The 57671-nt window shown below is 58.1% G+C and carries 45 protein-coding genes (2 of these 45 only partly in view); 19 read left to right on the forward strand and 26 right to left on the reverse strand.

From position 1 onward, the window contains the following. A protein-coding gene (locus FQK12_RS13360) for a sigma-54-dependent Fis family transcriptional regulator (RefSeq protein ID WP_014227138.1) crosses the window boundary here: on the forward strand, positions 1 to 1141 show its 3' portion. Its footprint begins 743 nt before the window's first position; only the last 1141 of its 1884 coding nucleotides appear in the window; its start codon lies off the left edge, out of view; the stop codon is at positions 1139 to 1141. A gap of 34 nt (positions 1142 to 1175) precedes the next feature. On the opposite strand, the gene FQK12_RS13365 is transcribed toward FQK12_RS13360, so the two are convergent. Next, the gene (locus FQK12_RS13365; protein ID WP_014227139.1) at positions 1176 to 2372 is read right to left on the reverse strand and encodes an NAD(P)/FAD-dependent oxidoreductase; all 1197 of its coding nucleotides are present in this window, start codon (positions 2370 to 2372) and stop codon (positions 1176 to 1178) included. A gap of 229 nt (positions 2373 to 2601) precedes the next feature. On the opposite strand from FQK12_RS13365, the gene pitA reads away from it, so the two are divergent. Next, positions 2602 to 4098 (forward strand): inorganic phosphate transporter PitA, encoded by a 1497-nt coding sequence (pitA, locus tag FQK12_RS13370; protein WP_014227140.1) that lies wholly within the window; start codon positions 2602 to 2604, stop codon positions 4096 to 4098. 66 nt (positions 4099 to 4164) lie between these two features. On the opposite strand, the gene uspB is transcribed toward pitA, so the two are convergent. Then, the gene (gene uspB / locus FQK12_RS13375; RefSeq protein ID WP_004855171.1) at positions 4165 to 4500 is read right to left on the reverse strand and encodes a universal stress protein UspB; all 336 of its coding nucleotides are present in this window, start codon (positions 4498 to 4500) and stop codon (positions 4165 to 4167) included. Between the two features lie 380 nt (positions 4501 to 4880). On the opposite strand from uspB, the gene uspA reads away from it, so the two are divergent. Then, positions 4881 to 5318 (forward strand): universal stress protein UspA, encoded by a 438-nt coding sequence (uspA, locus tag FQK12_RS13380; RefSeq protein ID WP_004126268.1) that lies wholly within the window; start codon positions 4881 to 4883, stop codon positions 5316 to 5318. A gap of 12 nt (positions 5319 to 5330) precedes the next feature. On the opposite strand, the gene FQK12_RS27310 is transcribed toward uspA, so the two are convergent. Then, positions 5331 to 5504 (reverse strand): hypothetical protein, encoded by a 174-nt coding sequence (locus FQK12_RS27310; protein WP_014227141.1) that lies wholly within the window; start codon positions 5502 to 5504, stop codon positions 5331 to 5333. Positions 5505 to 5576: 72 nt separating this feature from the next. On the opposite strand from FQK12_RS27310, the gene dtpB reads away from it, so the two are divergent. Further along, on the forward strand, positions 5577 to 7043 hold the full coding sequence (dtpB, locus tag FQK12_RS13385; RefSeq protein WP_014227142.1) for a dipeptide/tripeptide permease DtpB: 1467 nt from the start codon (positions 5577 to 5579) through the stop codon (positions 7041 to 7043). A 138-nt stretch (positions 7044 to 7181) separates the two neighbouring features. Here dtpB and rsmJ read toward each other — a convergent pair whose 3' ends face one another. From rsmJ to gntX, 5 genes are all read right to left on the reverse strand, one after another. Continuing rightward, a complete protein-coding gene (gene rsmJ / locus FQK12_RS13390; RefSeq protein WP_014227143.1) occupies positions 7182 to 7946 on the reverse strand; it encodes a 16S rRNA (guanine(1516)-N(2))-methyltransferase RsmJ in 765 nt (254 codons plus the stop codon). Between the two features lie 7 nt (positions 7947 to 7953). Further along, positions 7954 to 9996 carry an oligopeptidase A gene (gene prlC / locus FQK12_RS13395; RefSeq protein ID WP_014227144.1) on the reverse strand — a complete coding sequence of 681 codons (2043 nt, stop codon included), beginning with the start codon at positions 9994 to 9996 and terminating at the stop codon, positions 7954 to 7956. A gap of 209 nt (positions 9997 to 10205) precedes the next feature. After that, complete coding sequence (gene gntT / locus FQK12_RS13400) at positions 10206 to 11522, reverse strand: gluconate transporter (RefSeq protein ID WP_004134706.1); 1317 nt, start codon at positions 11520 to 11522, stop codon at positions 10206 to 10208. 332 nt (positions 11523 to 11854) lie between these two features. Continuing rightward, positions 11855 to 12430, reverse strand: a complete 576-nt coding sequence (nfuA, locus tag FQK12_RS13405; protein ID WP_004106660.1) for a Fe-S biogenesis protein NfuA — start codon at positions 12428 to 12430, stop codon at positions 11855 to 11857. 58 nt (positions 12431 to 12488) lie between these two features. After that, positions 12489 to 13163: a DNA utilization protein GntX gene (gntX, locus tag FQK12_RS13410; protein WP_038422950.1), complete on the reverse strand. Its 675-nt coding sequence runs from the start codon at positions 13161 to 13163 to the stop codon at positions 12489 to 12491. A gap of 38 nt (positions 13164 to 13201) precedes the next feature. Here gntX and bioH point away from each other — a divergent pair, with 38 nt between their 5' ends. Both bioH and FQK12_RS13420 read left to right on the forward strand, forming a co-directional pair. Then, positions 13202 to 13984: a pimeloyl-ACP methyl ester esterase BioH gene (gene bioH, locus FQK12_RS13415; protein ID WP_014227146.1), complete on the forward strand. Its 783-nt coding sequence runs from the start codon at positions 13202 to 13204 to the stop codon at positions 13982 to 13984. Between the two features lie 111 nt (positions 13985 to 14095). Further along, positions 14096 to 14365, forward strand: a complete 270-nt coding sequence (locus FQK12_RS13420) for a YdgH/BhsA/McbA-like domain containing protein (protein WP_014227147.1) — start codon at positions 14096 to 14098, stop codon at positions 14363 to 14365. Positions 14366 to 14596: 231 nt separating this feature from the next. Here FQK12_RS13420 and feoC read toward each other — a convergent pair whose 3' ends face one another. The 5 genes from feoC to greB all read right to left on the reverse strand — a co-directional run bounded on the left by feoC (position 14597) and on the right by greB (position 20739). Next, complete coding sequence (feoC, locus tag FQK12_RS13425) at positions 14597 to 14833, reverse strand: [Fe-S]-dependent transcriptional repressor FeoC (protein WP_014227148.1); 237 nt, start codon at positions 14831 to 14833, stop codon at positions 14597 to 14599. A 9-nt stretch (positions 14834 to 14842) separates the two neighbouring features. Continuing rightward, complete coding sequence (gene feoB, locus FQK12_RS13430; protein ID WP_014227149.1) at positions 14843 to 17161, reverse strand: Fe(2+) transporter permease subunit FeoB; 2319 nt, start codon at positions 17159 to 17161, stop codon at positions 14843 to 14845. Positions 17162 to 17188: 27 nt separating this feature from the next. Beyond that, complete coding sequence (gene feoA / locus FQK12_RS13435; protein ID WP_004126281.1) at positions 17189 to 17416, reverse strand: ferrous iron transporter A; 228 nt, start codon at positions 17414 to 17416, stop codon at positions 17189 to 17191. A gap of 411 nt (positions 17417 to 17827) precedes the next feature. Next, positions 17828 to 20158 carry a Tex family protein gene (locus FQK12_RS13440; protein ID WP_014227151.1) on the reverse strand — a complete coding sequence of 777 codons (2331 nt, stop codon included), beginning with the start codon at positions 20156 to 20158 and terminating at the stop codon, positions 17828 to 17830. Positions 20159 to 20259: 101 nt separating this feature from the next. After that, a complete protein-coding gene (gene greB / locus FQK12_RS13445) occupies positions 20260 to 20739 on the reverse strand; it encodes a transcription elongation factor GreB (RefSeq protein WP_004106676.1) in 480 nt (159 codons plus the stop codon). Positions 20740 to 20976: 237 nt separating this feature from the next. Between greB and ompR the strand changes: the two genes are divergently transcribed. Next, positions 20977 to 21696, forward strand: a complete 720-nt coding sequence (gene ompR / locus FQK12_RS13450) for a two-component system response regulator OmpR (RefSeq protein WP_001157751.1) — start codon at positions 20977 to 20979, stop codon at positions 21694 to 21696. Then, positions 21693 to 23054, forward strand: a complete 1362-nt coding sequence (envZ, locus tag FQK12_RS13455) for a two-component system sensor histidine kinase EnvZ (RefSeq protein ID WP_014227153.1) — start codon at positions 21693 to 21695, stop codon at positions 23052 to 23054. The genes ompR and envZ overlap by 4 nt, the downstream gene beginning before the upstream one ends. 111 nt (positions 23055 to 23165) lie before the next feature. On the opposite strand, the gene FQK12_RS13460 is transcribed toward envZ, so the two are convergent. Continuing rightward, positions 23166 to 24437: an acid phosphatase gene (locus FQK12_RS13460; RefSeq protein WP_014227154.1), complete on the reverse strand. Its 1272-nt coding sequence runs from the start codon at positions 24435 to 24437 to the stop codon at positions 23166 to 23168. Positions 24438 to 24746: 309 nt separating this feature from the next. Here FQK12_RS13460 and FQK12_RS13465 point away from each other — a divergent pair, with 309 nt between their 5' ends. Both FQK12_RS13465 and gorA read left to right on the forward strand, forming a co-directional pair. After that, a complete protein-coding gene (locus FQK12_RS13465) occupies positions 24747 to 25589 on the forward strand; it encodes a 23S rRNA (adenine(2030)-N(6))-methyltransferase RlmJ (RefSeq protein WP_009651758.1) in 843 nt (280 codons plus the stop codon). 71 nt (positions 25590 to 25660) lie between these two features. Continuing rightward, entirely contained in the window at positions 25661 to 27013 is a 1353-nt protein-coding gene (gene gorA, locus FQK12_RS13470; RefSeq protein ID WP_014227155.1) for a glutathione-disulfide reductase, read from the forward strand. Between the two features lie 53 nt (positions 27014 to 27066). Here gorA and FQK12_RS13475 read toward each other — a convergent pair whose 3' ends face one another. After that, a complete protein-coding gene (locus tag FQK12_RS13475) occupies positions 27067 to 27690 on the reverse strand; it encodes a glutathione S-transferase family protein (protein ID WP_014227156.1) in 624 nt (207 codons plus the stop codon). 121 nt (positions 27691 to 27811) lie between these two features. Between FQK12_RS13475 and FQK12_RS13480 the strand changes: the two genes are divergently transcribed. The 4 genes from FQK12_RS13480 (at position 27812) to FQK12_RS13495 (ending at position 31978) form a co-directional block, all read left to right on the forward strand. Continuing rightward, positions 27812 to 28960 (forward strand): iron-containing alcohol dehydrogenase, encoded by a 1149-nt coding sequence (locus FQK12_RS13480; protein ID WP_014227157.1) that lies wholly within the window; start codon positions 27812 to 27814, stop codon positions 28958 to 28960. Between the two features lie 266 nt (positions 28961 to 29226). Beyond that, positions 29227 to 30879 (forward strand): alpha,alpha-trehalase, encoded by a 1653-nt coding sequence (locus FQK12_RS13485; protein ID WP_014227158.1) that lies wholly within the window; start codon positions 29227 to 29229, stop codon positions 30877 to 30879. 68 nt (positions 30880 to 30947) lie between these two features. Continuing rightward, the gene (locus FQK12_RS13490) at positions 30948 to 31496 is read left to right on the forward strand and encodes a GNAT family N-acetyltransferase (RefSeq protein WP_014227159.1); all 549 of its coding nucleotides are present in this window, start codon (positions 30948 to 30950) and stop codon (positions 31494 to 31496) included. Between the two features lie 53 nt (positions 31497 to 31549). Further along, the gene (locus FQK12_RS13495) at positions 31550 to 31978 is read left to right on the forward strand and encodes a lysozyme (RefSeq protein ID WP_014227160.1); all 429 of its coding nucleotides are present in this window, start codon (positions 31550 to 31552) and stop codon (positions 31976 to 31978) included. Here the strand turns inward: FQK12_RS13495 and FQK12_RS13500 are convergent. Further along, a complete protein-coding gene (locus FQK12_RS13500) occupies positions 31975 to 32583 on the reverse strand; it encodes a response regulator transcription factor (protein ID WP_038422949.1) in 609 nt (202 codons plus the stop codon). The genes FQK12_RS13495 and FQK12_RS13500 overlap by 4 nt on opposite strands. 348 nt (positions 32584 to 32931) lie before the next feature. Beyond that, the gene (locus FQK12_RS13505; RefSeq protein ID WP_014227162.1) at positions 32932 to 33690 is read right to left on the reverse strand and encodes an SDR family NAD(P)-dependent oxidoreductase; all 759 of its coding nucleotides are present in this window, start codon (positions 33688 to 33690) and stop codon (positions 32932 to 32934) included. A gap of 119 nt (positions 33691 to 33809) precedes the next feature. Here FQK12_RS13505 and FQK12_RS13510 point away from each other — a divergent pair, with 119 nt between their 5' ends. The 3 genes from FQK12_RS13510 to FQK12_RS13520 all read left to right on the forward strand — a co-directional run bounded on the left by FQK12_RS13510 (position 33810) and on the right by FQK12_RS13520 (position 37603). Further along, positions 33810 to 34709, forward strand: coding sequence for a LysR family transcriptional regulator (locus FQK12_RS13510; RefSeq protein WP_014227163.1), 900 nt, complete (start codon positions 33810 to 33812; stop codon positions 34707 to 34709). A gap of 269 nt (positions 34710 to 34978) precedes the next feature. Continuing rightward, positions 34979 to 36010, forward strand: coding sequence for an inner membrane protein YhjD (yhjD, locus tag FQK12_RS13515; RefSeq protein ID WP_004134249.1), 1032 nt, complete (start codon positions 34979 to 34981; stop codon positions 36008 to 36010). Between the two features lie 270 nt (positions 36011 to 36280). Then, positions 36281 to 37603 (forward strand): MFS transporter, encoded by a 1323-nt coding sequence (locus tag FQK12_RS13520; protein ID WP_004126314.1) that lies wholly within the window; start codon positions 36281 to 36283, stop codon positions 37601 to 37603. Positions 37604 to 37652: 49 nt separating this feature from the next. On the opposite strand, the gene FQK12_RS13525 is transcribed toward FQK12_RS13520, so the two are convergent. Continuing rightward, the gene (locus FQK12_RS13525; RefSeq protein ID WP_014839740.1) at positions 37653 to 39704 is read right to left on the reverse strand and encodes an AsmA family protein; all 2052 of its coding nucleotides are present in this window, start codon (positions 39702 to 39704) and stop codon (positions 37653 to 37655) included. A 195-nt stretch (positions 39705 to 39899) separates the two neighbouring features. Here FQK12_RS13525 and FQK12_RS13535 point away from each other — a divergent pair, with 195 nt between their 5' ends. Continuing rightward, positions 39900 to 40829: a sugar kinase gene (locus FQK12_RS13535; protein WP_014227164.1), complete on the forward strand. Its 930-nt coding sequence runs from the start codon at positions 39900 to 39902 to the stop codon at positions 40827 to 40829. Positions 40830 to 41023: 194 nt separating this feature from the next. Here the strand turns inward: FQK12_RS13535 and FQK12_RS13540 are convergent, their stop codons facing one another. The 6 genes from FQK12_RS13540 to bcsB all read right to left on the reverse strand — a co-directional run bounded on the left by FQK12_RS13540 (position 41024) and on the right by bcsB (position 53562). Then, positions 41024 to 42529 carry a M16 family metallopeptidase gene (locus FQK12_RS13540; protein WP_014227165.1) on the reverse strand — a complete coding sequence of 502 codons (1506 nt, stop codon included), beginning with the start codon at positions 42527 to 42529 and terminating at the stop codon, positions 41024 to 41026. A gap of 221 nt (positions 42530 to 42750) precedes the next feature. After that, positions 42751 to 44037: a C4-dicarboxylate transporter DctC gene (gene dctA, locus FQK12_RS13545; protein WP_014227166.1), complete on the reverse strand. Its 1287-nt coding sequence runs from the start codon at positions 44035 to 44037 to the stop codon at positions 42751 to 42753. A 154-nt stretch (positions 44038 to 44191) separates the two neighbouring features. Beyond that, positions 44192 to 46198 (reverse strand): biofilm formation regulator HmsP, encoded by a 2007-nt coding sequence (hmsP, locus tag FQK12_RS13550; protein WP_014227167.1) that lies wholly within the window; start codon positions 46196 to 46198, stop codon positions 44192 to 44194. Positions 46199 to 46639: 441 nt separating this feature from the next. After that, positions 46640 to 50125 carry a cellulose synthase complex outer membrane protein BcsC gene (gene bcsC, locus FQK12_RS13555; RefSeq protein WP_014227168.1) on the reverse strand — a complete coding sequence of 1162 codons (3486 nt, stop codon included), beginning with the start codon at positions 50123 to 50125 and terminating at the stop codon, positions 46640 to 46642. After that, entirely contained in the window at positions 50107 to 51216 is a 1110-nt protein-coding gene (bcsZ, locus tag FQK12_RS13560) for a cellulose synthase complex periplasmic endoglucanase BcsZ (protein ID WP_038423819.1), read from the reverse strand. Before bcsZ ends, bcsC begins: the two co-directional genes overlap by 19 nt. A gap of 3 nt (positions 51217 to 51219) precedes the next feature. After that, the gene (gene bcsB / locus FQK12_RS13565; protein ID WP_038422947.1) at positions 51220 to 53562 is read right to left on the reverse strand and encodes a cellulose biosynthesis cyclic di-GMP-binding regulatory protein BcsB; all 2343 of its coding nucleotides are present in this window, start codon (positions 53560 to 53562) and stop codon (positions 51220 to 51222) included. A 127-nt stretch (positions 53563 to 53689) separates the two neighbouring features. On the opposite strand from bcsB, the gene FQK12_RS13570 reads away from it, so the two are divergent. Next, positions 53690 to 54802: an RNA-guided endonuclease InsQ/TnpB family protein gene (locus FQK12_RS13570; RefSeq protein ID WP_038422945.1), complete on the forward strand. Its 1113-nt coding sequence runs from the start codon at positions 53690 to 53692 to the stop codon at positions 54800 to 54802. A gap of 79 nt (positions 54803 to 54881) precedes the next feature. Here FQK12_RS13570 and bcsA read toward each other — a convergent pair whose 3' ends face one another. Together bcsA and bcsQ are read right to left on the reverse strand one after the other, a co-directional pair. After that, the gene (bcsA, locus tag FQK12_RS13575; RefSeq protein WP_014227172.1) at positions 54882 to 57503 is read right to left on the reverse strand and encodes a UDP-forming cellulose synthase catalytic subunit; all 2622 of its coding nucleotides are present in this window, start codon (positions 57501 to 57503) and stop codon (positions 54882 to 54884) included. Then, positions 57500 to 57671 carry the 3' end of a cellulose biosynthesis protein BcsQ gene (bcsQ, locus tag FQK12_RS13580; protein ID WP_014227173.1) on the reverse strand. 566 nt of this gene lie beyond the right edge of the window, so 172 of the gene's 738 nt are visible here — the last part of the coding sequence; the start codon falls outside the window, past its right edge; the stop codon is at positions 57500 to 57502. Before bcsQ ends, bcsA begins: the two co-directional genes overlap by 4 nt.

The raw sequence follows: 57671 nt of genomic DNA on the forward strand, positions 1-57671 counted from the left end.
CATTATTAACGAATTAGATATTAAAGAACAGGCCATTGATATTAACGGCCAAACTATTTACATTTCCATACGTCATTTTTCCAACCGCCAAACATCTTATAGCATTATTACAGGATTAAACCAGGAAAGTTCGCTTTGGCAAAATAGTATCAGCAAAAAAAGTAAACTCCGCGGTTTTTCCACAACCTGGTCTTTCGACGACATTATTGGCCAGTCTCCGGCGATACGCGATGTAATAAAAAAAGCTAAACTGTGCGCCCGCCACGAACTTCCCATTCATATTTTGGGCGATACCGGCACAGGTAAAGAGCTTTTCGCTCAGAGTATTCATAACCATAGCGCCAGAAGCCACGGCCCTTTTATCGCGATTAACTGCGCGGCCATTCCCGAGAGCATTCTGGAAAGTGAACTCTTTGGCTATGCCGACGGCGCATTTACCAGCGCGCGCAAGGGCGGAAAACCGGGGGTGTTTGAAATGGCGATGAACGGCACGGTGTTTATCGATGAAATCAGCGAAGCGCCGTTATCGGTACAGGTTAAGCTGCTGCGCGTGTTACAAGAGAAGCAATTCTCTCGTCTCGGCGGCGATACGCTGATCACCGCCGATTTTCGCCTGATCACCGCCAGCAATAAAGATCTGCGCCAGCTCGTCGCCAGCGGTGAGTTCAGGCAGGATCTGTACTATAGAATAAATATTCTTGAGTTGAGTCTACCGGCCTTACGCCAACGACCGGGCGATATCATGTTGTTGATTCAGCACCTGCTTTATCAGCAAGGTAGGCAAATCACATTTACCCCCGACGCGGTGGATTTTTTGCATCGCTATAGCTGGCCTGGCAACATTCGTGAACTTCAGGCGGTTATCTACCGGCTCATCGTCCTGCTGGACATCGATCGAGTGAGCAAAGACGTTTTGCTGCAGATCGGTCAAATTTCACCGGATGACGCCAACGAGAGCTCTCACTTCCCGGCCGCGGGCGTGGCATCAGATGAAACCGATTTATTAAAGAAACAAGAGAAACGGCTGATTACCCATGTCATAGAAAAAACCGACGGGGACAGGACCAAAGCATCGGTGATGCTCGGCATCAGCCCCACGACCCTGTGGCGCAAATTAAAGCAGCACAATATCAGCGGATAAGGCGGAGCCGGGTCCGCTGATACAGAGCAGGCGGTTATTTCTGTTCCGCTAAAGCCTGCGCGCATGCCCAGGCTGACGCCCACGCCCACTGGAAGTTATAGCCTCCCAGCCAGCCGGTGACGTCCATCACTTCGCCGATAAAGTACAGACCGGGCACCTTGCGGGCCTCCATGGTGCGCGAAGAGAGTTCGTTGGTGTCGACACCGCCGAGGGTCACTTCCGCCGTGCGATAGCCTTCGGTGCCATTCGGCTGGACGCGCCACGCGGTCAGCGTCTCAACCAGCGCCTGCTGCTCGCGAACGTTAAGCTGTTTCAGGGTGACGTCCGGCAGTTGCCCCAGCTGCTGCAGGCACTCGACCAGCCGCTTTGGCAGCTGCATTGCCAGGGTGTTCTTCAGGCTCTGATTGGGATGCGCCGCGCGCTGCTCGTTGAGGAAGTCATCAAGATGGCAATCCGGCAGCAGATTGATGCTGACGAACTCTCCCGGCTGCCAGTAGCTGGAAATTTGCAGTACCGCCGGCCCGGACAGCCCGCGGTGGGTAAAGAGCAGATTTTCCCGGAAGACGGTCCCGTTTTCCGCCGTGATGGTGGACGGCACCGACACCCCGGAAAGCACCTGCAGCTGTTCGAGCAGCGGCTTATGCAAGGTAAACGGCACCAGGCCCGCGCGGGTCGGCAGCACCTTCAGGCCAAACTGCTCGGCGAGCTTATAGCCAAACGGCGAGGCGCCCAGGCCGGGCATGGATAGCCCGCCGGAGGCAACCACCAGCTTTTTCGCCGCCACCGTCTCGCCGTTAAGCTGTAGCGTATAGCCCTCATCATCCCGCTCTACGCTGATAATTTCGCTACGCAGGCGAATGTGTACGCCGCCTTTTTCGCACTCGGCCAGCAGCAGGTTAACGATTTGCTCGGCGGAATCATCGCAGAAAAGCTGGCCCAGGGTTTTCTCATGCCAGGCGATACCGTGTTTGCTAACCAGATCGATAAAGTCCCACTGGGTGTAGCGCGCCAGCGCAGATTTGCAAAAATGCGGGTTTTGGCTGAGATATGCCGCGGGTTCGATATACATGTTAGTAAAGTTGCAGCGGCCACCGCCAGACATCAGGATCTTCCGCCCGGGCTTTTTGCCGTTATCGAGCAGCAGCACCCGACAGCCTGCCTGCCCCGCCTGCGCTGCACAAAACATTCCCGCCGCTCCGGCGCCGATTACGATGGCATCAAACCTTTCCACACAACATTCCTCATATCCCGATTGTCGGGAATTGTAAATTTTTCATTCTGGTCGCACCAGACTGAAAAAAACAGATTTGCGTACCTCATTGAAAGATATAGGAATACTCCCAACAAGGTAAAACTTAAACAGGAAGAAAATCAAAAAAAGTCTATATTTCACTTTGCCCGCGCCGCGAAAGTCACTGATAATGCGCCGCGTTCATGTCCTCAAAATGGCGTAACGTCCTATGGTACATTTATTTGCCGGTCTGGATTTACATACCGGATTACTGTTATTGCTTGCTCTGGCTTTCGTGCTTTTTTACGAAGCGATCAATGGTTTTCATGATACCGCAAACGCGGTTGCAACGGTGATTTACACTCGCGCAATGCGGTCGCAGCTTGCTGTGGCGATGGCGGCTCTTTTTAACTTCTTCGGCGTTCTGTTGGGCGGTCTCAGCGTAGCCTATGCCATCGTGCATATGTTGCCGACCGACCTGCTGCTTAACATGGGTTCAGCACATGGCCTCGCCATGGTCTTTTCCATGCTGCTGGCGGCAATTATCTGGAACCTCGGCACCTGGTACTTCGGCCTTCCGGCCTCCAGCTCGCACACCCTGATCGGCGCGATCATCGGTATTGGTTTAACCAATGCCCTGATGACCGGTACGTCGGTGGTGGACGCGCTGAACATCCCGAAAGTCATGGGTATTTTTGGCTCGCTGATCGTCTCGCCAATCGTTGGCCTGGTCGTGGCGGGCGGCCTGATTTTCATTCTGCGTCGCTACTGGAGCGGAACCAAAAAACGCGCCCGTATCCACCTGACTCCAGCCGAGCGTGAAAAGAAAGACGGCAAGAAAAAGCCGCCGTTCTGGACGCGTATTGCGCTGATTTTGTCCGCCATTGGGGTCGCGTTCTCCCACGGCGCGAACGATGGTCAGAAAGGCATTGGCCTGGTGATGCTGGTGCTGATCGGCGTGGCTCCGGCTGGCTTCGTGGTCAATATGAACGCTTCCGGCTACGAAATCACCCGTACCCGCGATGCGGTCAACAACGTGGAAACCTTCTTCCAGCAGCGTCCTGAGCTGTTGAAAAAAGCGACCGGCGCCGAGCAGCTCATCCCGTCTCCGGACGCAGGGGCTGCCGCAAACGGCGAGTTCCACTGCCACCCGGCAAACACCATCAACGCGCTTGACCGCGTGAAGACGATGCTGACCGGTACCGAAAGCTACGACACGCTCTCCGTGGAACAGCGTAGCCATCTGCGCCGTATTATGCTCTGCATCTCCGACACCACTGACAAAGTGGCTAAGCTGCCGGAAGTGAATGCTGACGATAAGCGTCTGCTGAAGAAGCTGAAAACCGATATGCTGAGCACCATCGAGTACGCGCCAATCTGGATTATTATGGCGGTTGCGCTGGCGCTGGGTATCGGCACCATGATCGGCTGGCGTCGCGTGGCGACCACCATCGGCGAGAAAATCGGTAAGAAAGGGATGACCTACGCACAAGGTATGTCAGCTCAGATGACCGCCGCCGTATCGATTGGTCTGGCGAGCTATACCGGTATGCCGGTTTCCACCACCCACGTGCTCTCCTCCTCGGTAGCGGGGACGATGCTCGTTGATGGCGGCGGTCTGCAGAAGAAAACCGTCACCAGCATCCTGATGGCCTGGGTACTGACCCTGCCCGCGGCGATTCTGCTGTCCGGCGCGCTGTACTGGCTCTCGCTGCAGATTATCTAAGCGAATATCAGAAACAAGAAAGATAAACGGGTCAGGAAACTGGCCCGTTTTTTTTGTATCGTGAAGCTAGTGCCAGATAGCCAGAGCAATCATGCTGACCACCACCAGGCCGCATAGCGCGCTGGTGAGAATAAACTGCCGACGAACCCGCTCGCAGCGGCGGATAAATTCATCGTCGTGGTGATCGCGGTAGCGCTGGGCGTAGATGTACCACACCAGGCGCACCTGTTTGCCGGGCTGCCCGTGCGACGTAAAAAAACCGCCGCCGTCGACATATTGATAGAGCAAAGGGTCACAACCACGTAGCACAACAAGCAATGCACGCAGCGACGAGAAGTAGCGTGCCATATTCACTACACATACGATACACAGGGCCCAAAACAGCGCAACAGTGCTGATCATACCTCCTCCCCGGCGACCCGTCCTCGGAGGCTCCCTCCGGGACTACCGCTCCCCAATATCAAACCGACTGTACTGTGAAAGAGTGCGATTCCGATCACGTTTATTTATCCGACCGGCTCATTAAATAGTGTAGGAGATCAGTTAATTTTTTTACCACAACGTTAATCATTATCAATGCATAAGTCGGATATATTTGTTTAACTATTCGCTGAACAAGGTGGATTGACGGATCGCGAGGGGCGCTATAAGGTAGAAATATCTTCTACAATTAGGTCCTTAAGGACTCCCCCCCGCGAATGTAGCACGCAGGACGCGGGCGAAGCGGCAGCGCTGGCTGTCAGGTCCAACGGTCATCGACAACTTATGGAAGGAGTAACACCATGGCTTACAAACATATTCTCATTGCAGTAGACCTGTCCCCGGAAAGCAAAGTACTGGTAGAAAAAGCCGTTTCTATGGCCCGCCCCTACAATGCAAAAGTTTCCCTGATCCACGTGGATGTGAATTACTCCGATCTCTACACCGGCCTTATTGACGTCAATCTGGGCGACATGCAGAAACGCATCTCCGAAGAGACTCACCACGCGTTAAGCGAGCTGTCCACCAACGCGGGCTATCCGATCACTGAGACCCTGAGCGGCAGCGGCGATCTCGGCCAGGTGCTGGTTGATGCGATTAAAAAGTATGATATGGACCTCGTGGTTTGCGGTCACCATCAGGACTTCTGGAGCAAACTGATGTCCTCGGCTCGTCAGCTCATCAACACCGTTCACGTGGATATGCTGATTGTCCCGCTGCGCGACGAAGAAGACGAATAACAGGCCGTTATTTCATTTCGCTGATGACCAACGCCCGCCAACGCGGGCGTTTTTATTTCCCCCACCCGCCGCAAAAAGCATATAAATCCAAATAATCACCACAATGCCAGGCTGATCAACCATTTCAAAAGCAATATAGCCATATAATAATTCGCCAAAATAGATAAACATCATATCATTACGCAAAATTAACCTTTTTCAGCGCGTTTTGGCATACGCGTTCATACTTTTCCGGACAGGACTTAAAGGCGAAGAAAGATGAATTCAACCGCACCGACAGGCTTGCTGCAGCAACCTCGCCCATTCTTCATGATCTTCTTTGTGGAACTATGGGAGCGATTTGGCTATTACGGCGTTCAGGGGATCCTGGCCGTTTTCTTTGTTAAACAGCTCGGTTTTTCTCAGGAGCAGGCGTTTATTACCTTTGGCGCGTTTGCCGCGCTGGTATATGGCCTTATCTCCATCGGCGGCTATGTTGGCGATCACCTGCTGGGTACGAAACGTACGCTGGTTCTGGGCGCGATTGTGCTTGCCGCAGGCTACTTTATGACCGGCCTGTCGCTGCTCAAACCCAATCTGATTTTCATCGCGCTGGGGACCATTGCGGTGGGTAACGGCCTGTTTAAAGCTAACCCGGCAAGCCTGCTGTCCAAATGCTATCCGCCAAAAGATGCCCGCCTGGATGGCGCCTTCACGCTGTTTTATATGTCGATCAATATCGGTTCGCTGCTGTCGCTGTCGCTGGCGCCGGTGATTGCCGACAAGTTCGGCTATGCGGTAACCTACAACCTGTGCGGCGCCGGTCTGATCGTCGCCCTGCTGGTTTACTTCGCCTGTCGGGGTATGGTGAAAGATATCGGCTCTGGGCCGGACCACAAACCGCTGAGCCTGCGCAATTTACTGTACGTGCTGGCCGGTACGGTGGTCATGATTTTTCTCTGCGCCTGGCTAATGCATAATGTCAAAATCGCCAATCTGGTGCTGATTATCCTCTCAGTGGTGGTGACGATTTTCTTCTTCCGCGAGGCCTTCAAGCTGGATAAAACCGGGCGCAACAAAATGTTCGTCGCCTTTATCCTGATGCTGGAAGCGGTGCTGTTTTATATTCTGTACGCGCAGATGCCCACCTCGCTCAACTTCTTTGCTATCAATAACGTTCACCATGAAATACTTGGTTTCGCGATTAACCCGGTGAGCTTTCAGGCGCTAAACCCGTTCTGGGTGGTGGTGGCCAGCCCCATCCTCGCCGCTATCTACACGCGTTTGGGCAATAAGGGCAAAGACCTGACTATGCCGATGAAGTTTACCCTTGGCATGTTCCTGTGCGCGCTGGGCTTTCTGACGGCAGCCGCGGCGGGAATGTGGTTTGCCGACGCCCAGGGGCTGACCTCGCCGTGGTTTATCGTGCTGGTCTATCTGTTCCAGAGTCTGGGAGAACTGCTGATTAGCGCCCTGGGGCTGGCGATGGTTGCCGCGCTGGTGCCGCAGCATCTGATGGGCTTTATTCTTGGGATGTGGTTTTTAACCCAGGCGGCCGCGTTCCTGCTGGGCGGCTACGTGGCGACCTTCACCGCCGTACCGGATAATATTACCGACCCGCTACAGACGCTGCCGATTTATACCGATGTCTTCAGCAAAATTGGCCTGGTGACCCTGGGCGTAACGGTGGTCATGGCGATCATGGTGCCGTGGCTGAACAGGATGATTAATACAAAAAGCGCGTAAAAACGGAGCGGTCGACGAGGTTTCCCGGATTGCGGCTAACGCCTTATCCGGGCTACAGAACCCCCAGATCGCAAGAACCCGTAGCCCGGGCAAGGCGCATCGCGCCGCCCTCGGGGAAAGGGCCCTGACGCAGGTTGCTTACCCCTGCGGCTCAATCGCCGTTCCGGCATAGATATCAAACCGGTGGCCTTTGGTCACCACCGCGTTAGGCGTCGCGACATCCGCCAGCGGCGGCGCGTAGTCCGGGCGCTTAACCACCACCCGTTTGGTCGCCAGCTGACGCGCCGGCGCCAGCAGACCGTCGGCGTCTAAATCCGGCCCCACCAGCGACTGAAATACCCGCATCTCTTTCTTCACCAGCGCGCTTTTCTGCTTATGCGGAAACATCGGGTCGAGATAGACCACCTGCGGACGCGGGGTGATATCGGTCAGCGCCGTCAGGCTGGAAGCGTGAATCAGCCGCAAACGCTCCTGTAACCAGGGGCCGATTTCAGCGTCGGCGTAGCCGCGCGCCAGGCCATCGTCGAGCAGCGCGGCAACCACCGGGTTACGCTCCAGCATCCGCACGCGACAGCCCACGGAGGCAAGAACAAAGGCATCCCTTCCCAGACCGGCGGTCGCATCGACCACATCCGGCAGATAGTCACCTTTGATTCCCACCGCTTTTGCCACCGCCTCGCCGCGGCCGCCGCCGAACCTGCGCCGGTGGGCCATGGTCCCACCGACAAAATCAACAAAGATGCCGCCAAGCTTCGGTTCATCGCGCTTGCGCAGCTCAAGATGCGCCGGCGTCATCACCAGCGCCATCGGGTTGTCCTCATCCTGCTCCAGCCCCCAGCGGTCAGCCAGAACAGATAAGGCGCCGTCTCCGGCGCCCGTTTCATCAATTAAACAAATTTTCACAACAGGGTTAACTCTTAATACCGTAATGCTCAAGCATCGCGTCCAGCTGCGGCTCGCGACCGCGGAAGCGTTTGAACAGGACCATTGGCTCTTCCGAACCGCCGCGGCTAAGGATGTTGTCGAGGAACGACTGGCCGGTTTCGCGATTGAAGATACCCTCCTCTTCGAAGCGCGAGAAGGCATCCGCCGCCAGGACGTCGGCCCACAGATAGCTGTAATAACCCGCTGCGTATCCGCCGGCGAAAATATGGCTGAAGGCGTGCGGGAAACGGCCCCACGACGGCCCGGGGATCAGCGCCACCTGCTGCTTAATTTCCGCCAGCGTTTCGAGGATTTTCGCGCCCTGCTGCGGGCTGAACTCCGCATGCAGGCGGAAGTCGAACAGGCCGAACTCCAGCTGGCGCAGAATAAACATCGCCGCCTGGTAGTTTTTCGCCGCCAGCATTTTCTCCAGCAATTCCTGCGGCAGCGGTTCGCCGGTTTCATAGTGGCCGGAGATAAAGGCCAGCGCTTCCGGCTCCCAGCACCAGTTTTCCATAAACTGGCTCGGCAGCTCGACCGCATCCCACGGTACCCCGCTGATGCCGGACACGCCGGCGGTGTCGATACGGGTCAGCATATGGTGCAGACCGTGGCCAAACTCGTGGAACAGGGTGATCACTTCATCGTGGGTGAACAGCGCCGGCTTACCGTTGACGGGACGGTTAAAGTTACAGGTCAGATAAGCGACCGGCTTTTGCAGCGAGCCGTCAAGCTTGCGCATCTGGCCAACGCAGTCATCCATCCACGCCCCGCCGCGTTTATGTTCGCGAGCGTAGAGATCGAGATAGAAGCTACCGCGTAGTTCATTTTTTTCATCGTAAAGCTCGAAGAAGCGCACCTCCGGATGCCAGACGTCCACATCGGTACGCTCTTTCGCGGTAATACCGTAAATACGCTTAACCACCTCGAACAGGCCGTTAACCGCTTTGTTTTCCGGGAAGTAGGGGCGCAGCTGTTCATCGCTGATGCTGTAAAGATGCTGCTTCTGTTTTTCGCTGTAGTAAGCGATATCCCACGGCTGCAGTTCATCCACGCCGAATTCGGCTTTGGCGAAGGCGCGCAGCTGGGCCAGCTCTTTCTCACCCTGCGGACGGGCGCGTTTCGCCAGGTCGGTCAGGAAGTCGAGCACCTGCTGCGGATTTTCGGCCATTTTGGTCGCCAGCGACTTGTCGGCAAAGCTGTCAAAGCCCAGCAGCTGCGCCAGCTCGTGGCGCAGGGCGAGGATTTCGGCCATTACCGGGCTGTTGTCCCATTTTCCGGCGTTCGGCCCCTGGTCGGAGGCGCGGGTGGAATAGGCGCGATACAGCTCTTCACGCAGCGCCTGATTGTCGCAGTAGGTCATTACCGGCAGATAGCTCGGGATATCCAGGGTCAGCAGAAACCCTTCCTGCTCTTTGGCTTCAGCCTGGGCTTTCGCTGCGGCAAGCGCGCTTTCCGGCATGCCGGAGAGCTCAGATTCATCGGTGACCAGCTTGGTCCAGCCCATGGTCGCGTCGAGCACGTTGTTGCTGTACTGATTGCCCAGCTCGGAGAGGCGGGCGGCGATTTCGCCGTAGCGTTTCTGCTGCTCTTTCGCCAGGCCAATACCGGAGAGTTCAAAATCGCGCAGCGCGTTATCCACCGCTTTTTTCTGCGCGGTATTCAGGGTGGCGTAATGGTCGCCGTCGCGCAGGTCGCGGTACGCTTTGTACAGGCCTTCATGCTGCCCAACCCAGGTGCTGTACTCCGAAAACAGCGGCAGGGTCTGCTCGTAGGCTTCGCGCAGTTCCGGACTGTTTTTGACCGAGTTCAGATGGCTGACCGGGGAAAAAATACGCCCCAGCACGTCGTCTACTTCCGCCAGCGGCTGGCAAAGATTTTCCCAGGTATACGGCGCCCCTTGCGCCACCGCGCGCTCTACCGCCGCCCGGCAATCATCCAGCGCTTTAGTGACCGCGGGGACCACGTGCTCGGGTTTGATGGCAGAGAATGGCGGTAATGAAAAAGGCGTCAGTAATGGATTGGTCATATGCGCAGTCCTGTTGAATTGGGTGAATGAAGCGCGCGTCCGGCGCTATAGCATGAGATCTAGAATGGGGGATAGTTTGCTGAATTTCAATGTCAGGCGCCGCGCGCAGGCGGGTATTACTGCGATAAGTCTGGCCGTTGTGGCCAGAGCGCATAAAAAAGCCGGGTTCGCCTCGCGGCGACCCGGCTCGTTTTAGGCGGACAAGCAGCTTATACCACCATCCCCAGCAGCAGACAGCCTACCAGGCCGCACACTGAGATAATGGTTTCCAGCACCGACCACGACTTAATGGTCTCGCCGATGGTCAGGTTGAAGTATTCCTTAAACAGCCAGAAGCCCGGGTCGTTAACGTGAGAGAAGATAACGCTGCCGGAGCCAACGGCGATCACCATCAGTTCCGGGCTCACGCCGGTGGTGGCGATCAGCGGCGCGGCGATACCGCCCGCGGTGATCGCCGCAACGGTGGCGGAACCCAGCGCAATACGCAGTACCGCAGCAATCGACCATGCCATAAACAGCGGGGACATATTGGATTCATGCATGATAGAAGCAATGTATTTATCCATGCCGCTATCGACCAGCACCTGCTTGAAGGCGCCGCCGCCGCCGATGATAAGCAGCATCATGGCGATAATTTTGATCGAGGAGGTCAGCGTATCGTTAATCTGCTCCATGGAACGACCGCGGTTAAGACCGAAGGTGAACATGGCGATCAGTACCGCGATCAGCGTGGCCATGACCGGGTCGCCGAAGAATTCCGCGATCGGCAGGAAGGCATGACCTTTCGGCAGAACCATTTCGGCCACGGCGCGCATGGCCATCAGAATAACCGGCACCAGAGAGGTCCAGACGCTGACGCCGAAGCCCGGCATCTCTTCCTCAGTGAACGTTTTCGGGTTATGCAGGCCTTCCGGAATCGGCTTATCGATACCTTTCAGGAAGCGTGCGTAAACCGGCCCCGCGAGGATAACCGTCGGGATCGCCAGAATCGTACCGAACAGCAGGGTTTTACCCATGTCGGCATGGAAAATAGTGGCAATGGCCGTCGGGCCCGGGTGCGGAGGCAGGAAACCGTGCGTGACGGAGAGCGCGGCCGCCATCGGGACGCCGATATAGAGCAGCGGGATACCGGCGGATGCGGCGATGGTAAAGACCAGCGGCAGCATCAGTACGAAGCCCACTTCATAGAACAGGGCGAAGCCGACGGTAAAGCCGGTGAGCACAACCGCCCATTGAATATGTTGTTTACCAAATTTGGCAATCAGCGTGGTGGCGATACGCTGCGCGCCGCCGCAGTCCGCCAGCATTTTACCGAGCATCGCGCCGAAGCCCATGATCAGCGCGAGGCTGCCGAGGGTCCCCCCAACGCCGTTTTTGATGGAGACGATAACTTTATCCAGAGGCATACCCTGCATGAGCCCGACGGCAAGTGCCACCAGAACCAGAGCGATAAACCCGTTCAGCTTGAAACGGATCATCAGCAACAATAACAGGGCAACCCCGATAGCAACGATGACTAATGGCATGATTTACCTGGCCTTAATTTGTTATGGGTAACGTCATAGTTTCAACATTGACTTCATCCGTTCCGACCGGAACAAAAAATGTCTGACGCCGTAGAAGCTGGCTTTATCCTTACCCAGAGAAAGGATAGCTGGCTATTTTTTTATCTGTGGCGCCTGAAGTGAATGATACGGGTAACATATGAAGTTTGAGAATCACCTGGGCGGTGAAAATTTCAAATATGAGACTTAAGTCATACTCTTTCCCGGGTTTCTGCCGGGTCGCTTAGCGGGAAATGTTGCGCGGGAACATGAGGGGAGTCGCCCGGCCGCGAAAAGGCTGCCGGGCGGGGAAATCAGTAGTAGGAGTGCTCGCCGCGCTGGTGTTCAGTCAGATCGCGTACGCCTTTCAGTTCCGGGAACTCGTTCAGCATCTGCTTCTCGATCCCCTCTTTCAGCGTCACGTCAACCATCGAACAGCCGTTGCAGCCGCCGCCGAATTGCAGAATCGCCAGGCCATCGTCGGTGATTTCCATCAACGTGACGCGCCCGCCATGGCCGGCCAGCTGCGGGTTAATCTGCGACTGCAGCAGGTACTCAACGCGCTCCATGAGCGGGGCATCGTCGGACACTTTGCGCATCTTGGCGTTTGGCGCTTTCAGCGTCAGCTGGGAGCCCAGCTGGTCGGTAACAAAATCGATTTCAGCGTCTTCCAGGTACGGCGCGCTAAGCTCATCGACGTAGGCGGTGAGTTGCTCAAACTTCAGCGCGGTATCGGAATCTTCCACCGCATCCGGTGGGCAGTAGGACACGCCGCACTCGGCGTTAGGGGTGCCGGGATTGATCACAAATACGCGAATTTGTGTCCCTTCTTCCTGATTTGCCAGCAGTTTGGCAAAGTGCGCTTGTGCAGCATCGGAAATACGGATCATAGCGTTGGCCTAATAGTTGACTATTTTACTGGGTTATTATACGCCCATCAGCAGGGGTCTACAAGGTACGGCATATACACCATACCTGAACCGTCGCGGCGCCGTTTCGCAAAAGCAGGCGGGATATCTCGGCGACGGTGCTTCCGGTTGTGACGACATCATCCACAATGGCGATATGGTGGCCCTGGAGCGACAATTCAAGCTGGAAGGCGTTTTTCAGGTTCCGTTTGCGCAATCTGGCGCTGAGCTGATGCTGGGTGGCGGTGCGGCGCCGGCGGGTTAGCACATCGCTGCGCCAGGCGCAGTCCAGCCAGCGGGAGAGCGGTCGGCACAGCAGATCGCTCTGATTAAATCCCCTCTTCCACTGACGACGCTGCCAGAGCGGCACGCTAATTATCCGGTCCGGGCGGGGAAGATCCCGACGCTGGCGAATGCGCAACAGCAGCAGACGCGCCAGCGCCGGGGCCAGCTCGGGCCGCTTATTGAATTTCAGCTGGTGAATCAGGCCGCTCAGCGGCGGTCGATAGTCATTCACCGTCACCAGCCGCTGCCACGGCGGCGGTTTTTGCAGGCAGCGCCCGCAGGGCAGCGTGCTTGATTGGGCCGGCAGGCCGCACTGCGGGCACAACGGTTCAGACGCCAGCAGCGCCGACGCGCATCGCGAGCAGATCCCCCAGCTGGCGATGGCCAGCGGCATTTGGCATAGCCAGCATAAGCTGTGTGCTGTTAGCATATTTCCCCCTCGTATTGGTGGAAAGAGAACAGTAACTGATGAAAACGATCGCGTGGCAGACCACGGGCGAAGGAAATTGTCATCTTGTGCTGCTGCACGGATGGGGGCTGAATGCCAAAGTGTGGGATTGCATCACGCCGCAGCTGGCTTCGCATTTTACGCTGCACCTCGTCGACCTGCCTGGCTATGGCCGCAGCGGCGGCTTTGGCGCGATGTCGCTGGAAGAGATGGCCCAGCGGGTGCTGGAAAACGCGCCGGAGCGCGCTATCTGGCTAGGCTGGAGCCTCGGCGGGCTGGTGGCCAGCCAGGTCGCGTTATCCCATCCCGATCGCGTGCAGGCGCTGGTCACCGTGGCCTCTTCCCCCTGCTTTAGCGCTCACGACAGCTGGCCCGGGATTAAGCCCGACGTGCTGAGCGGATTTCAGCAGCAGCTGAGCGAAGATTTTCAACGCACCGTCGAACGCTTTCTGGCGCTGCAAACCCTGGGTACCGAAAGCGCGCGGCAGGATGCGAGAGCGCTGAAGAGCACGGTGCTGTCGCTACCGATGCCGTCGCCGGACGTTTTAAACGGCGGGCTGGAGATCCTCAAAACCGCCGATTTACGCCAGCCGTTGACCGCCCTCGCCATGCCGTTTTTGCGTCTGTACGGTCGGCTGGACGGTCTGGTACCGCGTAAAATCATTCCGCTTCTCGATGCGCTGTGGCCCAAAAGCACGTCGATTGTCTTCGATAAAGCCGCCCATGCGCCGTTCATTTCACATCCGCAGGCGTTTTGCGCTCCGCTGATCGAGCTGAAGCGTGAGATCGATAAATTTTTTTAGCGGGACGTGGTAAAAACGCTGGGTGCAGCAATACTTAGGTTGTTGCGGGGGTTGACTATTTCACGCTGGCCCCGTGACCTAAAAAAAACAACCTAATGGAGAGTAGAGGCTATGAAACTTGTTACAGGAATTGTTGCATCTCTGGTGATTGGCTCCCTGTCCTTCGGCGCGTTCGCCGCCAAGGAAATTCAAAAAGACGAAGTGGCTAAGTTGAACCTGACCAAAATTGGTTCGATTACCACCTCCAGAACAACCTCTCCGATGGATGCAAAGCGCGATCTGTCGAAAAAAGCGGATGAGCTGGGCGGCACCTATTTTGTGGTGATTGCAGGCGAGAAGAACGAGAAAACGGTTCACGCTAACGCGGACGTCTACAAGTAAGCCAGAAAGCGGGTCTCAGGACCCGCTTGCGGTATATGCCGCAGTCGGTTCCCGGAAGCGGCGCGTTGCGCCTGTCCGGGCTACCCACCCCAGAACCGTACAAATCTGTGGTCGAATCTCCCGGGTCGCGGCGTAAACGCCTTACCCGGGCTACCAAGCCCAAAACCGCACAAATTCGTAGCCCGGATAAGGCGTTAGCCGCAATCCGGGAAACCTGCCTTCACAGCCCAATCAGCGCAGCGACCACCACTCCCGCAGGCAGGCTTTGCCTTCCGGGCAGCTTTTACAGCTGCCGGAGAGGCAGCCATCGGCATCTTCGGTCACTTTCACCGCTTTCCCCATCGCTTGCAGGCGGCCCAACATGGCGTCAATCAGCGGCTGCGGCGTATTCAGGCGGACGCTGAGCTGCTTTGCCTCCATCCTCCCCTGCAGGGCCAGCATATCGCGGACTTCAATTAATGACGCCATCATCGCTCCTTAGTGGCAATCGCCCGCCGGACTCTGGCAGCAGGTGGACGGCGTTTTGCGCGTCGCCAGCAGCGAGACGTCCACCCGGCTACGCGCTCTGCGCAGCAGGCCAAAGATCACGATATTGAACAGCACCACCGCCAGAATGCACGCCAGGCTATAGCGCGGATGCTGGCTAAAGCTGACGGTCTGGTAGTACAGCGTAGAAAGTGAATAGGCGATATTCAGCCCCCACAGGACGGAGAACATCATCCAGCCGCGGCTCGACTCGCGGGCAATCGCCCCCATTACCGAGATGCAGGGAATATAGAGCAGGACAAAAATCAGGTAGCTGTACGCCGCCGCGGCGCTACCGAATTTGCTGCCCATGACGCCCATCGCGCCGGTTGCCATTTCGCCGTCGCCTTTACTGGCTTCGATAGGGTTGGCCAGCACGCTCAGGCTGAACGTATCTTTCAGGCTCTGCCAGGTCTCGTCTACCGCGGCCAGCAGCTCATCGCCGAGGCTAAACGTCTGCGGATTAAACGCTTCGTTCTGGATATCTTCAGCGGTGTAGAGGGTGTTCAGCGTCCCCACCACCACTTCCTTGGCCATCGCGCCGGTGAACAGCCCGACGGTCGCCTGCCAGTTATCCTCATGTACGCCAATCGGTTTAAATACCGGGGTGATCACCCGGCTGACCGACGCCAGCGCCGAGTCGTTGATGTTATCGACGATCTTACCGCTCAGCGAGAAGCTGTTCAGCGCGCTGAGGAAGATACTGACGATAACGATCACTTTACCCGCGCGCAGGACGAAGCCTTTCAGACGCTGCCAGGTCTGGATAATCAGACTCTTCACGTGCGGAACGTGATACACCGGCAGCTCCATCACGAACGGCGACGCTTCGCCGCGCATAATGGTATGCTTCAGCATCAGTCCGGTCGCAATCGCCATCACGATCCCCAGTACGTACAGCGAGAAGACCGCCAGCGCGCCGTTCTGGCCGAAAAAGGCGGCGGCGAAGACGGCGAAAATCGCCAGCCGCGCGCCGCAGGACATAAACGGCGCCATCATAATGGTCATCAAACGTTCGCGCGGCGCATCAAGCGTACGCGCGCCCATCACCGACGGAACGTTACAGCCAAAACCGACGATTAACGGCACGAAGGATTTCCCCGGTAGCCCCAGCGCCTGCATCAGGCGGTCCATCACAAACGCCGCCCGCGCCATATAGCCAGAGTCTTCAAGGAAAGAGAGGAACAGGTACATCATGCCGATCTGCGGTACCAGCGGCAGTACGGTATTGATACCGCCGCCAATCCCCTGGGCGAGGAACACCGTCAGCCAGTCCGGGAAATGCAGGGTATAGCCAACCCACTGAATACCGTGGATAAAGATAGCCACGGAACCGGCATCAAAAATGGGCTGCAGCGCGCCGCCGATATTAATCGCCAGCAAGAACATCAGGTACATAACGAACAGGAAGACCGGCAGGCCGAGGAAGCGGTTGAGGATCACTTTATCCATCGCCGCGGTAAAGCGGCTTGGCTCGGCGGTAAGGGTGTTACTGACCGCATCGCAAATGGCGGCAATACTTTGGTAACGGGCATCGGCGATATGCAGCGCGGGGTCATCCATCTCTTCGCTCAGGTGCGCCAGGGACACGTCCAGCTTGTGGGCAGCGTCACCGGCGTAGGCGCGGCTGTAAATATCGCCTTCAAGCATCTGTAAACCCAGCCAGCGACGCTGGCGCTGCGGAATATCCGCGGCCATGGCCTGCGCCAGCTTGTCCGCCTCCCGCAGCAGCGGCTGCGGATAGTGCACCAGTTCAATAGCCTGGTTCTGCTGATGGCGATCGATCGCCATTTTTAAGGCCTCGATACCGCGCCCGCGGGTGGAAACCAGCGGGATCACCGGGCACCCGAGACGCGCGGCCAGCGCGTCGACATCGATGCGGATCTTCTGTTTTTCCGCGATATCGAGCATATTCAGCGCGACCACGCAGGGGATGCCAAGCTCCAGCAGCTGCAGCGTCAGATAGAGGTTACGTTCCAGATTGGACGCATCGACCACGTTAATCAGCATGTCGGCGTCGCCGCTGAGAATATAGTGGCAGGCAATCTGCTCATCCAGCGAGGTTTGCGAGGAGATGGTGGTCAGGGAATACGTGCCCGGAAGGTCTACCAGCGTGACCTGATGATCGGTGGTGTTGAAACCACCCTCTTTGCGTTCAACGGTCACTCCCGCCCAGTTACCGACGCGCTGGCGCGCGCCGGTGAGCTGGTTGAACAGCGTGGTTTTACCGGAATTAGGATTACCAATTAAGCCAAGGGTTAATTTTTTCATATTCATACTCTTAGTGCCGGTCAGGCATTATTGTGCAACCGCTTCCAGCTCAATTAACGCAAGATCCTTTTTACGTAATACCAGGCTAACGCGTCGGGTTTCAATATGAATAGGGTCGCCGAGCGGCGCCACGCGAACCACATTGAAAGAAGAACCCGGCAGCATCCCGAGGGACAGCAGCTTTTGCCGATACGCCGGACTAATATCGCGGGAGAAACCGGTGATTTTCCACGCACTATCAGGTGTGAATTGCATAGGACCTACTTGTTTATCGCCAACTGAAAAGAGAGTTTTCCGTATGCGCCGGAGACGCGGCGCCAGGGACCGTAGCTAACGAAGAAGAAAAAATACTCAATGCAAATAATGATAATGAGAATAGTTTTTATCATCAATACATATAATGCGGCCGTTTCGCTTTTTAAAGAGAAAATTGAGCTTTTGTTGATATTGAGCAAACTCTATTTTGTCGCCGTCGCGGAGGTGATGATTATTCTTAATGACTAAATGTTTAATTAAAGTTTCTATAGTTAACGAAATGAAAATAATAATATCGCCGTCCGTAATTCGCGCTTATTACGACGTTATAAGAAAATACTGATGCTTGTTTGCACAATATGGCGAATGCCGGAAGAAATGCGGCCCCTTAGCAAAAGGGGCCGGAAAGAATTAACGTTTTTTACCCATTGCCGCCGCCAGCGCATCCATCATCGCGCTGTTGCCCGCAGGCTGCGCCTCGCGACCGCGAGGTTTAGCGGCCTTCGCCGCCGGGCGGTTGCCCTGAGGACGATCGTTACCGCCGCCGCGGCGCGCGTTGCTGTCGCCTGGCTGTTCGTCCAGACGCATCGTCAGCGCGATGCGCTTACGCGGCAGGTCGACTTCCATCACTTTCACCTTCACGATATCGCCCGCTTTGACCACCGTGTGCGGGTCTTCAACGAACTTATTCGACAGGGAAGAGATATGCACCAGGCCGTCCTGATGAACGCCGATATCAACGAACGCGCCGAAGTTGGTGACGTTGGTCACCGCGCCTTCGAGGATCATTCCCGGCAGCAGGTCGTTCATCGTCTCTACGCCATCGGCGAACTGGGCGGTTTTAAACTCAGGGCGCGGGTCGCGGCCCGGTTTCTCCAGCTCTTTGATGATGTCGGTCACCGTCGGCACGCCGAATTTCTCATCGGTGAAGTCAGCGGCTTTCAGATGACGCAGCTCGCTGCTGTTGCCCATCAAATCTTTCAGCGCCTGCTGAGTCGCCGCCAGAATGCGCTCCACCACCGGATACGCTTCCGGGTGCACGGTTGAGGCGTCCAGCGGGTTGTCGCCGTGGTTGATACGCAGGAAGCCCGCGCACTGTTCAAAGGCCTTCGGCCCCAGACGGCTGACCTTCAGCAGCTGCTGGCGATTCTGGAACTGGCCGTTCTCATCGCGCCAGGAGACGATATTCTGCGCCATCATGCGGGTCAGACCGGCGACGCGGGTAAGCAGCGGGACGGAAGCGGTATTCAGATCGACGCCAACGGCGTTTACGCAGTCTTCCACCACCGCGTCCAGCTTACGCGCCAGCTGGGTCTGGCTGACATCGTGCTGATACTGGCCGACGCCAATGGATTTCGGATCGATTTTCACCAGCTCGGCCAGCGGGTCCTGGAGACGACGGGCGATAGAGACCGCGCCGCGCAGGGAAACGTCGAGATCCGGGAACTCCAGCGCCGCCAGCTCGGAGGCGGAGTACACGGACGCGCCCGCTTCGCTGACGATGACCTTCTGCGCGGTCACTTTCGGGAACTGCTTCTGCACGTCGAGGAAGAAGCGCTCGGTTTCACGCGAGGCGGTACCGTTGCCAATCGCCACCAGCTCAACGTTGTACTTTTCACACAGCGCGGCAACCGCCACCGCCGCTTTTGCGGCCTGGCCGGTATGCGGGTAGATGGTATCGGTAGCCACCAGCTTGCCGGTACCGTCAACGACGGCGACTTTGACGCCGGTGCGCAGGCCCGGATCGAGGCCCATGGTGGCGCGCAGCCCGGCCGGCGCGGCCATCAGCAGGTCGTGCAGGTTGCGGGCAAAGACGTTAATGGCTTCGTCTTCCGCGCGTTCGCGCACGGTCCCCATCAGCTCGGTTTCGAGGTGCATCAGCACCTTGATACGCCACGTCCAGCTCACCACGCCCTTACGCCAGCCGTCCGCCGGCGCGTTATTCAGGCGCAGGCCGAGATGGTCGATAATGATTTGCTCGCCGTGGCTCTCTTTCGGCGGCTCGTCGAACTGCGGGTCGGCATTTAAAGAGAGCTGCAGCACGCCTTCGTTGCGGCCGCGGAACATCGCCAGCGCGCGGTGCGACGGCACGGTGGCGATCGGTTCGTGATGGTCGAAGTAGTCGCGGAATTTCGCCCCTTCCTCTTCCTTACCGCTGACGACGGTCGCCACCAGGTGGGCGTTTTTCCACAGATAGTCGCGCACTTTTGCCAGCAGGGCGGCGTCTTCCGCAAAGCGCTCCATCAGGATATAGCGCGCGCCGTCGAGAGCGGCTTTTGTGTCCGCTACGCCGTTGTCGGCGTCGATATATTTAGCGGCTTCGGTTTCCGGGTCGTGAGAGGGTTCGTTCCACAGCAGATCGGCCAGCGGTTCCAGCCCGGCCTCAATGGCGATCTGCCCGCGCGTGCGGCGCTTCGGCTTGTACGGCAGATAGAGATCTTCGAGCTCGGTTTTACTCAACGTCCCGTTGATGGCTTTTTCCAGCGCCTCGGTCAGCTTGCCCTGCTCGCCGATGGACTTCAGGATCGCCTGACGACGGTCTTCAAGTTCACGCAGATAGCCCAGGCGGGTTTCCAGATTACGCAGCTGCGTGTCATCCAGACCGCCGGTGACTTCTTTACGATAGCGTGCGATAAACGGCACGGTATTCCCTTCATCAAGCAGGCGAACGGCAGCTTCTACCTGTTCAGCCCTGGCCTGAAGTTCACCCGCAATAATGCGGCAGAGCGAATCATTCATCATCGGTTTAATTCATCTTTAGGATCAAAAATCAGGGGGATAGTTATACGGACTGGCACGCTAAAATGCCAGCCGCGACCCAAGCCTCTCGGAATGTTCCGGACCTATTTGGCTTTGACGTATTCAATTTCGTTCACGTACCAGGCCGCCTCGCCCGCGGGGGTGTTCACGATAGCTAAATCACCGACCTCTTTTTTCAGCAGCGCGCGCGCCATTGGCGAATCAATGGAGATGTAGTCGTTGCGGCCAAAGATTTCATCGTAGCCGACAATCCGGAAGCGCTTCGTCTCGCCCGCATCGTTTTCAATCTCCACCCACGCGCCGAAAAAGACCTTACCCTCCTGCTGCGGCGAATAATCGACGATTTTCAGCTGCTCAAGGCACTTGGTCAGGTAGCGCACCCGGCGGTCGATTTCACGCAGGCGCTTTTTATTGTATTGGTAATCGGCGTTTTCACTGCGGTCGCCGAGGCTCGCCGCCCAGGTCACCTTTTTGGTGACTTCCGGACGTTCTTCGCGCCACAGGGTATCCATCTCTTTCTTCAGTTTTTCATACCCTTCACGGGTGATCAGCGGCGTTTTCATCGAAGGTTCCGGCTCCTGATTACAGATCTTTGTGCAATGCTGCGCACAATTCGTCGCACGTCATCATACCAACAGGATAAATAATGTGTCTTATGCTTAAATGTATACTTAAGCTGCTGTTAAATATGCTTTGTAACAATTTAGCCTGGAATATATACCAGATTTCGCTGGTGGGCGACCCGGGCTTTTTTGAGAATACGTACTGACAATTGCAGTGAACCTTTGGGAGTATAAACAATGCAAGAGAATTATAAGATTCTGGTTGTCGATGACGACATGCGCCTGCGTGCGCTACTCGAACGTTATCTGACCGAGCAGGGCTTCCAGGTTCGTAGCGTGGCGAACGCTGAACAGATGGATCGCCTGCTGACCCGTGAATCCTTCCACCTGATGGTGCTGGATCTGATGCTGCCGGGCGAAGATGGCCTGTCCATTTGCCGCCGCCTGCGCAGCCAGAGCAACCCGATGCCGATCATTATGGTCACGGCGAAAGGGGAAGAAGTTGACCGTATCGTGGGCCTGGAAATCGGCGCCGACGACTACATCCCAAAACCGTTCAACCCGCGCGAGCTGCTGGCCCGTATCCGCGCCGTACTGCGCCGTCAGGCTAACGAACTGCCGGGCGCGCCTTCGCAGGAAGAAGCGGTTATCGCCTTTGGTAAGTTCAAGCTGAACCTCGGCACCCGCGAGATGTTCCGCGAAGATGAGCCTATGCCGCTGACCAGCGGTGAATTCGCGGTACTGAAAGCGCTGGTGAGCCATCCGCGCGAACCATTATCCCGCGATAAGCTGATGAACCTCGCTCGCGGCCGTGAATATTCGGCCATGGAGCGCTCCATCGACGTACAAATCTCCCGCCTGCGCCGCATGGTGGAAGAAGATCCGGCACATCCGCGCTATATCCAGACCGTTTGGGGCCTGGGCTACGTTTTCGTCCCGGACGGCTCTAAGGCATGAAACGCGTGCGCTTTTCGCCGCGAAGCTCGTTTGCCCGCACCCTGTTACTGATCGTCACCCTGCTGTTCGCCAGCCTGGTGACGACCTATTTAGTGGTGCTGAATTTCGCGATCCTGCCCAGTCTCCAGCAGTTTAATAAGGTTCTGGCCTACGAAGTGCGTATGCTGATGACCGATAAACTCCAGCTAGAAGACGGCACTCAGCTGGTGGTGCCGCCGGCGTTTCGCCGCGAGATTTACCGCGAGCTGGGCATTTCGCTCTATTCCAACGAAGCGGCGGAAGACGCAGGCCTGCGCTGGGCGCAGCATTATGAATTCTTAAGTCAGCAGATGGCGCACCAGCTCGGCGGGCCAACCGAAGTGCGGGTCGAGGTAAACAAAAGCTCCCCCGTGGTGTGGCTGAAAACCTGGCTTTCTCCCAATATCTGGGTGCGCGTACCGCTGACCGAAATCCACCAGGGCGATTTCTCGCCGCTGTTCCGCTACACCCTGGCGATCATGCTGCTGGCGATTGGCGGCGCCTGGCTCTTTATTCGTATTCAGAACCGACCGCTGGTCGACCTGGAGCACGCGGCGCTTCAGGTCGGGCGAGGGATTATTCCCCCGCCGCTGCGCGAATACGGCGCATCGGAAGTGCGATCGGTGACCCGCGCCTTTAACCACATGGCGGCTGGCGTGAAGCAGCTGGCGGATGACCGCACGCTGCTGATGGCCGGGGTGAGCCATGATTTACGCACTCCCCTTACGCGTATCCGCCTGGCGACGGAGATGATGGGCGAAGAGGACGGCTACCTCGCCGAGTCGATTAATAAAGATATTGAAGAGTGTAACGCCATTATCGAGCAGTTTATCGACTACCTGCGCACCGGCCAGGAGATGCCGATGGAGCTGACGGACCTTAACGCGGTGCTGGGGGAAGTGATTGCGGCGGAGAGCGGCTACGAGCGAGAAATCGCCACCGACCTGCAGCCGGGCGAGATCCCGCTGCGCGTGCATCCGCTCTCCATCAAGCGCGCGCTGGCGAATATGGTGGTCAACGCCGCCCGCTACGGCAACGGGTGGATTAAAGTCAGCAGCGGCAGCGAGGGGAACCGGGCCTGGTTCCAGGTGGAAGATGACGGTCCGGGAATTAAACCGGAGCAGCGTGAGCATTTGTTCCAGCCGTTCGTGCGCGGCGATAGCGCCCGTACGATTAGCGGGACCGGCCTCGGCCTGGCTATCGTTCAGCGCATTATCGATAACCATAACGGTAAGCTGGAACTTGGCTCCAGCGAACGCGGCGGATTATTAATTCGCGCCTGGCTGCCGGTGCCGATGCAGCGTGCCCTGCCCGCGATAAAGCCCGCCAAAGAGATCTAATTCTGCCGGTACGCCCGCATTAAAACGCCCGGCGGCGCCACGCTGTACGCCGCCGCATTGCCCTTGTATCCCGGAGAGGTGCGCCAGCACCGCCTCCGGACTGCACCAGGTTTAATGCGCTTTATTCGCCATCGCATACGCCGCTGGCAAATTCAGCCGCTGCCAGAACTGCTGCGCGTCGTTATCACCGGAAAGCGGATACCCTGCGGGCAACGCCGTTTTGACCATCAGCGCCCGACGCTGCGCGGCGGACAGATTCGGCAGCGCAGCCTCCAGCAGCACTTCAGCCCCTTGCGGCACCTTCAGGCTCTGTTTTTCGCCCTTCTGCTGCGGCAGATCGTAGGTCATGGTAAAGCGATAAAACGCGACCATCGCCGGGTCGCGATACGGATCGTCTTTCGCAGGCACTTTCGCGCACTCCGCCAGCGTCGTGCCGCACTCTTTCTCCAGCGCGGTACGCAGCTGGTCGCGGGCCTCATTAAACAGCCCGCGATACTTCGCGTCATTCAGGTAGTGGGCGACATTGCGCTGCGCCACCATCCGCGACCCCATCACGTCCAGCGGATAGTGCACGCCCAGCACGATGCGCGAATAGCCATAGCGTGCGCCGCGCGTCACCAGCGCGTCGAAGCGCTCCGGGATCATCTCCGCCATTAGCAGAGCGTCGGTATAGCCGGTGTTGGTGTGCCCGCTCGGAAACGAGCCGCCGTCGGCGGTATAGGGCTTATTGTCCTTAACGACCACATCGTCCGGCACCAGATGGATGGTATTGCCCTGAATCAGGAACGGGCGCGGGTTGTTAAAGTGCTTTTTCGCCGCCCCGGTACTCACTTCCGAAGCTTTGATCAGCGCCGCCGCCTTACCAAGCTCGCCTTTGTCGTAGGCGGCGAGGAACGCTTTGCCGAGACGCGGCCCCAGCGCATCGCTGAGGAAGTAGAGATAGCTGATGCCCTCGGCATCCGCCAGCGCCTGATGGCGGGAGGTCTGTACGGCATCGCGGTTGATGGCGGTGACCGTCGCCAGATTTTGCTCAATTACCGCCTTCGGCAGCGCAGTGAACGCCGAGAGCAGCGCAATACCCGCCTGCTGGTTGGCTTTTGTCTGGAAGTCATAACCGCTGGCCTTCAGCCACGCGGTATCCGCCTGAGTTTTATTCTGTCTGGCGTGTTCAAGCTGGTCGCGAGTCAGGGTTGCCGCATCGCCCTTCAGCGCGTTGCGCAGCTGCGACAGGCTTTGGCTCTCCAGAGCGTCAAACGCCGGACTGGCGGCGGCTGGCGTCACGCCGTTGGCGATTGCCGCCGCCTGATTCAAAGGAACCTCTTTCGCCAATGCCGGCAGCGCCAGCACGAGCGCCGATGCGAGAAGCGTGATGTGCAGTTTCATTATTTTCCTTTTATACCCTAAATAATTCGAGTTGCTTAAAGGCGGCAAGGGAGTGAGTCCCCGGGAGCATAGATAACTATGTGACCGGGGTGAGCGAACGTAGCCAACACATAAGCAGCTTGAAGTATGACGGGTAAATTCAAACCATTACCTTGCCTTTACGTGACGCTAGCCCTTCTGTTTGACGCTTTTATGACACGGTTATGTTTTGCAACGCTTTAAGCGGAATGGAAACAGCGCGGCGGTAATCCAGGCCGATCTGCGGTAAACTATCGGTCATCTTGTCTCAATCCCGGAATCACCGTATCCATGCTCAGTTATCGTCATAGCTTTCACGCAGGCAACCACGCCGACGTTCTTAAACACACCGTTCAGAGCCTGATCATTGAATCGCTCAAAGAGAAAGAAAAACCGTTTCTCTATCTGGACACCCACGCCGGCGCAGGCCGCTATCAGCTGAGCAGCGAACACGCCGAGCGTACCGGTGAATATCTCGAAGGCATCGCCCGCATCTGGCAGCAGGATGACCTGCCCGCCGAGCTGGAGCCGTATATCTCCGTCGTTCAGCACTTCAACCGTAGCGGCCAGCTGCGCTACTACCCCGGCTCGCCGCTGATTGCCCGCCAGCTGCTGCGCGAGCAGGACAGCCTGCAGATGACCGAACTGCATCCCAGCGATTTTCCGCTGCTGCGCGCCGAATTTCAGAAAGACGACCGCGCCCGGGTTGAAAAAACCGATGGCTATCAGCAGCTGAAGTCGAAGCTGCCGCCGGTTTCTCGTCGTGGACTGGTGCTGATCGACCCGCCTTACGAAATCAAAAGCGACTACCAGGCGGTCGTGACCGGTATTCATGAAGGCTACAAACGCTTTGCTACCGGCACCTACGCGCTGTGGTATCCGGTGGTGCTACGGGCGCAGATTAAGCGCATGATCAAAGAGTTAGAGGCCACCGGCATTCGCAAAATTCTGCAAATCGAGCTGGCGGTGCGTCCGGACAGCGACCAGCGCGGGATGACCGCCTCCGGGATGATCGTCATCAACCCGCCGTGGAAGCTGGAGCAGCAGATGAACAACGTTCTGCCGTGGCTGCATAAAAAGCTGGTGCCGACCGGCATCGGCCATACCACCGTCAGCTGGATCGTGCCTGAGTAATCGCAGTCATCGGTGGAAACTATTGATTTCAGGTATACAATCGCGCCAATCAGACATTAAGGATAAGACTCATGAGCAAGCATTATGACTATATCGCCATTGGCGGCGGCAGCGGCGGTATCGCCTCCATTAACCGTGCCGCTATGTACGGCCAGAAGTGCGCGCTGATTGAAGCCAAAGACCTGGGCGGTACCTGCGTGAACGTCGGCTGCGTGCCGAAAAAAGTCATGTGGCATGCGGCGCAGATCCGTGAAGCCATCCATCTGTATGGTCCGGATTACGGTTTTGATACCACTATCAATCACTTCGACTGGGACAAACTGATCGCCAGCCGTAGCGCCTATATCGATCGTATCCACACCTCCTACGATAACGTGCTGGGCAAAAATAAGGTCGATGTGATTAAAGGCTTCGCCCGTTTTGTCGATGCGAAAACCATCGAAGTTAATGGCGAGACGATAACCGCCGATCATATTCTGATCGCCACCGGCGGCCGCCCGAGCCATCCGAATATCCCCGGCGTCGAATACGGCATTGATTCCGATGGTTTCTTCGAACTGCCGGCGCTGCCGAAACGCGTTGCGGTTGTCGGCGCGGGCTATATCGCCGTTGAGCTGGCGGGCGTGATTAACGGCTTGGGCGCGGAGACGCACCTGTTCGTGCGTAAACACGCGCCGCTGCGTAGCTTCGATCCGCTGATCGTGGAAACGCTGGTTGAGGTGATGAACGCCGAAGGCCCGCAGCTGCATACCCATGCCATTCCGAAAGCGGTTGTGAAGAACGCCGACGGCAGCCTGACCCTGGAACTGGAAGATGGCCGCAGCCAGACCGTGGACTGCCTGATTTGGGCGATCGGTCGCGAACCGGCAACCGATAACTTCAACCTCGCCGCGACCGGAGTGGAAACCAACGATAAAGGCTATATCGTCGTCGATAAATTCCAGAACACCAACGTTCCGGGTATTTACGCCGTCGGCGATAATACCGGCGCCGTCGAGCTGACCCCGGTCGCCGTTGCCGCAGGTCGTCGTCTCTCCGAGCGTCTGTTTAACAACAAGCCGGACGAACATCTGGACTACAGCAATATTCCGACCGTGGTGTTCAGCCATCCGCCTATCGGCACCGTCGGCTTAACCGAGCCGCAGGCGCGCGAGCAGTACGGCGATGAAGCGGTGAAAGTGTATAAATCCTCTTTCACCGCCATGTATACCGCCGTGACCTCACACCGCCAGCCGTGCCGCATGAAGCTGGTCTGCGTCGGCCCGGAAGAGAAGATTGTCGGTATTCACGGTATCGGCTTCGGGATGGACGAGATGCTGCAGGGCTTCGCGGTGGCGCTGAAGATGGGCGCAACCAAGAAAGGCTTCGACAATACCGTGGCGATCCACCCAACCGCCGCGGAAGAGTTTGTGACGATGCGGTAAGACGCGCACCATGCCTGAAAAAGAAGCTCCGGAGAGCTTCTTTTTTTTTGCCTCTACGCCACGCCGTTATTCCCGTGACGCTTAAACGCCGGCCGCTGATTCAGCGCCATATACCAGCGCTCCACTTCCGCCATTTCAGGATGGGCGAACGGCGTCATTTTCCAGCGATGCACCGACAGGCCAAGGACAATATCCGCCAGCGTAAACTCGCTACCGGCGACCCATGCCCCGGTTTGCTGCAGCTGCGTATTGACGATCTGCACGCAGCGGGTCCAGGCGGCAATGCTCTCTTTGATAGCCGTCGGATCCTGAAAGCGCGGGTCCTTGCGTACCAGTCCCATAAAGGCATAGCGCCAGGCAGTATTAAATTCCGTTGCCTGCCAGTCCATCCAGTGCTCAACCTCGGCGGCAGCCTGCGGCGCCGTGGGGAGCAGGTCTTCCCGCCCGGCTTTGCGCGCCAGATAGCGGCAGATGCTGTTCGACTCCCATAACACAAAGTCGTCATCCCGCAGCACGGGCACCAGGCTGTTCGGATTAAGGGCGCGAAACTCCGGGGTCTCAATCGACTGAAACCCGCTGCCGTAATCCTCCTGCTGATATTCAAGCCCCGCCTCTTCGCAGGTCCACAGCACTTTGCGCACGTTAATTGATGAGCGTTTGCCCAGTATTTTTAGCATTGTCAGCAATTCCTCAATCAAAAGAGATGTTTGTTTCACAATACTGCATCGGCGGCGCATGTACAGCCGGATAATGTGTATAGTGGATTGCACGATTTTTCTCCAGGACAGGTTACCCGACATGTTGACCTCTTTTAACGTTTTAACACCGGGCAATATCCGCTTTGGACGCGGCCTTGCTCTCAGCGCCGCCCCCTGGCTCGCCGCCCGCTCCGCACAGATACTGCTGATTCACGGCGCCAGCCTGCAGCGCGCGGCGTTCTTATTAAGCGAACTCCACGCTCACCAGCTGAACGTCACCACGCTGTCTATCGCCCATGAACCCGACCTGCAGGATATTGAACGGGGCGTTCGTCTGGCGCGGGAAAGAGGCGTCGGCGCGGTGGTCAGCCTCGGCGGCGGCGCGGTGATAGATGCCGGCAAAGCGATTGCGGCGCTGGTTCCCGCGCAGGGGCCCGCGATCGAGTATCTGGAAGTGGTGGGTACCGGGCGCCTGTTAGAAGCCAATCCGCTGCCGTTCGTCGCCATCCCCACCACGGCCGGTACCGGAGCGGAAGTCACAAAGAACGCGGTGATCAACGTCCCCGAGCAGCAGCGCAAGGTCAGCCTGCGCGACGACCGTATGCTGCCGGACCTGGCGATTGTCGACCCGTCGCTCACCGACAACACCCCGCGCGCGGTGACCCTCGCTTCCGGCCTGGATGCCCTCACCCAGGTGATTGAGCCCTGGCTGTGCGCCCGGGCGAATCCTTTTACCGACGCTCTCTGCCGGGAGGCGATCCCACGCGGCATCAAAGCGCTCAGAACGCTGATGGCCAAAGAGTGTCCGGATAGCCGCGATGAGATGGCATGGGTCAGCCTGTGCGGCGGGCTGGCGTTAGCCAACGCCGGTCTCGGCGTCATTCACGGTCTTGCGGGCCCATTAGGCGGTCTGAGCAACGCCCCCCACGGCGCGCTTTGCGGCAGCCTGCTTCCCTTCGGCCTGGCGCTCAATGAAACGCAAATTAGCGACGAACGCCTCCGCCAGCGTTTTGCCGACGTACGCCAGTGGCTGGCCGCCGGGCTGGACGCCGATCCAAACAGCGCCTGGGAGAGCCTGCGCGAGTGGAGCCAGCGATCCGGTCTGGGCAATCTGTGCGAGCTCGGCGTCCCCCGCGAAGCGCTGGAACCCGCGGCCCTCGCCGCCAGCAGCTCATCCTCCATGAAGGCTAACCCGGTTATGCTGACCAGCGAGCAGCTGCTGGAAATGCTGGAGGCCGCGTGGGAGTAATGGCTTAATCGCTAAAGCGCCTGGAAATTTAGATTTTGTTGCAAAACGAAATCTCCGAATTTTTCGGCGCAATACGAAGCGGTTAAAACGGTTTTAATGCTCCAGGTCAACGAGTTAAAGCAGAAACCCCGGGCAGACGGTTTAGAACAAAGCGTGATCTACCGCACACTTCTCTTTTCGTTTCCCGCTGCGAATGTCTAAGCTTAATAGACAGGTCGGGCGCGCCCGGCATCCTCTACTGACGCAATCCGGAGGTCCGTACCACTATGTTCAGCCAGAAATTACGCAACGTTGATGACGATGAGCTCAGGATCGAAATCGATCCGTGCTACGAAGCCGATCCGTATGAGTTAAAGCTGGATGAAATGTTCGACGCCGAACCCGAACCGGAGATCATCGAAGGGCTGCCCGCCTCGGATGCCCTGACCCCTGCCGATCGCTATCTGGAACTGTTCGCTCACGTCCAGAAGTCGCGAATTTTCGCCGATAGCAAAACCTTCCCCGACTGCGCGCCGAAGCAGGACCCGCTGGATATTTTGATTCACTACCGTCGCGTCCGGCGCACCCCCGGATTCGATCTCCGTCAGTTTGTTGAAGACCACTTCTGGCTGCCGGAAAACCGCGCCGAGGATTACGTCTCCGATCCCACGCGATCGTTAAAGGAGCATATTGATAATCTGTGGCCCGTCCTGACCCGCGAGCCGCAGGATCATATTCCCTGGTCGTCGCTGCTGGCGCTGCCGCAGTCTTATATTGTGCCTGGCGGGCGGTTTAGCGAAACCTACTACTGGGATTCCTACTTCACCATGCTGGGGCTGGCGGAAAGCGGCCGCGAAGACCTGCTGAAATGCATGGCCGACAACTTCGCGTGGATGATTGAAATCTACGGCCATATTCCTAACGGCAACCGCACCTACTATCTCAGCCGCTCGCAGCCGCCGGTGTTTGCCCTGATGGTCGAACTGTTTGAAGAGGATGGGGTTCGCGGCGCCAAACGATACCTTGACCATCTGCGGATGGAGTACAGCTTCTGGATGGACGGCGCGGAATCGCTGATCCCCAACCAGGCCTACCGTCACGTGGTGCGGATGCCGGACGGCTCGCTGCTGAACCGCTACTGGGACGATCGCGATACGCCGCGCGATGAGTCATGGCGGGAAGATGTCGAAACGGCGAAGCACTCCGGGCGCCCGCCGAACGAGGTCTATCGCGACCTGCGCGCCGGGGCGGAGTCCGGCTGGGATTACTCCAGCCGCTGGCTGCGGGATATCACCCGGCTGGCGAGCATCCGTACCACCCAGTTTATCCCCATTGATTTGAACGCCTTCCTGTTCAAGCTGGAGAACACCATCGCCAACCTCTCCGGCCTGAAGGGCGACCGGGAAACAGAGGCCGCTTTTCGCCAGAAGGCCAGCGAGCGCAGGGCGGCGGTAACCCGCTATCTGTGGGATGACGAAAGCGGCTGTTTCCGCGATTACGACTGGCGCCGCGAGCAGCTGGCGCTGTTTTCCGCCGCCAGCCTCGTCGCGCTGTATGTCGGCATGGCGACCCATGAACAGGCCGACAGGCTCGCCGACGCGGTACGCGCCCGCCTGCTCACCCCCGGCGGTATTATGGCGACGGAATATCAAAGCGGTGAGCAGTGGGATAAGCCCAACGGCTGGGCGCCGCTGCAGTGGATGGCGGTACAGGGTTTTAAAATGTACGGCCAGGATCCCCTGGGCGATGAGATAGCCCAAAGCTGGCTGCAAACGGTGAATCATTTCTATAAACAGCACTATAAGCTGATTGAAAAGTACCATATCGCCAGCGCCACCCCCCATGAAGGCGGAGGCGGTGAATATCCGCTCCAGGATGGCTTTGGCTGGACGAATGGCGTGGTGCGCCGGCTTATCGGCCTGTACGGCGAACCGTTGTAAAAGCGGACTATTCCCGCGGTCGATGTCCTGCTATGTTCATGGCATCGACTTTCGCCGGAAGCCCAGCTATGCCTGAACTGGTTACCCCACGTCTGCGCTGCTCGCCGCTGCAGCTTGACGACTGGCCCTTTTTTCTCAGCTTACAGCAAGACCCCCAGGTGATGCTTTACGTCGCGGATCCCCGCCCGGTAGCGGACATTCGCGACGCTTTTGATGCCCGGCTTCCCGCGTGGTCGCCGGGCGCTGCCCACTGGCTGTGCCTGGTAGTGCGCGACCGCTACACCCACGCTCCCCTGGGCCTCACCGGCTATCAGCATCACGCTCCCGATAGCGCTGAAGCGGGTTTTCTGTTCGCTCCCCGGGCGCAGGGCAAAGGTTACGGCTATGAGTCTCTGCGCGCGCTGTGCGATTACGCTTTCTCCGCCGGCGGCATCCGGCGGCTGACGGCAACCGTCACCGCGGGCAATCTGGCGTCAAAAAATCTGCTGCAAAAGGTCGGTTTTCACCAGGAGGGCGAGCTGCGCGACTGCTACTGGCTCAACGGTCGCTGGCACAACGATTGGCTGTTTGGACTGCTGCGCCGCGATTACCACCAGCCTGGGCCATCTGGCGAATAGGGCGCGACGCGCTTTTCCTCTACACTGCAGGCCGACAACAGAGGAAGCGATAAATGTCCCCAACCATACCGCCGCTAAGCCTGCACGGGCTGGAGTTTATTAAGCGAATGCAGGGGTTAGCGCTCGCCCCCTATCGGGACGAAAGCGGCCTGCGCGTGATTGGCTACGGCCACGTTCTCAATGATTACGAATCGTTCCCTCACTTCACGCGCGAGATCGCGGAGACTCTGCTTATCGTCGATCTTCTGCAGTGCCAGCGCGAACTTAAGCGCAGGCTCCGGGTCACGCTTAATCAAGCGCAATATGATGCGCTGGTCTCGTTAGCCTTTAGCTGCGGGGCGGCGTCTCCGGCGCTTGATACCGTCCTGACCCATCTTAACCATCAGCGGTTCGCTGATGCGCTGAGCGCATGGGAAAATATTCGCATCGGCCGCGAACAGCGGCGCGAAGAGTGCGCAAGATTCAAAAACAGAGCCGATTAAGTTTCGCTGACGCGATGAAAAACCATCGCCGCCTGGGTACGATTCTTCACGTCCAGCCGACGGTACAGCGACTCAAGATGGGCCTTTACCGTGCCGGTGCTGATATTTAACGTCCGGCTAATCTGTTTATTAGAGTCACCGGCGGCCAGCAGCTGCAAAATCTCACGCTGGCGCTGGCTCAAATGAACCCGTTTATTATCGCTCACCTCCGCCATTATTAATCCATCGTCCGGCAAGCAGGGCAGCCCCCGCCGGAGACGATTGATGGTCTGAGCGAAAGTGGGCAAACTTTCCTCGCGCTGCACGATGGCCCGCACATTATAAGACAGCGCGCGCTGTAGCCAGCCCTTATTATCGTCAGAAACGATCAGCAGGACCTGAGCGTGCGGAAAGCGACGCTGTTTTTCCTCCAGCAGCCAACAGCAAAACTCACCGTGCATATCCCCGTCCAGCATGAGCAGCGCGTCAGGATGCGCCGTCAGCTTCTGCCAGAGCTGTTCAGCCTGACAGGTGCCAAAAATATCAATCTCTGGAATGTATTGCTGGAGGCCAATTTTCATTCCATGAATAAATATCGACTGCCTGTCAAACATGAGTACCTGCATGGGTTTCGCTCCAATAAATAAATGCCCGACGAAAGGGCAACATCAGCCAAAATAAATAACAACGCGCCGTTTGGCCTGGGGCATTTTACCGATAGGGGAGATGAACGAAATATCATAACAATGAATAGTTACAGGGCTTATTGGCCCCATTACTTGTCCACAATATTTATTACATTTGAATTAAGGAAATCCTTAATTATGCGGGCAAGGAAAAATAAAATAATACTAATTTTCTAGTTTAAACGAAGCCGGAAACGCAGGCGATGGCGAAATGAGGAAAGTCTGTTACGAAATAAGAAAGCGCATGAAATACGTTAGCCCCTCCATACTCTATGGAGGGGCGCGGGATTACAAGAACATCCCACCGGAGACTTCTACGCGCTGGGCGTTCATCCAGCGCAGATCATCGCTAAGCAGCGCGGCGATGGCATCGCCAATATCATCCGGCAGCCCCACTCTTCCGAGCGCCGTTTGCGCGGCAATATGCTGATTCACCTGCGCGTTATCCCTGACCACACCGCCGCCAAAATCGGTTTCAATCGCGCCGGGCGCAATAATATTGACCGAAATTCCGCGTTCTCCCAGCTCCTTCGCCTGGTAGCGCGTCAGCACCTCCATCGCGCCTTTCATTGAGGCGTAGGCCGCATAGCCCGGCAGCGCGAAACGCGCCAGTCCGCTGGAAACGTTGAGGATCCGCCCCCCGTACTGCAATAACGGCAGCAGGCGTTGGGTAAGGAAAAACGGCCCCTTAAACTGGATGTTCATTAATTCATCAAACTGCGCCTCGCTGGTTTCAGCAAAGGGAATATTCAGGCCAATTCCGGCATTGTTCAATAAATAGTCGAAGGTCTCCCGCTGCCAACGCTGCTGAAGCACTTCTCTTACCTTCTGAGCAAAACTGTCGAAACTGCCAACATCACCGACGTTTAGCGGTAATGCCGCGGCTTTCACGCCTTTTTGCTCAATTTCAGCCACCACGTCCAGCGCCGCCTGCGGGTTACTGTGCCAGGTCAGAATAATATCGGTTCCCTTTGCCGCCAGCTTCAATGCGGCGTTTTTTCCCAGTCCACGGCTACCGCCGGTGACTAAAGCGATACGTTGCGTCATCAGAAAACCCCTTCTTGGTTGCGTTTGCATCGTTGAAGAGCTTATTAGCTGCTATAAAAACAATAAATATGGCAAATTACGTTTTACTGTTTCATTAAAAACAACAATAGGCCGCCGGCATGGATAAAATTCACGCAATGCAGCTGTTCATCAGAGTCGCGGAGCTGGAAAGTTTTTCCCGCGCCGCCGATACCCTTGGCCTGCCGAAAGGAAGCGTCTCGCGCCAAATTCAGGCGCTGGAGAGCCACCTTGGGGTTCGTCTGCTGCATCGCACAACCCGCCGGGTACAGCTGACGCAGGACGGTATGGTTTATTACGAACGCGCCAGAGACCTGCTCAGCAATCTTGAAGAGCTGGACGGCATGTTTCAGCTTGACCCCTCCAGCATCAGCGGGCGTCTGCGGGTTGATATGCCCGTCGCCGTAGCGAAAAAGCTGGTCATTCCACAGCTGCCGGCATTTCTGCAGCAGTATCCCGGCATCGAACTGGAGCTCAGCAGCAGCGATCGGTTAGTCGACGTGGTTCGCGAGGGCTTTGACTGCGTGGTGCGCGTCGGTACGCTGAAAGATTCCGGGCTCATCGCGCGGCCGCTGGGCAAGCTAACGCAAATCAACTGCGCCAGCCCGCAGTACCTGACGCGCTTCGGCTATCCGCAATCGCTGGACGATCTCGCCGATCATGCGCTGATCCACTACGCAAGCAGCCTCGGGGTGCGCCCGCTGGGCTTCGAAGTGGTCAGCGAGGGCGCCGTCCGCTGGATCAAAACCGGCGGCGTCTTGACGGTGAACAGCACCGAGACCTATCAGGCGTCGTGCCTGGCGGGGCTGGGCATTATTCAGGTGCCGCGGGTGGGGGTTCGGGAATGGCTGCGCACCGGCGAGCTGATAGAAATTCTGCCCCACTACCGCGCCGAGCCGCTGCCGGTGTCGCTCATTTATCCGCACCGGCGTAATCTCTCGCGCCGGGTACATCTGTTTATGGAGTGGCTGGGCGGCTTAATGAAAAACTACGTTGATTAGGCCGAATAATGAAAAATCTGTATTTGAGAGCGTGCCGATATTCCCTGCCGGGTGCTGGCTGACGCTTTGCATGGCGTAAAAACCAACAATATCATGCCATTATCAAATTCTCCCAGACCGATACAAACGCAGCGCAGCCGGGGAATAACACAAGAAAGCGCTTCAGTGATTCGCAGATTCCGACGTCCGATACCCCCGATACGCCCCATCCGTGATTTTACGTATATAATTTTTGAAGAATATCGCTGTAAAAAAGGAAGAAATAATTTATGACGCCGGAAAACGACGCTCAACGCCCAACCGAGGATCCGGGCCAGCAGCCGGATAAAAACAAAAGCGCGATGGCTGCGATAAACGACTCTACCGTGGCGAAAAAAGCCAACCAGGCGCTGAAAAGCGTCACCGGAACGGCGGAAAAAGTTCAGCGTAACCATATGGTCGCCCATATCATCCGCGCCGCGGAGCGCTTTAACGACAGGCTGGGTAATCAGTTTGGCGCGGCAATCACCTACTTCTCGTTTTTATCGATGATCCCAATTCTGATGGTCTCTTTTGCGGCCGCCGGTTTTGTTCTCGCCTCGCATCCCACGCTGCTACAGGACATCTTCGATAAAATCCTGCTTAACGTTAGCGACCCGACGCTGGCGGCAACGCTGAAAAATACCATCAATACCGCCGTACAGCAGCGTACCGCCGTCGGTATTGTGGGTCTGCTGGTGGCGCTCTACTCCGGCATTAACTGGATGGGCAACCTGCGTGAGGCCATTCGCGCCCAGTCGCGCGACGTCTGGGAACGCACGCCGCAGGATCAGGAGAAAATTTGGGTTAAGTATTTCCGCGACTTTATCTCGCTGATCGGCCTGCTGGTTGCGCTGGTCATTACCTTGTCGATCACCTCTATCGCCGGCTCGGCCCAGCAGATGATTATCTCGGCGCTTTATCTTGATTATATCGAGTGGCTGAAACCGGCGTGGCGGCTGATTGGCCTCGCGATTTCCATCTTCGCCAACTATCTGCTGTTTTTCTGGATTTTCTGGCGACTCCCGCGCCACCGCCCTCGCCGTAAGGCGCTGATTCGCGGCACCCTGATTGCGGCCGTCGGCTTTGAGATAATCAAAATCATTATGACCTGGACGCTACCGGCGCTGGTGAAATCCCCATCCGGGGCGGCATTCGGTTCGGTGTTGGGGATAATGGCCTTCTTCTATTTTTTCGCCCGCCTGACGCTGTTCTGCGCCGCATGGATTGCCACCGCCGAATATAAAGACGACCGCCGGATGCCGGGCAAAGCCCACGACTAAACCATCACTGGGCTGAATAAAAGACGCAAAATTCAGCCCAACCTGGCATTTCAGCATATAAATCCAACATGTAACTTTTATTTAACCTAAACCTGGTTTTATCGACCATTATTTGAATTTTGTGAAGCATTTCATAGAAGTTATTTTTCTGGCACAGAAATTATTCACTTTTTGCTTCTTTTTTCGCCTCTCTCGCCCCTTGTTACAGATTGAAATGTCCCCAAGGCTGTGGCTATATGGCCTTTCGTTCGCAAAAAATAAGAAAGATCTATGCAAGCCACAGCCACAACACTCGACAACGCGCAGGACACCGTTCCGGTTAACTCACGCAATAAAGTCGTCGTCGCCTCACTCATTGGTACCGCCATCGAGTTCTTCGACTTCTACATCTATGCCACCGCGGCGGTTATCGTATTCCCGCACATTTTCTTCCCGCAGGGCGATCCCGCCGCCGCGACGCTACAATCGCTGGCGACCTTCGCTATCGCCTTTATTGCGCGCCCTATCGGTTCAGCGGTCTTTGGCCACTTCGGCGACCGCGTAGGCCGTAAAGCGACCCTCGTCGCCTCGCTGCTGACGATGGGGATCTCCACCGTGGTTATCGGCCTGCTGCCCGGCTATGAAACCATTGGCATTATGGCACCGGTGCTGCTGGCGCTGGCGCGCTTTGGTCAGGGGCTCGGCCTTGGCGGCGAATGGGGCGGCGCGGCGCTGCTGGCAACGGAAAACGCCCCGCCGCGCAAGCGCGCGCTGTATGGCTCATTTCCGCAGCTGGGCGCGCCTATCGGCTTCTTCTTCGCAAACGGCACCTTCCTGCTGCTCTCCTGGCTGCTGACCGACCAGCAGTTTATGGAATGGGGCTGGCGTATGCCGTTTATCTTCTCCGCCGTGCTGGTCATTATCGGCCTGTACGTCCGCGTTTCGCTGCACGAGTCGCCGGTGTTCGCTAAGGTAGCCGCCGCGAAAAAACAGGTCAAAATCCCGCTGGGCACGCTGCTGACCAAACACGTGCGCGTCACCGTTCTCGGCACCTTTATCATGCTGGCGACCTATACGCTGTTTTACATCATGACCGTCTACTCCATGACCTTCAGCACCGCCGCCGCGCCGATTGGCCTCGGCTTGCCGCGTAACGAAGTGCTGTGGATGCTGATGATGGCGGTTATCGGTTTTGGCGTGATGGTACCGGTGGCGGGCCTGCTGGCGGATGCATTCGGCCGTCGTAAGAGCATGGTCGTGATTACGACCCTGATCATCCTCTTCGCGCTGTTTGCCTTTAAACCGCTGCTCGGCTCCGGCAACCCGCTGCTGGTCTTTGCCTTCCTGCTGATTGGCCTGAGCCTGATGGGGCTGACCTTTGGCCCCATGGGCGCGCTGCTGCCGGAGCTGTTCCCGACGGAAGTTCGCTATACCGGCGCATCGTTCTCCTATAACGTCTCGTCGATCCTCGGGGCGTCCGTGGCGCCGTACATCGCCGCCTGGCTGCAGGGCAACTACGGTCTGCCTGCGGTAGGGCTCTATCTGGCCGCCATGGCGGCGCTGACGATGATCGCGCTGCTGCTGACTCACGAAACGCGTCACCAATCGCTGTAACTCTCCCTCCACGCCCCTGGCCATCCGGCGAGGGGCGTCTCCTTGCCGACTATTTTTTCATCTGCGACAGAATTGCCCGACACTGGTTCGCCTCGCCTTCGGCGGGTGAGATCAGCGCCAGCAGCGCGGCGGCCGGCGTCACCAGGGTCGCCAGCGCTGCCGCTACCGCGCCGCGGGCAATCAGCGGCCCCGCCTTCACGCCCGCATTCGGCGACTTAAAGGTGCCGCGCACGTAGAGCGGTGAACGCAGGGTGATAATGCGAAAGCCCTTACTCTCCGGATCGATAGTGAGGTCCAGCTGCTCTGAGGCAAAGCTGGCGGTACCGGTGACGTTGATCAGCGCGTTTTCCGTATCAAAGGCAAACACCTGCGGCCGGGCGACGCCGTTGACCACGTCGATATTGGCCGCCGCGCAGTTCACCCGCACCTCATCATCGCCAAAGATCTGCCCGATGATAAAGTTACCGACGTTCAGGCCGAGGATCTCCATCAGGTTGCGGCTAATTAAACCGTCGTTCATCAGCAGCTTCAGGTTACCGTTACTGTTGCCCAGCAGCGCGGCGACGGAGTTGCCGGTGCCGCGAAGCTGCACATCGCCGTTCATTTCGCCGAGGGTTTTCTGCATCATCTCCACGTTTGGCATCAGCGCTTTCAGCTTCAGGCGGCGCGCCTGCAGGTTCGCCGTCCCCTGCAGCGGTTTTTTATCCCCTTCAAGATGAATGCTGCCGGCAATCGTGCCGTTGGCCAGCCCCAGACGCAGCGGCTGCAGGCGCAGGTCGCCCCGTTCGAGGATCACGTGGGTGGAGAGGTCGCTGATGGGGAGCGTGCCGCCGTGCTCAATGCGCCGTCCTTTAAAGCGCACATCGGCATCCATCACCTGCCACTTATCGGTTTCAAAGCGGTCATATGGCAACACTTTTCCGGCCGGCTGCGGGGAGGCCTCGCCTTTGCGCCGTTCGGTCTGGCTGCCTTTACCGCCGGAGTCGACGCCAATCAGCGGCCCCAGATCCGCCAGCCTTAACTGTCTGGATTCAAGGTCGCCCTCCAGCTTAGGCCGGGGTTTACCGGTGGTGTAAGTCAGCGAGCCGTGGATATCGCTCTCGCCGATGCGGCCATTAAAATCCTGATAGGCGAAGCGTGAACCGTTTTTCTCCTTGAAGGTGGCCCGCAGATGCCCGTCGGTCGAAAAGGCCGGCGTATCCGGCAGCAGCACGCCGGTCAGGTCATAGAGATCGCCCAGCGAGTCCCCGGAAAACTTCAGCCGCAGATCGACGCCGCCGAGGTTAAGCGGATCGCTGACCGTGCCGGTAAACGCGACCCGGGTATTGCCGGAACGAAAATCCCCCTGCAGGGGGAACGGCGTCCCTTCGCTGCGCAGCGCCAGCATGCCGCCGATTTTGCCGCTACCGGAGAGCGGCTGTCCGTTATAGCTCCCTTTCGCCTGCAGGCCGAAGACGTAATCGCCCACTTTCTGCGGCTGCCCTTTCCCCTTCTCGCCGGTCACTTCACTGAACGCCAGCGGCTTACCGAGCGGATCAACCACGATCGTCACGTCAGCGCGCGACACTTTGTCATCAACGGCAATCTTGCCGCGATCGAAAAGAATATTGTCGAGGCGGAAAGACCAGCTGGAAGGCGCCGCATCTTTCTCCGACGACCCCGCCGAAGCCAGGTCGAAAGTCCAGTTGTTGCTCTTCTCCGACAGTCGGATCAGCCGCGCGTCGGGCTGTTCAAGCTTAATCCACGGCAGATAGACCGTTTTGCTGAGCAGCGCCAGCGGGGCGAGAGTCGCCTCAACGCGCGGCAGGTGGACCATCGTGACCTGCGGGATATCAGGGGGGTTGCCAAGGACGATATCTTCGGCATGAACGTGCGGCCAGGGGATCCAGCTTCGCCAGCCGCTCTCGCCGGGCTGGCGTTCCCAGACGACGCCCAGATCGCCGCGAATCGCGAACGGGCGGTTCAGCTCGGCAGAGACTTTCTGGTTGATCGTCGGCTTCAGGCGGTTCCAGTCAAAGGTCGCCAGCACGATAAAAAACAGAACGATCAGTACGACAATCGTTCCCAGGATAATAGCCACGGTTTTTCGGGTTCTGCTCATCCCTTCTGCACTCCTTTTGCGTCTCGTCACTCCTGAATATAGTTGAGAAACGCCATTTGCTCCGCCGAATGAGGTTTTCGTCACATAATCCGCGTCAGGTCAAAAAAATAATGGAACGTTGTTTTAATATCATTGACCATCAAAGCGCCCCAGCGCACACTAGGGTTAATATTGATTTAATTTCAGGTCATCACTATGTCGAAGAAAATTGCCGTCATTGGCGAATGCATGATTGAGCTGTCAGAGAAAGGCGCAGCGGTTAATCGCGGCTTTGGCGGCGACACCTTAAACACTTCCGTCTACATCGCTCGCCAGACCGACGCCAGCGCGCTGGGCGTGCACTACGTTACCGCCCTGGGCACGGACACCTTCAGCCAGCAGATGCTCGAATCCTGGCAGAGCGAGAACGTTCAGACTGACCTGATTCAGCGCATGGCCGACCGTTTACCGGGCCTCTACTACATCGAAACCGACGAGAGCGGCGAGCGCACCTTTTACTACTGGCGCAACGAAGCCGCGGCGAAGTTCTGGCTGGAGAGCGAGCAGTCTGCGACCATCTGCGAAGAGCTGGCGACCTTTGATTATCTGTATCTTAGCGGGATCAGCCTGGCGATCCTCAGCCCGACCAGCCGCGAGAAGCTGCTGACCCTGCTGCGGGAATGCCGGGCGAACGGCGGCAAGGTTATCTTTGATAATAACTATCGTCCGCGCCTGTGGAGCAGCAAAGAGGAGACGCAGCGGGTTTATCAGCAGATGCTGGCCTGCACCGACATCGCGTTCCTGACCCTCGATGACGAAGACGCGCTGTGGGGCGAGAAGCCGGTTGCGGAAGTGATTGCCCGCACCCACGCCGCCGGCGTTGAAGAAGTGGTGGTTAAGCGCGGCGCAGACTCCTGCCTGGTGGCGATTGCCGGCCAGCCGCTGCGGGAAGTCCCGGCCGTTAAGCTGCCGAAAGAGAAAGTGGTTGATACCACGGCGGCGGGCGATTCGTTCAGCGCCGGCTACCTGGCCGTACGCCTGACCGGCGGCGACGCCGAATCTGCGGCAAAACGCGGACACCTGACCGCCAGCACGGTGATCCAGTATCGCGGCGCGATTATCCCGCGCGAGGCGATGCCGCAGTAATTTTCGATTGCGTTACGCCCGCCTGCGAGAATCCCGGCTGGCGCTGCGCGTAGCCGGGCTACTGTCTGGCACTGGCATTAGACCGGACAAGGCGCGCCAGCGCCGCCTCCGGGAAAATCACCGGGCCAACCCAGCAATACGTAAAACAGATTAGCCATAAACCTCACCGGATAGCCACGCTATCCGGTTTTGCTTTACTGCGCTGGCGGGATATCCGTCGCTTCGTTACGCCCTTCCACAACATCACCGGCGGCGCTCGACGCCGCTGCGGCCGCTGGCGCGGGCGCCATCAGCTTTTCCCACGTCGCCTGCAGTTCCTTCATGTTGTATTCCGGCTCACCCTGCGGCTGCTGCAGCACCAGCGCCATATCCTGCGACAGCTGCTGACGCAGGTACTGATTCAGCATGTCGACCGTCAGCGAATTGAGAAACTCCTGGCGCAGTTTCTGATACTGCTCGGGCGCGATATCCACCACCTGATTTTGCAACGAACGCATCCGCTGGCTAATCAGGATGTACGTATCGGTGCGCGCATAGGTGGCAAACAGCTTCTGCAGTTCGAGGTTTTTCTGCGCGATCAGGGCATCAAACTCCTCCTGCGGCAGGCCGCGATCGCGGACTTTCGCCAGCTCGCGCGCCACGGTCGTTAAGTTGGCGTTCAGGCGCTCGCCCGGCGATTCGATATTGATCGCGCACTGGGCGCGCTGGTAGAGCACGCGGCAGTCAAAGCCAAGGCCGATATCCTTGATATTACTTTTGCTCAGATTCTGCTGTACGTGCCAGAACAGCGCTTCCCGGGCAAGATCGTCGCGCCAGTAGCGCTGCAGCGCGACCGAGTCGCGGATCGGCTGCCACGGCGCATCCCACATCAGCGACAGCTTATCCTGGCGCACCGCATCGGTCATGATGCTGACCGGCGTCGTCGGCAGCGGCGACAGCGTAGGAACCGCCACCGGCGTTTCGCGCTTGCCCTTCAGGCCGCCGAAAGTTTTGTTGATTTGTTCCGCGACGCTGCGGCTATCCACGTTGCCGACCACAATCAGGGTCATGGCATCCGGCGTGTACCACTTGTGGTAATACTCTTTTAGCTGAGCAATATCCACCGGCTGCTTCAGCGGCGCCGCCGGATCGTGCCCCAGCATGGTGGAGCCTTTTAGCCGATAGCGCCACCAGCCTTCTTTGGTATCCGCAGGCCAGGTTGCCACCATGTCTTCGCCCTGCAGCGCGTGGTTGACGGTTTCCGGGGAGATCGGCATTTTACCGCTGGCGCTGGCCAGCCAGCTCAGCGCCTCTTTCAGCAGGTCGTTACGGTTATTCGGTATGCTCAGGTTAAACAAACTGTAGTCATAAGAGACGATGGCGGGCGGCAGAGGACGCTTCGGGTCAATACTCTGCTGCCATAGCGAACGGGCCTGCATGGTCGGGAGGCCACCGTTTTGCGTCAGCGCGAGGCGCGGGATAAAGTGGCTAAAGCCGCTCTGCTGAGTGCTTTCGCTCAGCGAGCCAATATTCACGGACAGGCGAACTTCGATACGATCGCTGGGACGCTGCGGGGTGGCTAAAACCTGCCACTGAAACCCATTCGCCAGTGTCCCCTGTTGCCAGGCCGGGTCCGGCTGGAGCGCTTCTGCCTGCACATAACCGACCGTCGCCATCATCAGCAAACCACCGGTTAAGAGTCGAATTTTTGTGCCCTGCATGTGAACCCCTGATGAACAATCCTGGTTACAACAGCGGCCCACGGGAGGGCCGCCGAAAAAATATGGTGAGTTAAGTACGTCGGTTAGACCACACGGAGATGAAAATGTCGCATGTTGACGTGAAATAAACATAAGGGTCACCGCCGCGCAAGCGACAGTGACCCCTAATTATGCGCAGGAGCCCGTAGTCCAGCAAGGGACAACGGGCCTAACAGATGGATTTATGAGGATAATTCGTGCGATTTGCTTACCGGAGTACGGTTGTTCAGCACATCATCCAGCTGTTTCGCGTCCAGCTCTTTGACCCATTTAGCGACAACTATGGTCGCGACGCCGTTACCCACCAGGTTGGTCAGCGCGCGCGCCTCGGACATAAAGCGGTCGATGCCAAGAATGAGCGCCAGACCGGCGACCGGCAGGTGCCCGACGGCGGAAATCGTCGCCGCAAGGACGATAAAGCCGCTACCCGTCACCCCCGCCGCGCCTTTTGAGGAGAGCAACAGCACCACCAGCAGGGTGATCTGATGGAAAATATCCATATGGCTGTTCGTCGCCTGGGCGATAAACACCGCCGCCATCGTCAGGTATATTGAGGTGCCATCGAGGTTAAAGGAGTACCCCGTCGGGATCACCAGCCCCACCACCGACTTGCGGCAGCCCAGCTTCTCCATCTTATCGAGCATACGCGGCAGCGCCGACTCGGATGAAGATGTCCCCAGGACAATCAGCAGCTCTTCGCGGATATAGCGGATAAATTTAAAGATGCTGAAGCCGGTGGCTTTGGCGATCGACCCCAGCACCACCACCACAAACAGGATGCAGGTGATGTAGAAGCAGACGATCAGTTGGCCAAGCTGCACCAGCGTACCGACGCCGTATTTCCCAATGGTAAAGGCCATGGCCCCGAACGCGCCAATCGGCGCCAGGCGCATGATCATATTGATGATGCCGAAGATCACCTGCGAGAAGCTTTCGATAACGTTAAAAATCAGCTGGCCTTTGCTGCCGAGGCGATGCAGCGCGAAACCAAACAGCACCGCAAACATCAGCACCTGCAGAATGTTGCCGCTGGCAAAAGCGCCAATTACGCTGCCGGGGATAATATCGAGCAGGAACGCTACGATGCCCTGATCTTTCGCCTGTTCGGCGTAAACCGCCACGGCCTTCGCGTCGAGGGTCGCCGGGTCAACGTTCATTCCCGCGCCGGGCTGCACCACGTTTACAATGATCAGGCCGATGATCAGCGCAATTGTGCTCACGATTTCAAAGTAGAGCAGCGCCACCGCCCCGGTGCGGCCGACGGCTTTCATGCTCTCCATCCCGGCAATCCCCGTCACGACGGTACAGAAGATAACCGGGGCAATAATCATTTTAATCAGCTTAACGAAGGCATCGCCGAGGGGTTTCATCTGCGCACCCAGTTCCGGGTAAAAATGGCCCAGCAGAATACCGATCGCTATGGCCGAGAGAACCTGGACATAGAGGCTTTTAAAGAAAGAGATTTTCATAGGGTGTCCTTTGGAGATAACCACAGACCTTGAGGGGGTATTGCGTCCGTGGCTTAAAAATAACACCCATGAAACATTTCAGAAATAACGAGTGATGAAATTGCAATGCAATTGTTAATTTATTTGAACTGACTCGCATAAGCTAACAATGTTGTTACAAACTTGCATCCTCAACATCACCGGGTAAAAAACGGGCCATAAAAGCCTCAGGCGGCATGGCGCAGCCAAAAAGATACCCTTGCACCGTCTCGACGCCCGCCTCCTGCAGCCAGCGATACTGGGTATCGGTTTCGACGCCCTCCGCGACAATGTGCAGATTCAGCCCCCGCGCCAGCTGGATAATCGCGGGCATCATGCTGATATCATCGGGCAGCATATCGATAAAGACTTTATCTATTTTCAGGATGTCTACCGGCAGCGATTTAATATGCTGCAGCTGGCGCAGGCCGGCGTAGCCCATACCAAAGTCATCGAGGGCAATCCGCACGCCCGCTTCACGCAGCGGACGCAGCAGGGAAATAATCGCCTGCGGGTCGTCTATCCGACGGCTTTCGGTGACTTCCAGTACCAGCGTGCCCGGCGCGATACGATAGCGCGCGAGCAGCGCCAGCATCTCCTCGCCGCGATCGTGATGCAGCAGCTGCAGCAACGACACGTTGACCGACAGCGGCAACATAATCCCCTGATTTTGCCAGGCGGCAATCTGCCGGCAGGCCTCTTCCATCACCCAGTAGCCGACCGGCACCATCAGCCCGCAGGCTTCGATACGCTCAATCAGATCGCCCGGCAGCGACCAGCTGCCGTCCGCCTGACGCTGACGCAGCAGCACTTCCGCACCGCACACCTCGCCGCTGTGGGTATCCACCTGCGGCTGCAGCCAGATGGCAAACTGCTGGTTATCAAGCGCCGTCAGAATATCGTGCTCTTCCATTAAGCGGCGCTGCGCTTTTTCCATCTGCTGCGGATCGAAGAACTCAATCTGGTTTTTCCCTTTACGACGCGCGGTTACGGCGGCGGAAAACGCCCGACGGTAGAGCTGTTCGGCGTTAATTTCGCCGTTAAACATCGCGATACCGACGCTGGCGCAGGGGCGCAGCTGGATGCCGTGCAGCGGCAAACGTTCATTTAAGACAGTGAGTACTTGCTTACTTAACGTCACCGCCTGCCAGGGTTCGTCAATGCCGTGGGCCAGAATCGCGAAGTCGTAGCCGCTCACCTGAGCCAGCACCATCTGCGCCGGAATAATCGCCCGCAGCTTTTCAACCAGGGTTAGCAGCAGCATTTCACGCTGCGTCTCTTTCAGTACGCCAGCGGTATCCTGTAGCGTTTCGCAGGCGATAATCAGCAGCGCCGAGGCCTGCGGTCGCGCGACGGTTTGCTCCAGCATGGCCATTAGAAAGGCTTTGTTCGGCAGCTCGGATACCGGAAAACGGGTCGATTGCAAAGAGAGTTCGTCGTGCAGGCGCAGCAGCGTCTGCTGATTACGGTTGTAGCTGCGCACCAGCATGCCGATTTCATCGTCATGATGGAGACGCGGCAGCGTGAGCTGATGGCCCAAACGCTCGTGCTGCGGGACATCGTTTAGCTCACGGGCGATTTTACGCAGCGGTCGTACCATCAGACGGTTGATGCACCAGGTGATCGCCACCGTCAGCATCAGCACCAGAAGCAAGTAAGCGGTCACTAACGTCGCCAGCGCGCTCATGACGAATTTATACATGCGGTATGAGTCGGCCTGGAGCACCAGATAGGCCAGCGGCTGTGGGTTAGCGGGCCGTTCAAGGGAGTAGATAGGCAGCGAAATCTGTACCGGCAGTTCAAACATACGGGTGATGGTTACCGGTACCGGGCGCTCGGGGATAAAGCGCATCCGCAGCGCCTGGAACTGATTGGGCAGGACAACATCCGCCCGGCTGACGATGCCTGCGGGTTGAATACGGCTCAGAATGGCTTCCGCCTCAGGGATATCGGCTTTCAGGATAGCCGCTGACAGCGGTTCGCGAACGGAACGCGCGATGCTTTCTAACTGCGTGGCCGTGGTAAAACGACTCTGCTGAACAAAGTGGAACAGCAGAATAGAACAGAAGACCAGTACAAACGCCATGGACACGCTCGCGACCATCGCCATCTGTTTAATTGTAAGTGAACGGCTGACGCGCAACGGGGTTCTCCACTGAAACTGAACGCATATCGGGTATAGGTCCCTCTCACCGATCGTTATCAGGCTGATTATATACTCAAATTGTTCGCTCACGCCCGCAAGGCGCAAAGCAATGCCATCAGGCCGCTTTCCCGGAGGCGGCGCAATGCGCCTGTCCGGGCTACAAAATCCGCAGGCAGCACCGACCTGTAGCCCCGGTAAGCATAGCGCGACCGGGGAACATTCCCGGGTGGCGGCTAACGCCTTACCCGGGCTACACGCTCACAACCGCCATCGGGCCGGTAGCCCGGACAAGGCGCCCCTGGCGCCGCCTCCGGGATGCAGCGCGCTACGCTGCTTCCGCACCACCGGAGGGGAAATCGGGCTGCCTGGCCGGAGGCAACGAGTATACGCGAAGAGCGCCGCGGAGTGGCGCCCTGTCGCATAATTCAGCCTAATCCGCTACCAGTCGGCATAAGGAACCAACGGCTGCGGCGGCATATCCATATCGCCCTGCCAGCCGGAAGCCGAATAGCGAACGTACAGCAGCGCATGGCTCGGGGTGTAATCCTTCGCCTGCTGGATATCCACCGCCGCCCCGACAAACCAGTTGCTGGTCACCCGTCGTTCAATCAGCGCCCGTGCGGTATAGCCGACGCCAGAACTGCTGCTGCCTTCTTCCGTGAGCTGGCTGGCATCATGACGATACTGCGAAGGAATCAAATTGAGCAGCGGATAGCGCGCCTCGGTTTTGGTGCGCGAGTGGGACCACGATACCGAGCCCCCCAGCTCCCATGACCAGTTCGCCGTCCGCTGACGCCAGGTAACCGGCGCCGAGAAGGAGACATATTCCTGCGGACTGTAGTAACCGCCCTGACCCAGCGTATAGCCGCTGAGATCCTTATCGTAGTGCCAGAGCATATTGTTCAGGCCGACGGTGACCCGGCGGTTATCTTCGTTAACCACTTTATAGTAGTAGCCGGTCATCCAGCGCACGCGCCAGTTGTCGGCGACGTTTTTCCCGGTCAACTGGTCGACGCCCAGCGAAGACCAGACGCCGTTGGCCTCGCCTTTATCGTAGCTCAGACTCAGACCGCCGCCGTCGGCGCGCACCCCGCCCCAGGTCTTGCCGGTATGGCCGTCGTTAGGGTTGTCTTTCTGCCCGCCAAAGGCCAGCAGCGAGCTGGAGATGGGGCGTCGATGGAGGTTCACGGTGTAGCCCAGCGGACCAACGTCGCTGCTGTAGCTCAGGCCGCCCACCACATCAACGACGTTAAAGCCCATCGGCGTGGTGCCGATATCGCCGCTCCAGGTATCGTTCTTCCAGCCCACCGCGACGCTGGCGCCGCTATCGCTCTGATGTTTGCTGCCGCCGCTACAGGCGATTTCACCGCAGGTGCCCCAGCTCGGCGAATAGCTGCCGTCGCTGTTCGTCGAAAAACTCCCGGCATCCATATTAACCAGATCGGTACGGAAGAACATTCGCCCGTCGGCCAGCGGCGCATCCACATGCAGCATCGTGGTATGGGCTTTCAGGTCGGAATAGCCGCCGGTACCGCTGGAGCCCCAGTAATCATGTTCGAGGGTGACGTTAAGATCCTGCTGACGATAAAGATCCGCCGCGTCGCTGCGGATCCCGCGCTTCAGCCAGTCATCGCTGCTGTCGTTACGCGTCAGCCGCGTAAACGTGTCGTTATCCTGCGGGCGCTCGCGGGCGACGCCGGAGGCCACCATTGCATCTTTATAGCCTTCCAGCGCCTGCTGCGGCTCGCCGTTCTGCGCCTGGAAACGCGCGGCGTCGCGCAGCACCAGCGCGCTTTCCATTGACGGCGGCCACGCTTTCGCCTGCGGAACGATGCGGGCGAAGGTTTGCTGCGCCTGAGCGCGATCGCCCAACCCGGCCTGCGCCTGGGCGATACGCCGCTGCATATTGATAGAATCGATGTCGTCGCCCTTGAGCTGCGCCACCTGGGCGCGGGCGGCGTTTTTATCGCCATCGGCAAGATACACTTCCGCCAGGCCCAGACGCGCATCGCCGTTGTCAGGCTGCTGCCCCAGCACCCGCTGATATTCAGCAATCGCCGTCTGGCTGTCGCCGCGCTGCTGCGCCCAGTCCGCCAGCGTGAGCGCGTAGCGCACCGACGTCGGCTGCTGGTTAATCAGGGCGATCGCCCGGGCTTCCTGGCCGCTATCGCGCAGCTGATTCGCCTGGCGCAACACGTTATCGCTTTGCAGGCGCGCCTCCAGCTCGCGAATATTGTCCGTCCACTGCCCGCGCGGCAGGGCGTTAATCTGCGCCAGCGCCATCTCATCCTGATTATTCCCGGATAGGTAGAGGCCGTAGGCGTAAACCCGGTCGGCATCGCCGGGCTGGCGGTTGACCATCGCGCGCATGATGGCATCGGCTTCGCTGCGGCTGCCCGCGCTGACCAGATCCCGCGACAGGCGGTAGGCGATCCACACGCTATCCGGATCCAGCGCCAGCCGTCTGCGCTGCACTTCCGCCGCCTGCGCCCAGTTGCCCTGGCTCTCCAGCGCTTCGGCCTGTTTCTCCAGCCGATCGTTCGTCAGGCTGCGTTCGATATCATCAATACTGCGCCGCTGGCCCGGCGACAGGCTGGCGATGTACGCGCTGGCTTTTTCCGGCGATTCGGCGCGATACAGATTCGCCAGACCGCGCACCGCCAGGCTGTTGCTGCGATCCATTCGCAGCGCGCGCTGGTAGTAGCGCTCCGCCGCCGCGTTTTCTTTACGCGCCGCCGCCACGTCCCCCAGCCCCAGCACCGCATAGCTGTCGGTATTGTCTATGCGCTGCGCCTGGGCGTAATGATTTTGCGCCTGCGCCAGCTGGCCGCTTTTGAGGGCGCTATCGCCCTGCTTAATCAGCAGCCAGTAGCGGTTAGTCTTGAGCAGGCTGTCCCACTTATCGCGGCTCGGGCTATCCGGGTCCATTTTGATGGCTTTACTCAACTGGGCAACCGCCCGCGCCCGATCGCCGCGCTGGGAGTACGCCTGCCCCAATGCGCCAACCGCGTCGCTGTCTTTGGCATCCGCCCGCACAGCCTGCTGCAAATCGGCCACGGCCACCGAACCTTTCCCGGCCTTCACCGCCGCCAGCCCCTCCGCGCGATCGCGGAACGTCGGGTCTTTTAGCTGCGTCTGCTGCTGAGCGAGCAGGACGCGGGCATTCGCCGAGGTGGAACCGGTGGGAAACTGCATGAGAAAGCGCTGCAGCGCCTGCACGCTGGCCCGGCTGACCGGCATACTTTTCACTTCGTTAAACCAGATGTCCGCCGCGATACCGCGCCCCGCCGCCGAGCGGGACATCTGCTCCAGATAAGCAAATCCCTCTTCCGGCTTATTATCGCCAAACATCTGTTTCGCCAGCGCCGTTTGCAGCGGGACGTTGCCCGGCAAGCGGGCGTTGAGTTTTTTCAGCTGATTGATGCCTTCGTTATGACGGGCGGGCAGCCGCGCCACCAGCGTCCAGTACTCAATCGCCGCGTCATCATCATCAGGAACGCCGTTAAACAGCTTCTCGTAAGCGGCGATGGCCTCATCAACCTTCCCGGCCACGCCCAGCAGACGAGCCTGCTGCAGCTCCTGGCGACCATCGCCGGTGCTGCTTTTCATTTCGTCACGCGAGGCTTTCAGCTCGGGCGATTCCGGCGCCAGCTTCGCCAGACGCTCCAGCTGCTGCTTCGCGCCGGCGGTATCGCCCTGGCGGAGAAGATAGCGCATCCGCGCGGCAACAACGTCCGGGTTATTCGGGTCGATCAATTCCAGGCGATAGAGCGACTGGCGCACCAAATCCTCACGTTTGCTGGCCTCGCCGAGGCGGACCTGCTCCAGTAGATGTTCCTGAACAGGCGTAGTCGCGGCGTGCGCCAGCGGCATCAGCGCGACGCCTAAGGAGAGGGTGAATAAGCTTAGTGAGAACTTGTGCATTCCTGGTTCCAGTCAGGCCGTAATTCGCCACCGGCGGTGAAGCGAAAACGGTGTTGATCCCATCCCTGGCCGAAAAGGGTCAGGACCGCGCTGTAGTAAGCATCCGCGCCGGGATAGTTATCGGCGACGCGCTGGCGCTGAATGGCGCGCGCATCTTCCTTCTGCAAGAAAGGCAGTAGCGCAGCGGAGAAGCCAACCGGACCGTTGCCGGTAGTTTTACCGGTCGCGATGTTGGTTTTTTCCGGCGGCACGCCCTGGTCAATCGTCCGGGTCGCCATCGGTTTAAAACGCGCCAACAGGCGAGCTTTTTGCTTATCGCCGTCATCGAGCATACCGACCCACAGATAGACGCGAATGGCGTCATAGCTGCCGATAATGGGTTTATCCGCTTTCAGCTGCCAGCCTTTGCTTTTTTCGTAACGCACCCAGTCAGGCGAAAAACCTTTCGGCGCGGTTTCCAGCAGCAGATGCAGATTGCCGTCGCGTATCTTCGGCCAGGGAGCGCCAAACGCGGCAAAGTAGGTCGCCAGCTGCGGCGGCAGATAGCTGGGATTAAAACGCCAGCCGCGGTCATCGACGAAGCCAACTCTCCCCGGCAGAATCATCGGCCCCAGCCCCGGTACGGTGGCGACCTCTTCGTCGGCAATGCGCGCCAGCAGCGCCTTGCCTACCTCGGTGTACTGAGGTGTGTCCCACAGACGTCCGGCCTCCAGCAGCGCCCAGGCTATCCACAAATCGGAGTCCGAGGCTGAATTGTTGTCCAGCACCGTCCACTCGTCATCGCTCTTTTTCCCCCACAGCCAGCCCGGGAGATGCGCGCGCAAATCGCCCTCGGCAAGGTTGTTTTGCGTCCACTCGAACAGCTTGCGGAAGCCGTCGCGATCGTTAGCCGCCAGAGCAAAGAACAGCCCGTAGCTTTGCCCTTCCGAGGTGGTGATTTTTCGCGCATCGCTGGGGTCGATAATTCGCCCTTCGGCGCTGACATACTCTTTTTTAAACTGCTCCCAGGCCGGCCACTGGCAGGCGGCGCTCACCTGCGCCGCCGCCAGCATCAATACCGATAACACCACACCGCGCACCGCGTTCATCATCAATTACTCATCATCAAGGTCGAGGCGACGGCGGCTGATAATACGCAGCATGCGCCATAGCACCCATGCCAGCAGAACAATGCTGACCGCCGCCAGAATCGCCAACAGCACCGGATGGCTGGAGAGCGCAAACCAGATACGTTCGAACCACGGAAGGTGCCCGATATAGTAAATATCGCCCACCCTCAGGCTGTTGACGCCCGACTCACGAATCACCGCAACGGAACCAAACATCGCCGCGCGTTTACCGCTGTCGTTAAGCGCCTGGGTCAGCAGTTCGTTACCGCGCGGGCTGTCGGCCAGCAGCGCCACGACGCTGCGCTGATCGTTGTACGGCGACTGGAAGCCAATAATCGCCGCCATCGGCCCGGTCGACGTGACGTCGGTGCGGGTATTCGGCGTTCTGGCCTCGGTATCAGGATAGATGCTGGCCAGATCGTAGTGGCGCATCGGCGTTTTCACCCAGCTTTTGGTCGCTTCAACCAGCAGGTTGATTTTCGTGTCGTCCTTCAGCGCCTGCGGAATGGAGCCAATCAGCAGCAGGTCGGCGTCTTTGTCCTTAATCTGGCTGCCGTCGTCGGTCATGCGCAGGTTAATGGCCGCCAGGCCGGTTTGCGCGCCAATGCCGCCGGCCGTCTCCAGCAGCGTGGCAACCTGGCCCTCGGTCGGCGATTTGGGCACCACGACCAGGGTATCGGCGAGATCGGCCATCCGGCTGTACGGGAAGCCCGCGTTAGCAAATACGCGCAGATCCGGCATCGCCATAAAGTGATAGTACTTCGAGAAATCGATGGTCGAGTCGTCGCCTATCACCACGTGGTTCTGCACCGGCTGGAAGGTAATACAGTTATCGATAGAACCGCCCGGCATCGGGTTCATATACTGGAAGTCGAAGCGCAGCTGATTCATGGCGCCGAGGCGCAATGCCGGGATCGTCACTTCCGTTTTGCCGTCCAGCAGCCCCTGCAGCACCGGCAGGCGTAGTAACAGCTTATTCACATCCTGCGAGCTGTTGAGGCTGAAGGACTGTAAGAACCGATCGTTAAGGCTGATATCCATGCGCGAGCTGTCCTTGATAGGCGGCATGGTGTAGCGATAGTTCAGGTTCATATCGATGCCGTTGGCGCGCAGCAGGTAGAGGTCCGGCGGCAGGTTCAGCGCCACGTTGATGGAATCCGGCACCAGGCCGCTGGATTGCAGCTGCTGTTCGTAGGTTTTCAGCTCGGCAAAGGTCACCGCCCGATCGGTACGCACCCAGTTCGGCGCATCGTAGGGTTTACGCGCCTGCAGCTGTTTGACATCGTCAACCGTCACGCTGCTGCCGCGGAACAGAATATTGCCCTGGGCTATCCCCTTCGCCGCCTGCAGCAGGTCTTTGTCATCCCGCCCGAAGACCACCAGCAGCTTGACGTACGGATTATCCGGGTGGTCGATCATTTCAATCGTCGGCGCCTTAACCGGCGGATGCTCGCGCAGGAAGTCAGGGCGCTTATCGTTGGTCGCAAACACAATGGCGTTACGGTCCGGCAGTTGGTTGAACTGCACCGGGAACTGCTGGCCGCGCCAGCCCGCCTTGCTGCCGAACCAGGAGGCGACGATGGCCGCCGCCTGCTGCTGCAGGACACCCGGCGCGGAGGCAAAGACCATCGGTAGCGTCAGCTGGCGGTTATCGCGCGAATCGTAGAACGGTACCGGGAAATGCGAAAGATCGTTGCGCACGTTCAGCGACTGGTAGGTTAAATCCAGATAGCTTTCGCGACCGACGTCCAGCCACAAGGTGCTGCTGGCCGGGTTTTCACAGACATCGCGATAGTGGCCGACAAACTCAAGGCGCACGCGGTTAAAGTCGGTGATATAGAGCGGATCGATAGGGATCTGCGCGCTGACTTTTTTACCCAACTGCTCTTTAGTGACCGGCAGCACGCCCATCAGCTCATCGTTAAGATAAACCTTCAGCTGCGACTGCACCGGCAGCAGCGACGGAGAGGGCGTGTAGTCGAGATTCAGCAGCGCTTTTGCCACCACTTCATCGCTGCGCATACCGAACTCTACCGACCCCTCAGGGCGCGCGCCGCGCAGCACCATGCTGCCCGGCGGCGGGGCGATTTTGGCGAAGGTCAGCTTCACGTCGCGGGTCGGAGCGTTATCCAGCACCACCACCGGCGCTGCCGGATCGGCAAGCGTCGCCGTGGGCTGGCTGTCCGCCACCGTACCCGCGATACCGGGGACCATCGTCGTCGGCCCGGCCTGAGTCGCCGCCGCCGTCGGTTCCGCATACGAAGCGAAGGGAGACCATCCGCTAATACCCACCGCTACTGCACAAATCAAAGAGAGTTTTCTGTTCATCAATATGCCCCCAGGATCCCCCCACCTATGGAGGTGAGAGAGGAGTGGAGGCGGTTTTCGTGCATGAATACTGTATATTTGATCACTATCAATAACCCTCGCATAATTGTGCGTATCTTGCGAAACCATGAAACGCGCATATAAATTTCGATTCTATCCAACGCCCGAGCAGGCTGAGCTTCTGGCCAGGACGTTCGGCTGTGTGCGTTTCGTCTACAATTCAATCCTTCGCTGGCGCATTGATGCCTACAACGAACGGAAGGAGAAAATGGGCTACGTCCAGGCCAGCGCCCGGTTAACGGCCCTAAAAAAAGAGCCGGAATTTGCCTGGCTCAATGATGTTTCCTGCGTGCCGCTACAGCAGTCGCTGCGCCACCAACAGACCGCCTTTACTAACTTTTTCGCCGGGCGTGCCGCATACCCGGCATTCAAAAGTAAGCGCCATAAACAAGCCGCTGAATTGACCGCCAGCGCATTCAAATATCGCAATGGCAAGCTGTATATGGCAAAGAGTAAAGCGCCTTTAGACGTGCGCTGGAGCCGTGAATTGCCGTCTACTCCATCTACCGTCACCCTTTCCAGAGACGTCGCCGGGCGATATTTCGTCTCCTGTCTCTGCGAGCTTGAGCCCGTATCACTGCCGATCACCGCTAAAACGGTCGGAATTGATGTGGGTTTAAAAGATTTGTTCGTCACTGATACCGGATTTAAATCCGGCAATCCCCGCCATACTGCTAAATACGCGGCCCGCCTGGCGCAGCTCCAGCGCCGTTTAAGCAAAAAAGCCAGAGGCTCAAAGAACCGTGCCAAAGCCCGCTTAAAGGTGGCCCGACTCCACGCGAAAATAGCCGATTGCCGTCTGGATGCCCTGCACAAAGCATCCCGCAAACTGATAAACGAGAACCAAGTTGTTTGCGTCGAATCTCTGAAGGTGAAGAACATGCTCCGCAACCCGTCGTTGTCCAAAGCGATAGCAGACGCAGGCTGGGGTGAATTCACGCGCCAGCTCCGGTACAAAGGCGAATGGGCCGGGCGTTCAGTGGTCGCAATCGACCGGTTTTTCCCGTCTTCAAAACGCTGTAGCTGTTGCGGTTTCACCATGAAAAAGATGCCTCTGGATGTTCGTAAATGGTCCTGCCCGAAATGCGGGGCAGACCATGATCGCGACATTAACGCGGCCCGTAATATCAAAGCGGCAGGGCTTGCCGTGTTAGCTTGTGGAGTGGCTGTAAATCCTTAACCCCCCTGGGGCTAAGGTCACCACCGTGAAGCAAGAATCCCGCTCCTGAGTCGAGTCAACGCAAAGGTGGGGGAATACGTCAACATTGTTGAGCCATCGCCGGTTCTGCCGAGAGTGTCGCCGCTGCGCGTTCCGGACGGCGCGGAATAAACGAGACAAACCAGGCCACCAGCATGGTGAGCGAGCGGAAAATAACCTTCACCGACGGCGGAGAAAACTCCGCCAGGTGACGATATCCACGGAACCCCAGCTTCAGGATATCCAGCAGGCTTTCCATCGGCTTATCTTCCGGGAAGCTATCCTGCCAAAGCGCCCACGTATCTGCGCGGGCAAACGTACACTGTACAAAATCAATATGCTGTTGATTGCTTAACGGCAGCAGCTGTAGCCCGACCTCGCTGCCGTTGACCCGCGCGACCCGCACCGGGAAGGCGTACTCCTGCTGCCCGCGTTTCAGCAACAGCTTGACGTGCTGGCTTTCCAGCACCTGCGCCTCGCCGTGAATCTTGACCCCAAGGCCCCCGTCTGAGTAATCATGGACGGTACAGGAGAACAGGTGCCCGTCATCGCGGGCAATCGCCGCCGGCATCGACATCTCCACGCGGTGCGATCGCCGCACCTGCTTGCTTTCAACCGAGACCGCCACCGCGCCGCCGAGAATAATCAGGTTATAGAACACCCAGATAATGCTCACCCAGACGGTCAGGATTTCGTTTTCCGGGCCGTACATAAAGCGCCAGATCCCCACCCCGACGCCGACCAGGTTCAGCAGCACGAGGTAGATATAGGGACGAGAGATCACCCAGTCGACGTACTCGTCCTCCACCAGTCCGCCTTTTGCCGTCACGTTGAATTTGCCCTTATGCGGGTTAATCAACGCGACAAAGGTCGGCGGCGCGATATACCACGCCAGCACCGTTTCATAGATCTCGCTCCAGAAAGAGTGGCGGTATTTGCCCTGAATCTTCGAGTTGGTCAGGCTGGCGTGAATCATATGCGGTAGCACGAACAGGGCGATCATCAGCGCTGGCGCATAGATGATATAGGCGTGCAGCAGCAGAAACGCCAGCGGCGCGGTCAGGAAGATCAGCCGCGGAATACCGGATAGAAAGTGCAGCATCGCGTTGACGTAGCAGATGCGCTGCGCCAGCTTCAGCCCTTTGCCAAACAAGGGGTTATCAAGGCGGAAAATTTGTACCATCCCGCGGGCCCAGCGGATGCGCTGGCCAATATGCGCCGACAGGCTCTCCGTCGCCAGACCGGCCGCCTGCGGGATACGCATGTAGGCTGAAGTGTGCCCGCGACGGTGCAGGCGCAGAGAAGTGTGGGCATCTTCAGTCACCGTTTCCACGGCAATGCCGCCGATTTCATCCAGCGGGCCGCGGCGGATCACCGCGCAGGAGCCGCAGAAGAAGGTCGCGTCCCACATGTCGTTCCCGTCCTGCACCAGGCCATAAAACAGCGTGCCTTCGTTCGGCGTTTTGCGGAATCGTCCCAGGTTGCGCTCAAACGGGTCCGGGGAGAAGAAGTGGTGCGGCGTCTGCATCATCGCCAACTCTTTCTCTTTCAGGAACCAGCCCATGGTCATCTGCAGGAACGAGCGGGTCGGCACGTGGTCGCAGTCAAAAATCGACACGAACTCGCCCTTGGCGTACTTCAGGGCGTTGTTGATATTCCCGGCTTTCGCGTGTTCATGGGTGGTGCGCGCGATGTAGTGCACCCCGACGTCTTTGGCGAACTGGCGGAACTCTTCGCGCCCGCCGTCGTCGAGGATCCAGATATTGAGCTTGTCCTTCGGCCAGTCGATCCCCTGGGAAGCGTAAATGGTGTTTTTCACCACGTTGAGGTCTTCGTTGTAGGTCGGCACGAAAATATCGACCGTCGGCCACTGCGCCATATCCTCCGGCAGCGGGACCGGCTGACGGTTCAGCGGCCAGACGACCTGGAAATACCCCAGCACCAGCACCACCCAGGCGTAGGTTTCGGCGAACAGCAGAATTATCCCGCACACGAGGCTCACGGGATCATCCCAGTTGAGCGTCGAGGTGTAGCGCCACCAGATGTAGCGGCAGGAGACGGTCAGCGACAGCACGATCAGCATCAGGGCCGAAAAGCGTCCCGGAATGCGGCGCACCAGCAGCGCCACGCCCCACAGCAGCAGCAGGAAAATAAACTGCGAGAGCGGATTAAACGGCTGGGTAATACAGAGCAGCGCGAGGATTAGCGAGAAAAAGGTTATCGTGCCCAGAATAAGCCGCCGCAGCTTTGGCGACAGGTGAGCCAGCTCTTTATGTTTATCCAGGTGACCGGTGCGGGCGTTAACCTTTTCCGGCAGCTTTTCCAGCCACTGGGCATAGCGCCCCTGGACGCCCTCCAGCGCCGCCAGCGAACGCCAGTTGATCTTTTTATCCGGCTCCGGCACCCGCGTCGCCAGCAGCCACACGCACTGCAGCAGGTAGCGAATCGGGTCCAGCGGGCGCGGCCGATGCGGATTAATATGCGGGAAAAACTCGCCGTGACGTTCGCGAATAGCCTGCCAGCGAGGCGTTTCCAGCGGCATAAACGCCCATGCCAGAGATGCCCACAGGCAGCCCAGCGCGGCCCACAGCCACGACGCGCCGTGCTGGCGATAGTCGCGATAGCGCTCGTTCAGCCGTTTCCCGACCGGCGGCGCCAGCAGTAGGGTGCTCAGGCGAATCATTCCGCCCCCTTCCCGGCGTAGTGCAGCAGACACCAGTTGGCCAGCGTCAGTATCTCCTCCGCCGCCAGAGAGTCCTGCCGGTACTCGCCGAGCGGCTGCTTCGCCGCCAGACACTCCGCCATCGCCTCATCACGATGGATGGTCACCGGCAGAATGCGGCGCTGGCTC

It is taken from the genome of Klebsiella sp. ME-303 (assembly GCF_007910085.1).
GTDB classification, from domain to species: domain Bacteria; phylum Pseudomonadota; class Gammaproteobacteria; order Enterobacterales; family Enterobacteriaceae; genus Klebsiella; species Klebsiella michiganensis.

Excerpts from the sequence above, each read along its gene's own strand:
- pitA (WP_014227140.1), top strand. The coding sequence starts at position 2,602 with ATGGTACATTTATTTGCCGGTCTGGATTTACATACCGGATTACTGTTA.
- uspB (WP_004855171.1), bottom strand. The coding sequence starts at position 4,500 with ATGATCAGCACTGTTGCGCTGTTTTGGGCCCTGTGTATCGTATGTGTA.
- uspA (WP_004126268.1), top strand. The coding sequence starts at position 4,881 with ATGGCTTACAAACATATTCTCATTGCAGTAGACCTGTCCCCGGAAAGC.
- dtpB (WP_014227142.1), top strand. The coding sequence starts at position 5,577 with ATGAATTCAACCGCACCGACAGGCTTGCTGCAGCAACCTCGCCCATTC.
- prlC (WP_014227144.1), bottom strand. The coding sequence starts at position 9,996 with ATGACCAATCCATTACTGACGCCTTTTTCATTACCGCCATTCTCTGCC.
- gntT (WP_004134706.1), bottom strand. The coding sequence starts at position 11,522 with ATGCCATTAGTCATCGTTGCTATCGGGGTTGCCCTGTTATTGTTGCTG.
- nfuA (WP_004106660.1), bottom strand. The coding sequence starts at position 12,430 with ATGATCCGTATTTCCGATGCTGCACAAGCGCACTTTGCCAAACTGCTG.
- gntX (WP_038422950.1), bottom strand. The coding sequence starts at position 13,163 with ATGCTAACAGCACACAGCTTATGCTGGCTATGCCAAATGCCGCTGGCC.
- bioH (WP_014227146.1), top strand. The coding sequence starts at position 13,202 with ATGAAAACGATCGCGTGGCAGACCACGGGCGAAGGAAATTGTCATCTT.
- FQK12_RS13420 (WP_014227147.1), top strand. The coding sequence starts at position 14,096 with ATGAAACTTGTTACAGGAATTGTTGCATCTCTGGTGATTGGCTCCCTG.
- feoC (WP_014227148.1), bottom strand. The coding sequence starts at position 14,833 with ATGGCGTCATTAATTGAAGTCCGCGATATGCTGGCCCTGCAGGGGAGG.
- feoB (WP_014227149.1), bottom strand. The coding sequence starts at position 17,161 with ATGAAAAAATTAACCCTTGGCTTAATTGGTAATCCTAATTCCGGTAAA.
- feoA (WP_004126281.1), bottom strand. The coding sequence starts at position 17,416 with ATGCAATTCACACCTGATAGTGCGTGGAAAATCACCGGTTTCTCCCGC.
- FQK12_RS13440 (WP_014227151.1), bottom strand. The coding sequence starts at position 20,158 with ATGATGAATGATTCGCTCTGCCGCATTATTGCGGGTGAACTTCAGGCC.
- greB (WP_004106676.1), bottom strand. The coding sequence starts at position 20,739 with ATGAAAACGCCGCTGATCACCCGTGAAGGGTATGAAAAACTGAAGAAA.
- ompR (WP_001157751.1), top strand. The coding sequence starts at position 20,977 with ATGCAAGAGAATTATAAGATTCTGGTTGTCGATGACGACATGCGCCTG.
- envZ (WP_014227153.1), top strand. The coding sequence starts at position 21,693 with ATGAAACGCGTGCGCTTTTCGCCGCGAAGCTCGTTTGCCCGCACCCTG.
- FQK12_RS13460 (WP_014227154.1), bottom strand. The coding sequence starts at position 24,437 with ATGAAACTGCACATCACGCTTCTCGCATCGGCGCTCGTGCTGGCGCTG.
- FQK12_RS13465 (WP_009651758.1), top strand. The coding sequence starts at position 24,747 with ATGCTCAGTTATCGTCATAGCTTTCACGCAGGCAACCACGCCGACGTT.
- gorA (WP_014227155.1), top strand. The coding sequence starts at position 25,661 with ATGAGCAAGCATTATGACTATATCGCCATTGGCGGCGGCAGCGGCGGT.
- FQK12_RS13475 (WP_014227156.1), bottom strand. The coding sequence starts at position 27,690 with ATGCTAAAAATACTGGGCAAACGCTCATCAATTAACGTGCGCAAAGTG.
- FQK12_RS13480 (WP_014227157.1), top strand. The coding sequence starts at position 27,812 with ATGTTGACCTCTTTTAACGTTTTAACACCGGGCAATATCCGCTTTGGA.
- FQK12_RS13485 (WP_014227158.1), top strand. The coding sequence starts at position 29,227 with ATGTTCAGCCAGAAATTACGCAACGTTGATGACGATGAGCTCAGGATC.
- FQK12_RS13490 (WP_014227159.1), top strand. The coding sequence starts at position 30,948 with ATGCCTGAACTGGTTACCCCACGTCTGCGCTGCTCGCCGCTGCAGCTT.
- FQK12_RS13495 (WP_014227160.1), top strand. The coding sequence starts at position 31,550 with ATGTCCCCAACCATACCGCCGCTAAGCCTGCACGGGCTGGAGTTTATT.
- FQK12_RS13500 (WP_038422949.1), bottom strand. The coding sequence starts at position 32,583 with ATGCAGGTACTCATGTTTGACAGGCAGTCGATATTTATTCATGGAATG.
- FQK12_RS13505 (WP_014227162.1), bottom strand. The coding sequence starts at position 33,690 with ATGACGCAACGTATCGCTTTAGTCACCGGCGGTAGCCGTGGACTGGGA.
- FQK12_RS13510 (WP_014227163.1), top strand. The coding sequence starts at position 33,810 with ATGGATAAAATTCACGCAATGCAGCTGTTCATCAGAGTCGCGGAGCTG.
- yhjD (WP_004134249.1), top strand. The coding sequence starts at position 34,979 with ATGACGCCGGAAAACGACGCTCAACGCCCAACCGAGGATCCGGGCCAG.
- FQK12_RS13520 (WP_004126314.1), top strand. The coding sequence starts at position 36,281 with ATGCAAGCCACAGCCACAACACTCGACAACGCGCAGGACACCGTTCCG.
- FQK12_RS13525 (WP_014839740.1), bottom strand. The coding sequence starts at position 39,704 with ATGAGCAGAACCCGAAAAACCGTGGCTATTATCCTGGGAACGATTGTC.
- FQK12_RS13535 (WP_014227164.1), top strand. The coding sequence starts at position 39,900 with ATGTCGAAGAAAATTGCCGTCATTGGCGAATGCATGATTGAGCTGTCA.
- FQK12_RS13540 (WP_014227165.1), bottom strand. The coding sequence starts at position 42,529 with ATGCAGGGCACAAAAATTCGACTCTTAACCGGTGGTTTGCTGATGATG.
- dctA (WP_014227166.1), bottom strand. The coding sequence starts at position 44,037 with ATGAAAATCTCTTTCTTTAAAAGCCTCTATGTCCAGGTTCTCTCGGCC.
- bcsC (WP_014227168.1), bottom strand. The coding sequence starts at position 50,125 with ATGCACAAGTTCTCACTAAGCTTATTCACCCTCTCCTTAGGCGTCGCG.
- bcsZ (WP_038423819.1), bottom strand. The coding sequence starts at position 51,216 with ATGATGAACGCGGTGCGCGGTGTGGTGTTATCGGTATTGATGCTGGCG.
- bcsB (WP_038422947.1), bottom strand. The coding sequence starts at position 53,562 with ATGAACAGAAAACTCTCTTTGATTTGTGCAGTAGCGGTGGGTATTAGC.
- FQK12_RS13570 (WP_038422945.1), top strand. The coding sequence starts at position 53,690 with ATGAAACGCGCATATAAATTTCGATTCTATCCAACGCCCGAGCAGGCT.
- bcsA (WP_014227172.1), bottom strand. The coding sequence starts at position 57,503 with ATGATTCGCCTGAGCACCCTACTGCTGGCGCCGCCGGTCGGGAAACGG.